This is a genomic window from Streptomyces sp. UG1, from assembly GCF_049974585.1.
In the GTDB taxonomy this organism is placed as follows: domain Bacteria; phylum Actinomycetota; class Actinomycetes; order Streptomycetales; family Streptomycetaceae; genus Streptomyces.
In genome coordinates this window covers 113054-166495 of sequence record NZ_JBNGGG010000023.1, presented here as the reverse complement: position 1 = coordinate 166495, position 53442 = coordinate 113054, and the positions used below count along the sequence as shown (strand labels likewise).

The 53442-nt window shown below is 69.9% G+C and carries 46 protein-coding genes, 1 tRNA gene and 5 pseudogenes; 28 read left to right on the top strand and 24 right to left on the bottom strand.

The annotated features are described in order from the left end of the window. Positions 1-278: 278 nt before the first annotated feature. Complete coding sequence (locus ACP4J3_RS25645) at positions 279-743, bottom strand: GatB/YqeY domain-containing protein (protein ID WP_426538288.1); 465 nt, start codon at positions 741-743, stop codon at positions 279-281. Positions 744-899: 156 nt separating this feature from the next. Here ACP4J3_RS25645 and ACP4J3_RS25640 point away from each other — a divergent pair, with 156 nt between their 5' ends. From ACP4J3_RS25640 to ACP4J3_RS25630, 3 genes are all read left to right on the top strand, one after another. Further along, complete coding sequence (locus ACP4J3_RS25640; RefSeq protein WP_426538286.1) at positions 900-1826, top strand: metallophosphoesterase; 927 nt, start codon at positions 900-902, stop codon at positions 1824-1826. 161 nt (positions 1827-1987) lie between these two features. Beyond that, the gene (locus ACP4J3_RS25635) at positions 1988-2797 is read left to right on the top strand and encodes a Pr6Pr family membrane protein (protein WP_426538284.1); all 810 of its coding nucleotides are present in this window, start codon (positions 1988-1990) and stop codon (positions 2795-2797) included. A gap of 33 nt (positions 2798-2830) precedes the next feature. Then, positions 2831-2904: transfer RNA gene (locus ACP4J3_RS25630), tRNA-Pro, on the top strand. Between the two features lie 77 nt (positions 2905-2981). On the opposite strand, the gene ACP4J3_RS25625 is transcribed toward ACP4J3_RS25630, so the two are convergent. The 5 genes and pseudogenes from ACP4J3_RS25625 to ACP4J3_RS25605 all read right to left on the bottom strand — a co-directional run. Then, complete coding sequence (locus ACP4J3_RS25625; RefSeq protein ID WP_426538282.1) at positions 2982-4148, bottom strand: site-specific integrase; 1167 nt, start codon at positions 4146-4148, stop codon at positions 2982-2984. Then, positions 4037-4366 carry a helix-turn-helix domain-containing protein gene (locus ACP4J3_RS25620; RefSeq protein ID WP_426538280.1) on the bottom strand — a complete coding sequence of 110 codons (330 nt, stop codon included), beginning with the start codon at positions 4364-4366 and terminating at the stop codon, positions 4037-4039. Before ACP4J3_RS25620 ends, ACP4J3_RS25625 begins: the two co-directional genes overlap by 112 nt. Before the next feature lie 402 nt (positions 4367-4768). Further along, positions 4769-4978: a hypothetical protein gene (locus ACP4J3_RS25615; protein WP_426538308.1), complete on the bottom strand. Its 210-nt coding sequence runs from the start codon at positions 4976-4978 to the stop codon at positions 4769-4771. Then, a pseudogene (locus ACP4J3_RS25610) lies at positions 4979-5278 on the bottom strand (hypothetical protein); the annotation flags it as partial. Next, positions 5245-5812 (bottom strand): annotated as a pseudogene (locus tag ACP4J3_RS25605) (DUF3987 domain-containing protein); the annotation flags it as partial. The pseudogenes ACP4J3_RS25610 and ACP4J3_RS25605, both read right to left, overlap by 34 nt. A gap of 408 nt (positions 5813-6220) precedes the next feature. Here ACP4J3_RS25605 and ACP4J3_RS25600 point away from each other — a divergent pair. From ACP4J3_RS25600 to ACP4J3_RS25590, 3 genes are all read left to right on the top strand, one after another. Then, positions 6221-6814 (top strand): hypothetical protein, encoded by a 594-nt coding sequence (locus ACP4J3_RS25600; protein WP_426538278.1) that lies wholly within the window; start codon positions 6221-6223, stop codon positions 6812-6814. Positions 6815-6911: 97 nt separating this feature from the next. Beyond that, complete coding sequence (locus ACP4J3_RS25595; protein WP_426538276.1) at positions 6912-7508, top strand: hypothetical protein; 597 nt, start codon at positions 6912-6914, stop codon at positions 7506-7508. Positions 7509-7532: 24 nt separating this feature from the next. Beyond that, positions 7533-8234, top strand: coding sequence for a hypothetical protein (locus ACP4J3_RS25590; RefSeq protein WP_426538274.1), 702 nt, complete (start codon positions 7533-7535; stop codon positions 8232-8234). Between the two features lie 38 nt (positions 8235-8272). On the opposite strand, the gene ACP4J3_RS25585 is transcribed toward ACP4J3_RS25590, so the two are convergent. Then, positions 8273-8596: a hypothetical protein gene (locus tag ACP4J3_RS25585; RefSeq protein ID WP_426538272.1), complete on the bottom strand. Its 324-nt coding sequence runs from the start codon at positions 8594-8596 to the stop codon at positions 8273-8275. Between the two features lie 582 nt (positions 8597-9178). Beyond that, positions 9179-9529, bottom strand: coding sequence for a hypothetical protein (locus ACP4J3_RS25580; protein ID WP_426538270.1), 351 nt, complete (start codon positions 9527-9529; stop codon positions 9179-9181). Between the two features lie 210 nt (positions 9530-9739). Between ACP4J3_RS25580 and ACP4J3_RS25575 the strand changes: the two genes are divergently transcribed. From ACP4J3_RS25575 to ACP4J3_RS25545, 7 genes are all read left to right on the top strand, one after another. Beyond that, a complete protein-coding gene (locus ACP4J3_RS25575; protein WP_426538268.1) occupies positions 9740-10120 on the top strand; it encodes a hypothetical protein in 381 nt (126 codons plus the stop codon). 433 nt (positions 10121-10553) lie between these two features. Further along, positions 10554-11021 carry a transposase family protein gene (locus tag ACP4J3_RS25570; RefSeq protein WP_426538266.1) on the top strand — a complete coding sequence of 156 codons (468 nt, stop codon included), beginning with the start codon at positions 10554-10556 and terminating at the stop codon, positions 11019-11021. A gap of 337 nt (positions 11022-11358) precedes the next feature. Continuing rightward, positions 11359-12102, top strand: coding sequence for an NUDIX hydrolase (locus ACP4J3_RS25565; protein WP_426538264.1), 744 nt, complete (start codon positions 11359-11361; stop codon positions 12100-12102). After that, entirely contained in the window at positions 12103-13266 is a 1164-nt protein-coding gene (locus ACP4J3_RS25560; RefSeq protein ID WP_426538262.1) for a purine phosphorylase, read from the top strand. Beyond that, entirely contained in the window at positions 13263-15248 is a 1986-nt protein-coding gene (locus ACP4J3_RS25555) for a hypothetical protein (RefSeq protein WP_426538260.1), read from the top strand. The genes ACP4J3_RS25560 and ACP4J3_RS25555 overlap by 4 nt, the downstream gene beginning before the upstream one ends. Before the next feature lie 93 nt (positions 15249-15341). Further along, complete coding sequence (locus tag ACP4J3_RS25550; protein ID WP_426538258.1) at positions 15342-15875, top strand: hypothetical protein; 534 nt, start codon at positions 15342-15344, stop codon at positions 15873-15875. A 425-nt stretch (positions 15876-16300) separates the two neighbouring features. Next, positions 16301-16531, top strand: a complete 231-nt coding sequence (locus ACP4J3_RS25545) for an e9imm peptide (RefSeq protein WP_426538256.1) — start codon at positions 16301-16303, stop codon at positions 16529-16531. Between the two features lie 9 nt (positions 16532-16540). On the opposite strand, the pseudogene ACP4J3_RS25540 reads toward ACP4J3_RS25545, so the two are convergent. Continuing rightward, positions 16541-17429: pseudogene (locus ACP4J3_RS25540) on the bottom strand (IS5 family transposase). Then, positions 17422-18330 (bottom strand): dCTP deaminase domain-containing protein, encoded by a 909-nt coding sequence (locus ACP4J3_RS25535; RefSeq protein ID WP_426538254.1) that lies wholly within the window; start codon positions 18328-18330, stop codon positions 17422-17424. The pseudogene ACP4J3_RS25540 and the gene ACP4J3_RS25535 overlap by 8 nt, the downstream one beginning before the upstream one ends. Positions 18331-19675: 1345 nt before the next feature. Here ACP4J3_RS25535 and ACP4J3_RS25530 point away from each other — a divergent pair. Together ACP4J3_RS25530 and secD are read left to right on the top strand one after the other, a co-directional pair. Then, a complete protein-coding gene (locus ACP4J3_RS25530) occupies positions 19676-20080 on the top strand; it encodes a hypothetical protein (protein WP_426538252.1) in 405 nt (134 codons plus the stop codon). A gap of 62 nt (positions 20081-20142) precedes the next feature. Continuing rightward, positions 20143-22486 (top strand): annotated as a pseudogene (secD, locus tag ACP4J3_RS25525) (protein translocase subunit SecD). A gap of 74 nt (positions 22487-22560) precedes the next feature. Here secD and ACP4J3_RS25520 read toward each other — a convergent pair. Beyond that, complete coding sequence (locus tag ACP4J3_RS25520) at positions 22561-23460, bottom strand: LysR family transcriptional regulator (protein WP_426538250.1); 900 nt, start codon at positions 23458-23460, stop codon at positions 22561-22563. A 95-nt stretch (positions 23461-23555) separates the two neighbouring features. On the opposite strand from ACP4J3_RS25520, the pseudogene ACP4J3_RS25515 reads away from it, so the two are divergent. Continuing rightward, positions 23556-24412: pseudogene (locus ACP4J3_RS25515) on the top strand (nuclear transport factor 2 family protein). Between the two features lie 302 nt (positions 24413-24714). Beyond that, positions 24715-26565: a DUF262 domain-containing protein gene (locus ACP4J3_RS25510; protein ID WP_426538248.1), complete on the top strand. Its 1851-nt coding sequence runs from the start codon at positions 24715-24717 to the stop codon at positions 26563-26565. Between the two features lie 277 nt (positions 26566-26842). Here ACP4J3_RS25510 and ACP4J3_RS25505 read toward each other — a convergent pair whose 3' ends face one another. Beyond that, positions 26843-27643, bottom strand: coding sequence for a class I SAM-dependent methyltransferase (locus tag ACP4J3_RS25505; RefSeq protein WP_426538246.1), 801 nt, complete (start codon positions 27641-27643; stop codon positions 26843-26845). Continuing rightward, positions 27630-29204, bottom strand: a complete 1575-nt coding sequence (locus tag ACP4J3_RS25500; protein WP_426538244.1) for a radical SAM protein — start codon at positions 29202-29204, stop codon at positions 27630-27632. Before ACP4J3_RS25500 ends, ACP4J3_RS25505 begins: the two co-directional genes overlap by 14 nt. 117 nt (positions 29205-29321) lie before the next feature. On the opposite strand from ACP4J3_RS25500, the gene ACP4J3_RS25495 reads away from it, so the two are divergent. The 3 genes from ACP4J3_RS25495 to ACP4J3_RS25485 all read left to right on the top strand — a co-directional run bounded on the left by ACP4J3_RS25495 (position 29322) and on the right by ACP4J3_RS25485 (position 31083). Then, positions 29322-30005: a CDP-alcohol phosphatidyltransferase family protein gene (locus ACP4J3_RS25495; protein ID WP_426538242.1), complete on the top strand. Its 684-nt coding sequence runs from the start codon at positions 29322-29324 to the stop codon at positions 30003-30005. A 290-nt stretch (positions 30006-30295) separates the two neighbouring features. Continuing rightward, complete coding sequence (locus ACP4J3_RS25490; protein ID WP_426538240.1) at positions 30296-30754, top strand: SRPBCC family protein; 459 nt, start codon at positions 30296-30298, stop codon at positions 30752-30754. Next, complete coding sequence (locus tag ACP4J3_RS25485) at positions 30754-31083, top strand: TfoX/Sxy family protein (RefSeq protein WP_426538238.1); 330 nt, start codon at positions 30754-30756, stop codon at positions 31081-31083. The genes ACP4J3_RS25490 and ACP4J3_RS25485 overlap by 1 nt, the downstream gene beginning before the upstream one ends. Positions 31084-31123: 40 nt before the next feature. Here ACP4J3_RS25485 and ACP4J3_RS25480 read toward each other — a convergent pair whose 3' ends face one another. Beyond that, positions 31124-32251, bottom strand: coding sequence for an acyltransferase family protein (locus ACP4J3_RS25480; RefSeq protein ID WP_426538236.1), 1128 nt, complete (start codon positions 32249-32251; stop codon positions 31124-31126). Positions 32252-32403: 152 nt separating this feature from the next. On the opposite strand from ACP4J3_RS25480, the gene ACP4J3_RS25475 reads away from it, so the two are divergent. Then, a complete protein-coding gene (locus tag ACP4J3_RS25475; RefSeq protein ID WP_426538234.1) occupies positions 32404-32859 on the top strand; it encodes a tellurite resistance TerB family protein in 456 nt (151 codons plus the stop codon). Positions 32860-32864: 5 nt separating this feature from the next. On the opposite strand, the gene ACP4J3_RS25470 is transcribed toward ACP4J3_RS25475, so the two are convergent. From ACP4J3_RS25470 to ACP4J3_RS25450, 5 genes are all read right to left on the bottom strand, one after another. Then, positions 32865-33797 carry a M56 family metallopeptidase gene (locus ACP4J3_RS25470; protein WP_426538232.1) on the bottom strand — a complete coding sequence of 311 codons (933 nt, stop codon included), beginning with the start codon at positions 33795-33797 and terminating at the stop codon, positions 32865-32867. Between the two features lie 7 nt (positions 33798-33804). Next, entirely contained in the window at positions 33805-34194 is a 390-nt protein-coding gene (locus ACP4J3_RS25465) for a BlaI/MecI/CopY family transcriptional regulator (RefSeq protein ID WP_426538230.1), read from the bottom strand. A 293-nt stretch (positions 34195-34487) separates the two neighbouring features. Next, positions 34488-34907: a DUF7144 family membrane protein gene (locus tag ACP4J3_RS25460; protein WP_426538228.1), complete on the bottom strand. Its 420-nt coding sequence runs from the start codon at positions 34905-34907 to the stop codon at positions 34488-34490. A 52-nt stretch (positions 34908-34959) separates the two neighbouring features. Then, the gene (locus ACP4J3_RS25455) at positions 34960-35403 is read right to left on the bottom strand and encodes an SHOCT domain-containing protein (RefSeq protein ID WP_426538226.1); all 444 of its coding nucleotides are present in this window, start codon (positions 35401-35403) and stop codon (positions 34960-34962) included. A 79-nt stretch (positions 35404-35482) separates the two neighbouring features. Continuing rightward, entirely contained in the window at positions 35483-36124 is a 642-nt protein-coding gene (locus ACP4J3_RS25450; protein ID WP_426538224.1) for an HdeD family acid-resistance protein, read from the bottom strand. Positions 36125-36346: 222 nt separating this feature from the next. Between ACP4J3_RS25450 and ACP4J3_RS25445 the strand changes: the two genes are divergently transcribed. Continuing rightward, positions 36347-37759, top strand: coding sequence for a DUF2252 domain-containing protein (locus tag ACP4J3_RS25445; protein ID WP_426538222.1), 1413 nt, complete (start codon positions 36347-36349; stop codon positions 37757-37759). 31 nt (positions 37760-37790) lie between these two features. On the opposite strand, the gene ACP4J3_RS25440 is transcribed toward ACP4J3_RS25445, so the two are convergent. Both ACP4J3_RS25440 and ACP4J3_RS25435 read right to left on the bottom strand, forming a co-directional pair. Beyond that, positions 37791-37988: a hypothetical protein gene (locus tag ACP4J3_RS25440; protein ID WP_426538220.1), complete on the bottom strand. Its 198-nt coding sequence runs from the start codon at positions 37986-37988 to the stop codon at positions 37791-37793. A gap of 150 nt (positions 37989-38138) precedes the next feature. After that, positions 38139-41117 (bottom strand): LuxR C-terminal-related transcriptional regulator, encoded by a 2979-nt coding sequence (locus ACP4J3_RS25435; RefSeq protein WP_426538218.1) that lies wholly within the window; start codon positions 41115-41117, stop codon positions 38139-38141. Positions 41118-41340: 223 nt separating this feature from the next. On the opposite strand from ACP4J3_RS25435, the gene ACP4J3_RS25430 reads away from it, so the two are divergent. The 5 genes from ACP4J3_RS25430 to ACP4J3_RS25410 all read left to right on the top strand — a co-directional run bounded on the left by ACP4J3_RS25430 (position 41341) and on the right by ACP4J3_RS25410 (position 48813). Further along, positions 41341-41814, top strand: a complete 474-nt coding sequence (locus ACP4J3_RS25430; RefSeq protein WP_426538216.1) for a carboxymuconolactone decarboxylase family protein — start codon at positions 41341-41343, stop codon at positions 41812-41814. A 37-nt stretch (positions 41815-41851) separates the two neighbouring features. After that, positions 41852-42766 (top strand): RNA polymerase sigma-70 factor, encoded by a 915-nt coding sequence (locus ACP4J3_RS25425; protein ID WP_426538214.1) that lies wholly within the window; start codon positions 41852-41854, stop codon positions 42764-42766. A 408-nt stretch (positions 42767-43174) separates the two neighbouring features. Next, entirely contained in the window at positions 43175-47179 is a 4005-nt protein-coding gene (locus ACP4J3_RS25420) for an AAA family ATPase (protein WP_426538306.1), read from the top strand. A gap of 228 nt (positions 47180-47407) precedes the next feature. Beyond that, the gene (locus ACP4J3_RS25415; RefSeq protein WP_426538212.1) at positions 47408-48043 is read left to right on the top strand and encodes a GntR family transcriptional regulator; all 636 of its coding nucleotides are present in this window, start codon (positions 47408-47410) and stop codon (positions 48041-48043) included. 8 nt (positions 48044-48051) lie between these two features. Continuing rightward, complete coding sequence (locus tag ACP4J3_RS25410) at positions 48052-48813, top strand: glycosyltransferase family 2 protein (protein ID WP_426538304.1); 762 nt, start codon at positions 48052-48054, stop codon at positions 48811-48813. A gap of 9 nt (positions 48814-48822) precedes the next feature. On the opposite strand, the gene ACP4J3_RS25405 is transcribed toward ACP4J3_RS25410, so the two are convergent. Together ACP4J3_RS25405 and ACP4J3_RS25400 are read right to left on the bottom strand one after the other, a co-directional pair. Beyond that, entirely contained in the window at positions 48823-50043 is a 1221-nt protein-coding gene (locus tag ACP4J3_RS25405) for an amidohydrolase family protein (protein ID WP_426538210.1), read from the bottom strand. Between the two features lie 76 nt (positions 50044-50119). Beyond that, positions 50120-50917 carry a TIGR03943 family putative permease subunit gene (locus ACP4J3_RS25400; RefSeq protein WP_426538208.1) on the bottom strand — a complete coding sequence of 266 codons (798 nt, stop codon included), beginning with the start codon at positions 50915-50917 and terminating at the stop codon, positions 50120-50122. Between the two features lie 170 nt (positions 50918-51087). On the opposite strand from ACP4J3_RS25400, the gene ACP4J3_RS25395 reads away from it, so the two are divergent. Further along, complete coding sequence (locus ACP4J3_RS25395) at positions 51088-52245, top strand: RNA-guided endonuclease InsQ/TnpB family protein (RefSeq protein ID WP_426538206.1); 1158 nt, start codon at positions 51088-51090, stop codon at positions 52243-52245. Between the two features lie 64 nt (positions 52246-52309). On the opposite strand, the gene ACP4J3_RS25390 is transcribed toward ACP4J3_RS25395, so the two are convergent. Further along, on the bottom strand, positions 52310-53350 hold the full coding sequence (locus ACP4J3_RS25390) for a permease (protein ID WP_426538204.1): 1041 nt from the start codon (positions 53348-53350) through the stop codon (positions 52310-52312). Positions 53351-53442 lie beyond the last annotated feature (92 nt).

Genomic DNA, 53442 nt, shown 5'->3' with positions numbered 1-53442 from the left:
GCCGTTCGTCAGATCCCCACGTCCCACGGGACGTGATCATCAACGAACAAGATCCACTTTCGCAACAGGCCCTAGGGGTTCTCATCGCGGCGACGGCTCCCGTCCCCTCGTAGTTGAAGGGGCAGGAGCCGTCGCCGTTGTTGCTGTCGTGGTTGTTGCCGCCGGCGTCGTATTGCCGTCGCCGTATCGCTGTCGTCGTATACGACCGCCTGGGTGGGCGTTACGACGGCCCGGGCGGGCGTTACGACGGCCCGGGCGGGCGTGGTGCGTCAGCCCGGTCAGCCCGCCAGCAGCTTCTTGACCGCCGCGGCGACCCGGCCGCCCTCGGCCTGCCCCGCCACCTTCGGGTTCACGATCTTCATGACGGCGCCCATGGCCCGCGGACCCTCGGCGCCGGCCGCCTTGGCCTCCTCGACGGCCTGGGCCACGATCTGGTTCAGCTCGTCGTCGCTGAGCTGCTTCGGCAGGTACGCGGCGAGCACCTCGCCCTCCGCCTTCTCCCGCTCGGCCTGCTCGGCACGACCACCCTGTGCGAAGGCCTCGGCGGCCTCACGCCGCTTCTTCGCCTCGCGGGTGATCACCTTCTGGACCTCGTCGTCGGAGAGCTCGCGCTTCTCCTTGCCCGCGACCTCCTCCTTGGTGATCGCGGCGAGCGTCAGCCGGAGCGTCGAGGAGCGGAGCTCGTCGCGCTCCTTGATCGCGGCGTTGAGGTCTTCCTGCAGCTTCGACTTGAGCGTGGTCATGGACCCGATTGTCGCAGGTGTGGAGGGCGGAACGCCCGTTGATTTCAAGGGGGGTGCGTGAGGGGTGCCGTACGGCGGACAGCGAACGGCGGATGGCGGATGGCGGATGGCGGGCACCCGGAACGGGACACTCCTCCGGTCTGACACGATGGTCGTATGCGCGCGCGATACGGAGTACCCCTGGGAATCACGGCGGTTGGCGCCGCCGGTCTGCTGTACTCGGCGGGTTTCGAGGCCCGTTCCTTCCGTCTGCGACGGGTGACGGTCCCCGCCCTGCCCACCGGCATGCGCCCGCTCCGCGTCCTGCAGGTCTCCGACATCCACATGGTCAGTGGCCAGCGCAAGAAGCAGCGCTGGCTGCGCTCACTGGCGGGCCTGCGCCCCGACTTCGTGATCAACACGGGGGACAACCTGTCGGACCCCGAGGGCGTGCCGGAGGTGCTGGACGCGCTGGGCCCGCTGATGGAGTTCCCCGGCGCGTACGTCTTCGGCTCGAACGACTACTACGGCCCCAAGCCGCGCAATCCCGCCCGCTACCTGCTGGAGAAGGCCCAGGGCCGCCATGGCCTCAACGGCAACCCGCCGGTGGTCGGCGCGATCCACAACCCGTGGGAGGACCTGCGGGACGGTTTCGACTCGGCCGGCTGGCTGAACCTGACGAACACGCGGGGGGCGCTGAAGGTGGAGGGCGTCTCGGTGGAGCTCACCGGCCTGGACGACCCGCACATCAAGAGGGACCGCTATGAGCAGGTGTCCGGCGGCCCGTCGGGCGCCGCGGACTTCTCGATGGGCGTGGTGCACGCGCCGTACCTGCGCGTCCTGGACGCGTACACGGCCGACGACTACCCCCTGATCCTGGCCGGCCACACCCACGGCGGCCAGATCTGCATCCCCTTCTACGGCGCCCTGGTCACCAACTGCGACCTGGACGCGGACCGGGTGAAGGGCCTGTCCACGCACACCGCGGAGGGCCGTACGTCATACCTCCACGTCTCAGCGGGCTGCGGCGCGAACCGCTACACCCCGTTCCGCTTCGCTTGCCCGCCGGAGGCGACGTTGTTGACGTTGGTGGGTCGGGAGTAGCGCACCGCGAGTACGTGCCGGGTATCGCAGGGGCGCTGCTGGCGTCTCTGCGGCCCCCGCCACAACCGGACCGGCAACGACTGACACATAACCCACACGACATATAACCCACATAGCCCACCCATATCGCCCATTTCACCCACGCTGCTTAGCGTGAGGCCATGACCGCCCCGATACCCAGGGACATCCCGGACCTCCCCGCGATACCGGGTATTCCCGCGCTGATGCCCTCCCACGTCCCCGCCACGGCGGTGATACCCCCCACGCCTCGCCGCCCGACGGCCGTGTTCCGCCTGTTGGTAGCCCTGTGCGCGGCCGGAGCGGTAGCAATCGAACTGACCCTCGGCAGCCCCCTGCGCACCCTGAGCCACTTCACGATCCAGAGCAACATCCTGCTGACCCTGGTCTTCATCGCCGCGGCCCGCCGCGCCTGGACGGCCCGCCGCCCCCTCCCGACCTCACTGACCGGCGCGACGCTGCTCTACGCCCTGGTCACAGGCCTCGTCTACCACGTACTCCTGGCCAACGAGACGAGCCCCTTCGCCCTCCCCGGCGTCCTCACGGGCGAGGCCGCCGCCCCGACCGGCTGGCACGCGCTCACCCACCAGATCCTGCACACGGTGACCCCGATCGCCGCCCTGCTGGACTGGCTGCTCCTCACGTCCCCCGGCGGCCTGCACCTGCGCCAGGCGACGACGTGGCTCCTCTACCCCCTCACCTACCTGACCCTCACCCTCACCCGAGGCGAACTCCTCGCCCCCGGCACGCCGGCCCGGTACCTCTACCCCTTCCTCGACGTGGCCCGGCACGGCTACAAGAGCGTCCTGGCCAACGCCCTCCTCATCGGCCTCGCCATCTACGCCCTGGCCATCCTCCTCGTGGCCCTCGACCACACCCGCCCGAACCCGCTCCGCCGCCCCCTGCGCCACCACGCAAAAACCGGATTTCGTCTCCAGCCACCAGTGGGCTAAAGTAAACGTCGTCGCCGCGACAAGCAGCGACATCGGGGTGTAGCGCAGCTTGGCAGCGCGCTTCGTTCGGGACGAAGAGGTCGTGGGTTCAAATCCCGCCACCCCGACAGTGAAACACCAGGTCAGGCCCGGTGCTGAGAGATCAGCGCCGGGCCTGATTTGTTGTGAGTGACTGGCTGCGTGACTACCGCTTCGGAACTGCGCCGAAGATGCCGTCCATGGCGGTCGCTCCGGTCTGGATCACCGGGCGGATCTGCTTCCGGTAGACCTCTTCGGTCACGGCCGTACCGGAGTCGCCGACCAGCCGCGAGATCTCCTCAAGCGGGATCCCTCTGTCCGACAGGATCGATACGAAGCTCTGCCGGAGCTCCCGCGGCGTCCACCGCTCCGGCACTATCCCGTCGACACCCTTGATGGCCTTACAGAACTCACGCCGCACGTTCGCTGAGTCGAGCTGCGTGCCGACGGCCGACGTGAAGACGAGTCCGCTCTCCTGCCACTTGTCGCCGGCCGCGAGCCGCTGCCAGCCCTGACGCTCCCACTGAATCCTGAGCGCGTCGATGGCACGGCCAGGCAGTGCCAGCGTCCTGCGAGGCTTCCTGGTCTTCGTGTCCCCGGTGCTTCGGACCGAGCGCCACACGGCGATGTGCGGTGGGATCTCGGGGTGCGCGTCCGGGTCGCCTTCGAGGTCGACGTGATCCCACCTCAAGGGGCGGATCTCTTCCGTACGGCCGCCTGTGAGCATCGACACCACGATGTACGCATACAGCGGGGAGTCTTCTGCGGCGACCAACACGCCTTCAGCTTGTGCCAACGTCAGGGACTTCGACGGCCGTCCGGGGCGGCCGGCCGGGGCCGAGCACAGTTCCACGACGTTGCGCTGCACCTTGTCCCGCGCCATGGCGCGCTTGACCGCGCGGTTCAGGCACGAGCGGATCGCTTCCAGGGAACGGGTGCTCAGCACCTTCGACTTTTCGGCAAGCCACTTGTCCACGTCGTCGGCGCTGAGGTCGCGGAGTTTCCTCGCCCCCAGAGCCGGGATGACGTGGGTGTTGCAGAGGATCGTGTTCGTCGTGACCGTCATGACGCCCCGACCGTTGAGCCCGTACGCGAGCCAGTCGGTCACCGCGTCCTTGACCGTGCAGCCCGTCGGCGCGATGGCAAGACCGTCCTCGTAGTCCCGGAGCACCTCCTTCAGCTTGTCCTTGGCCACGGTCTTGGTCTTGCCGCTCGCCCGCTTCACGATCCGCTTGCCGCTCGGGTCGAAACCGAGACTGGCCGTGGCGATCCAGCGTTGGCGCTTGTCGTCCCAGTGGAGGCCACCGTCTCCCCTACTGCGGCGCTTGCCCACTTCTTCTGTCCTGCCTCGCGCTCCAGCAGCGCGACGTACTCGTGGATGGCGGATGCAGGGATGAGCCGGGCGCGCCCCTCCTTGACCGTGCGGAGGCGGCCGGTGCGTATCAGGCCGTAGATCACGCTTTTGCTCATGCTCAGGACGCGTTCGGCGTCCGAGACCTTGTAGAAGATGGGTTCGACGGACGGGGTTCGCTCCGGGAGGGCGAGAGTCATGGCGTCTCCTGGCGGGATGCCGCCACAGAAACCACGAAATACACAGAAACCCGTGATTGCGCGTCTGACCTGCGGCGATGCCGCGCGGAGGGTGCTGCCACACAAATCGCCGGAGGTGCCACAGAAATAGGGAGGCCGGTCCGGCGCGGCCGGGTCCGGGCTATTTCTGTGGCTTCTCTGCGGGTTTCTGTGGTGGGGCGCCGTGAGCCCCTGAAGTGGCTGTCTACGCAGGTCAGGGGCTCACGGCGATATTTCTGTGATTCTGTGGTTTCTGTGAGCGGGCTCAGGCGGTCGGGTCGGTCAGCCGGGGGTGAATCAGATAGCGCGGGGAGGGCGGCCGGCCGCGGCCTCCGGTGCGGACGACGGGTTGGGCTCGCACGTAGCCGTGGTCTTCCAGCAGGCTCAACACCGGGTCCAAGTCGGTCGCAGTGGCGAACTCGGAGCGGGAGAGCTTGCCATCAGGTCGCGCTTGCTGACCTCGCTCCACTTGTGGGTGCGCAGCGCTTCCAGCACGGTGCGGGCGCGCTCGGTCGTGCGGTCGGCGCCCATGGCGTCGAACGCGGCGAGGCTGTGGCTGGTGAAGTAGTCGGCCAGCGCGATGGCATCACGCATGGTCGCTTCGGCCACGGGCACCGTGTGCCCTTTGGCGAGGTGCGCCGCGAGGTGGAGCAGGGCGGCGATGCGGGCGGTAGCGCCAGCGAGCTTGCCGGCCCAGTCCGAATGTGGCCCAGGGCACCGCCCCGGGCCTCCAGCATGGGTTCCACCCGTTCCTGAAAGGCGAGCAGGGCCGCATTCGCCTCGGAGGTGAGCTGGACGACGGCGGGGTCGGAGTAGAGGAACCTGCCCAGCAGGCCGCGGCCCTTGAAGCCTTCCTGCCGTCCGATCTCGTCCAGTACCTGAGGCTGGACGCACAACCCCATGGTGAGCGCGGGGTGTTCGATGTACTCCTTCCGCGTCTGCCGATCCACGCGGAGCCGGTCCCCGGCGTGCCCCTTGAGGAAGACGCCCATGTTGGGCTTGCCGGAGTAGCGGCCGGCGATGATGTCGAAGATGTCGCCCTCGGCGGACATGACCGCGATCCGTCCGCCCTGCTCTGACATGCGCGAGGTCCGTCTCCGCGGTCGCGTCGTCAGCGAGCAACTGCGGTTCGGCCGGCACGGTGACGGTCTCCGCAGTCTGCGCGAGCGCGATGGCCGTGGACACGAGTTCATCGCGCTCGTCCGCGTTCGCAGAGGCTGCCTTGGCCGCAGCCTTGTCGGCCGCTTCCTTGGCGAGCCGGGCGGTCATCTGGGCTTCCACGATGGCCGGTTGCTGCACGGTGCGGAGCTGTGCCTCTGCGTCGTACAGCGGGTCAGTCAGCAGGGCGAACACTGCGGACTTCCGGTTGGCCGGCGGGAGCGCGACGACGACGTACAGGTTGGTGGGCTCGCGCCGGTGCCCGCGCACCTGCACGACTCAATACACTCCTCTCATCAGCGCTTATGTTCGGGTGCTGCGGTTCAGGGGGATGCGGTGTCGGCAGTCGTTGAGATACAGAAGGTCTGGAGGCCGCCTGCTACGGATCTCTGGGCAGGGCGACGCCCTCTGTGGTGGACCGTTGGCCCAACAGGAGAACTTGCTGTTCTGCTCGTCCATCGGAAGTACCTACGCCGAAGCCGCTACATCAAGGGCTGGGTGGGATGGGGCCCGAAAGTCCCGTTCGATGGGGTGCTGGTGATTCGCCAGGCTGATGAATCAGTTCAACGCCGACTGATCAAGGACGTACAGGTCCGGCCCAGTCACATCGCTCTTCTCCCGGACTCCCGGCTCCTCGTTGCAGGTGGTCGCGCTCGCAAGGAGGACGCGGGCTCGTGGATGCCGAACGCTGTGGTGTTCTCTCTGAAGAGCGGTGAGCAGGAGGACACCTTCTGCATCGGCGACGACATCCCTGCTTTGGTAACCGACTACGGCGGATCGATCTGGACGGCTTACGGGGACGAAGGAATCTACGGAGGGCATCCGCAGTCGGCAGGCGGGCTTGCTGGTTGGAGTACCGAAGGGGAAGCAACCTGGGCCCCGGAAGGTCGCCTTCCCGACGCGCCCTTGGAGGGCTGCACCGCCGCTACCGAGGGCGATCGGGTGTGGCTGATCTGGTACTCCGGCAGCCGACGCGGCGGCACGTTTCTGACTCGGATCACTTCCTCCACGGGTGAGGTGACCAGCTGGCCCAGCCCCGTACGTGATCCGGACGGATTCGCCGTACACGGCGATCGAGCAGTCCTGACCAAGCGCGTTCACAATCAGCGGGCAACCGAAATAGTCCGAGCTGAGCTGGTCGGCGATACCTGGAGCGTGACCGAGCGGCGCAGGGTACGAGTGCCCGGGCGGGTTGTCATGCGCTGCGGTCAAGGACGTGATGGCTTTCTGTGGCTTCGCGCTGGCGACACCTGGCTTCGCATCGAAGCCTGATACACCGCGCCGAACGTCGCGAGTGTTGCGATCTGCTCGATGGGGGTGATCAGGCAGCCTCTGTCGTCGGCAGGAGACTATGGTCCAGAATCAGGGCATGGAGGACGTCCCCAAGCTGCTGGAAGCCGCTTCCCTGTTGGTTCCCGAGGAGATCGCCACCGAGAACGACATCACGGTGAACGACGTCTGGGAGTACCTCAGTCGGGACGAGTGGGAGGTGGCCCTCGGGCTGCTGGAAGAACTCGGCGACGTCCAACCGCTTCCGCTCAGCTTTTGGGAAACCCTGGCCACCGCAGCCAAACAGATGCGGCTGGATAAAAGCGCGGCCTGGTGCCATTGGCGCTGTTACGAGACTCGCAACGGCATCATCCGAGCTGACCTCACCCTCCGCCCGGCCACCGAGGCGCGACGGCAGACGCCGATCTCAGGTGCCGGTGTCCTGCGACCGATGTGGAACATCGGAAACCGAACCCCGACCGGCGAACCGGTCCTCAACATCGCCCAGCTCTGGGTGGAGTTCACTCCCTTCCTGGAGCCCGGTGGGCAAGCCTCGGTACGACTCGCTCCTCTTGACCCCTCGCAGTGGCAGCAGCTTCAGCCCGGCCAAGTGATCACCCTGCACGAGGACCGATCCGTGGCAGGCACGGCGGTTGTCCTGGAAGTCTCTCGACCTACGACCACGTCCACCGCATAGAAACGGAGGGTGTCGGCTCCGGGCATGTTCTCCCCGCAGCTGCTGGGTAGCGTCCCTCTGGTGAATGTTCACCTCATCAACGACGTGCCCGACGGCCTGACCCGACGAGCTCGATCGTTTGTCGGCACGCATGGCGTCAAGATCGACGTGCGCCCCGTCGAGGATCACAGGCAGTGGTGGCTTGCGCGAGACATCCCCGCAGCAGTGATCGACCGAATGGCGGCCTACCAGAGACGGTGGGGCGGTCTGCTCCTGCCACCCGCATCGCAGTACGACGGAGGCCCCAAGTACCTCGATCCGGACTCGCCCGAATCAGACTCTGCAGGGTGGTGGTTCGAAGCCGGAATGCAGCGGACCGCAGTCCCCTACTCATTCATGATCAGTCCGTCTGGCGAGTTCGGCATCCAGGCAGACAGGTGGGCACCTCTGCATGCAACCGTCGAAGGCTGGGTGGAATCGCTCGCCCTGGCCCACCACGCATCTATGTGGGCAAAGCAGGTCACCAAACTCGTCGGCGATGACGTCGATGACATCGAGCTGGACGGCTACGAGCCGGTGCGCGAGGTGATGGGTCTGGCGGACACCTGGTGGAGAGGACCCGACTCGCTGGTCGCCCTCTATTCAGGGGAGGCCGCATGCATGTCCTTTCCCGCAGGTCGCATCGCGTTGATCTACTCCGGCCTCGATGAGTGGGGGCTGCGAGGAGGCGTGGCCGACGATGGCTGAGTCGTTGGGGAACGGCCACACCTCCTGAGTGCTGTCGGTCAGGTTCGCCGAGCGATCTCTGCTGCATAGGCGGTTCTGACGGCCCCGGCCGACCAGCGCTCGGCAGCCGAAGGGCTGATCCCGAGCAGGCGTTGGAGAACACCTGGAGGGATCTGTGTGCAGAGGTCGAGTAGGGCCGCGCATCGCCCCGCTTCAGTGGGAAGTCCGATGTCACGGAGCCGACGACCGAGATGCCTGCCGGTCATCGGCCTTCCGGGCATCTGCAGCGATGGGAAGAGCCAGGGCGCATTGCGCTCGTTCGACATCACCGTGCGTTCGTGGTCACGGGCGAGGTCGACGAGCTGGAGGACCAGGCCGTCCATGGGCGGCTGGATCCTCAGCGGGATCTTGTTGAGGTGGAGGGCGACACCGTTCTCGTTGTGGACGATGTGGTCGACGGTCAGGCGGCACGTCTTCGCGGGAAACTGACCATAGAGCAGGACCATCAGCCCGGCAACGCGGTCCCTGGTCTCGATGGAATCGTCGTTCAGGAGCCGCCGGGCGGTTGCCCAGCGTTCGTCAGCGTCGAGCGGACGGTGGAAGATCCGTCGTGGCTTGGTGGGAATGCTGATGCCGGTGGCGAACTTGCTGCGGACCGGTCGATGAGGGGCTGTCTGGCAGGTCGCCGGCGTCTCCTCCTGGTCCTTGATCCAGTTCAGGAAGGTGATGGCCTTGGCGATCTGGGTCTGGGCGATGTCGTTGGTGTAGGCGGAGATCGGCTTGCCGCGGGCCCGTCGCCGGATGCGAGCGATCCGGTCCCAGCGAGCGAACGCGGTGATCAGGCAGGGCCACCAGCGGCGCCAGGTAGGCGAGCGGTGTCAGCACCCACAGTCCGCCCGCCGCACAGGCCAGGACAGTGAGAGCGCAACGCAACCACAGCAGGCGTTGTGCCTGTGCGCACGCGCTCAGTATGGGCTCCAGGTCGAGGCCCTGCGACGGGAAACCGGCTGCCCTGCGGCCGCGATCCGGCGGCGCACCCATCGCGCGTACTCGTGGCCGACCAGTACCCGTGGCTGGCTGGGCACGGTCGACTCCTCCTCGTCGTCCAACAGCTTCTTCAGCTTGTCCTGCTCACCAGCGATGGCCCGCTTCGCTGCCTGTTCCAGGCGCCGCTCGCGTACCTTCTTGGGGGTGAGCCTGTCGCCGAGCTGCTTGGCCTTCTTCCGCCGCCACTTTCCGAGCTTCTCGGCGAACTCGTCGGCTCTGTCCGGCCGCAGGTGCGCGACCGCGCACAGTAATCGGGTGGGCTCGGTCATTGAGTGATGTGCATCGTGAAGTCGCAGGTCACGGGTCTGGTGTGAATGGCGGGTGGGGTGCTCATGCCGGTCGGCGGCCGATGACCATGGCGTAGATCATCGGGCAGGTCCGGCTCCGGCGGGATATCTGGTTCGGCTGCGCCCACGACCGGCCCCCGCCTACGAGCCGTCGGCAGGTTGGCACGCTACGAGATCGCGGGAGGGCGTGGGATGCAGCAGCGGCAGTGGATCACCACTCGCCGGAGTGAACTGGACGCCCTCGCCGAGGAGTTGGCCAAGCAGCTTCAGGAGGTCCAGGCCGAGCGGGATGAACTGGCGGTCGCGGAGCGGGTGTTGAACCGCCCGGCCGAGCAGGTCCAGGCCGATGCCGGGGCTGTCGCTCCGGTATCGGCGAAGACGGCCGGGCGGGCGGTGCTGCTCATCCCGCACCGCAGCGACGCGGCCGATGAGGACGCGCTGCCCGGCGACTACCGCAAGATCCTGGCGATCGTGCGGGAGGCCGACGGCCCGGTGCAGGTCAGGGCGTGGGCGAGCGGCTGGGCCTGGACGCCTCGGTGCGCGGCAAGCTGGAACATTTGCAGGCGAAGATGACCGAGCTCGCCGACCGCGGCTGGCTGCACAAGCGGGGCGACGGGCGGTTCCCCCGCGTCCGTAGTCGCGCGGGGCGCGCCCGTAACTGACGGGCCCCCAGCGGCAGTTGAGTTTGTGACGAAAAACAACAGTTCCGTCGAGGGCCCTGACGGCCTTGTCTACGCCGCCCGCCTGCCTCTGTCGAGTGCCACCCTGACCTGGCTCGCCGACCTGATACGCGGCCACCTCAAGAAGATCGGCTCGCGGTGGCGCGTCCTGCCCGCAGGGAAGATCGCCGGCATCGTGCTGACGGTGCTGCGCTGTGACCAGCGGCCCGGCGATCTGGCCGGCGACAACGGAGTGCACCGCACCACCGTGACCCGATGGGTGAGGGAGATCGTCCGCCTGCTCGCCACCGCGCCCCAGGCCTGGACCGGGCCTGAAGATCGCCCGAATGGGCAGCGGCATCGTACTGCTGGACGGATCGGTGATCCGTACCCGGCGCAGAACCGGGAAGGAAAACCGGAAGAGCTACTCCGGCAAGAACAAATGCCACGGCCTGCTCGTGATCGCCCTCACCGACGACCGGGGCCGACTGCTGTGGATCTCGGCGGCCCGCCCCGGGCGCACCTCCGAGATCACCGCCTGCCGGCACGACCAGCCCACCGCCAAGCTGCGGGCGGCCAGGCTCGGCGCCATCGCCGACCTGGGTTTCGTCGGCCTCGACGACGGCGGCACCGGCGCCGACCAGGCGGTGATCACCGGCTACAAGGCCGCCCGGAACCGGCCCCTGACACGAGGCCAGATGCTGTCCAACACGGCATTGGCGGTGGGCTTTGCCACCTGCCAACAGGCCATCTGGACACGCGCCCGTGAGCGAGACACTCCTCGGCCTCTGGCCAAGACCGTGCGGATCCGTTGACCGTGCGGACCCGTTCCAAGGCGACACTCACCTGCGCCACCGCCACCCTGGCGGCCCTGACAAGGGACGCCGCCCGCTCTCCGCCGACAAACTGCGCGGCCTCGACCAACCCATCCCGTACACCGACTACGCCCGGTCTCACAGCGCGAAGTCCGCGACGCAGCCCGTTCCCGAGCCGCTTGTAGGCAGCACCGAACCAGCAGGCCACGATCGGCCCGGGCCCGGCTGCGGAGCGGACGGCGAGTTGACCGCTCGGAGCGCCTCCGCCATACAGCACTGGTGGCCTCCACAGCACCCTTCTTGTCAAATTGACAGGAACCGAAGTACCGTAGCTGGCATGCAAGTTGATGAGTGGTCACCCCCTCCCGTGCTACTGACGGTTGATCTCGTGATCCTGACGCTGCGTGAGGGGCGACTGTGTGTCCTGCTCGTGGAGCGGGGCGAAGATCCTTTTCAGGGCATGCTGGCTCTGCCCGGCGGATTCCTCAATCACGCTGGTGAAGAGATTCTGGACGCCGCCCACCGTGAGCTGAGTGAGGAAACCGCTCTGACTGCCGGGTGGGTGCATCTTGAACAGTTGGCCACCTACGGGGACGCAGGCCGTGATCCACGGGGACGAGTCGTTTCCGTGGCCCACTTGGCGATCGCGCCGGGACTCCCCGAACCGGTCGCGGGAACGGATGCCATGGATGCTGCGTGGGTTCCCGCGAAATCCGTCCTGTCCGGTGAGTTGGAACTGGCCTTCGATCACCGCCGGATCGTGACGGACGGAATCGAGCGCGCGCGTACCAAGCTCGAATTCTCGGCGCTGGCCACGGCATTCTGCGGAGAACTCTTCACCATAGCTGAATTGCAGCAGGTGTACGAGGCGGTTTGGGGCACCGAACTCGACACCCGTAATTTCTACCGGAAGGTCCAGGCCGTAAAGGGATTCATCATCCCCGCCGGCTCGGGACGCAGGACCACGGGAGGACGGCCCGCGCAGCTGTATCGGGCCGGGCCGAAGACGGTGTTGTTCCCACCGCTGATCCGACCTGTGCCATCCACGAGGGAAGAGGACACGAGAGAGGAAGGGGAATAGATGTCGAAAGACCTGGTGGTGATTCTCACCGCCCTCAATCTCGAGTACGAGGCGGTGCGCCGGAAACTGGCCGGTCCACAGGTACACCGTCATGAGCGTGGGACACGGTTCGAGGTGGGAACCGTGCAGGGCACTGCATGTCGTGTAGCGCTCGGTCTGACGAACAAAGGGAATCACTCCGCTGCGGTGATCGCAGAGCGCGCGATACAGGAGTTTTCGCCGGTGGCCGTGTTGTTCGTCGGCGTCGCCGGCGCCCTGTGGGACACCGCCAGGCTGGGCGACGTGGTGATGGCGACACACGTGTACGCCTATCACGGCGGGACCAGCGAGGACGACGGGCTCAAGGCCCGTCCCCGGGTATGGGAGATGGCGCACGGTATCAGCCAGCTCGGCTCGCATCTGGCGCGCGTGAACGACTGGGCCGACGACACACCCGGTCATGGGCGCACGCCGCAGGTGCGCTTCGGTGCGATCGCCGCCGGCGAGGTCGTACAGAACTCAACGATCTCGAACGAGGCGCGGTGGATCCGGCAGCACTACAACGACGCGCTCGCGATCGAGATGGAGGCCGCCGGTGTGGCGCAGGCCGGTCATCTCAACGGGGCACCGGTGGCTGTCATCCGGGGAATCAGCGACCGGGCGGACGGCACGAAGAGCAGCGCGAAGGACCGTAACTGGCAACCACGGGCCGCGGCGAACGCGGCGGCATTCGCCACACGGCTGGCCGTGGAACTGGTGGGAGAACAGGAGCAGATCGCAATGTCCCAGACAGACCGGGCCCATACGGCCGGCAGACTCGAAGAGCACGTCAGCAACACCGCCTATAACAGCACCGTTGGCATCATGGCCGGCTCAGTCAAGGAGAGCCGCGTCTACCTGAACGCGGGCCCGAAAGTGACCGGTCCGGCGGACCTGGTCGCGGAGCTGGACGGTTTCCGTGAGCACCTGAAGCGTCACCACGCCGAAGGTGCCCTCGACGACGACACCTACCGAGAGGCACTGGCCGAGCTGGGCTTTGCCCGCCGGGCGGCAAGGGATAACACTCCCGAAGCGTCCAAGAGGGCGACGATGGCATTAAAGAGGTTACGCGGTCTGATCGCAGAGTTTCCCGAGCTGGTGGCCAGGCTGGCACCGCTGGTTGTTGCGGCGGGTGACCTGTCATGAACGACGGCAGCAGCGTCACGCACAATTCGGCCGCATACGACTCCACCGTCGGAATCCAGGCCGAGACCGTACACAATTCCACCGTTAACTTCGTCCATCCGGATGCGTCGCCTCAGGAAAAGTACAGGGTCGGTGTGCGGTTCCTGGAGGAAGGCGTCCCCAGCCGTGCTCGCGACCTGATCAGTGACGCGATCGCCCATGGACACGACAACGCGGAGGTCCGCTTCCACTGGGTGCTCGCCATGCTCAGTGCACGCGCCTACCACGACCTCAGCGCCGAGGAACTCCAGCGGCTGCACCATGCCTCCGGGCTCATGGGGACCTACGCCGAGGGAGAGTGGAAAGACTCTCTGCGCGTCGCTTTCGAACTACTGGCGATGCTCAGCACCGCGGACGGCGAAAAGGGACGCGCGCTGGAGCGTTTGCGAGCGCTGTCACCTCGCCAGCGTGACGCGATCCTCCACCACCTCGACCTCGTACTCACTGGAGGGCTGAAGGAAAGCCTGTGGGCCGAGTACCGCGAGCGGGCCGAGACAGATCGCTTCGGCAACGACCGGATCCAACGCGTCTGGGCCTATTTCGAACCCGACCCCATCGGGCCGCGGGCCCTGCCGCCCCGTCCGAGCACCGCTGCTGCCGCCCAGGCAGCCCTCCCCGTCCGAGCCGGCCTGTTCGTCGTCGTCACCGCATTCCTCTGGATCCTGGCGCTGGTCGCGGATCCGGCTGCGGCAGTCATCGAGTTACTGGTGGGGCTCGGTGCGGGCCTGGCCGCGGCTCACTTCGGCCGCCGGTGGTGGTACCAGGAACATCAGATGAAGGCCAAGAAGCGTGAGTTCCACATACCGCACACCGGCGCCCCCGCCTCTACTGGGGACGGGTTCACCAACCGCGTCCGTCATTCCTTCGACCACTACTTCAGTACCCGCGTGCCCCACGGATTCGCCCCGCACGAATGGCTCGGTTATACCGTCCAAATCCGCAACAGTCTCGTCGCCGAGATCGCACTTCTCTACCGCGAGAGCCGAATCAGCGTGGACCGGGTCAACTGGCTGATCCGCCATCTCGCTGAGGATGCTCGAGAGCGCCACAACAAAGGTACTCTGTTCGATCAACGCCACCAGAATCAGACGCCGGCGGTGGCGCAGGCGCTGTGCGTGGTTGCCCTCATCGTTCTCGGCATCACGACTCTGACCCTGCTTGGAACAGTGGCCTCAGGTGGCGGCGCGTCGCAGATGCTGCTGGCCATCCTGGCCGTAGGCGGTGCGGTCTGGTCCGGACGCGCGGCTGCGTCCTCGTGGCTGGAGGCCCGAGGCGAAGAGCGCCGAATGGCCGAGGAAACCCAGGAATATCAAGAGCAGTTGACCGCGCGGCAAGTCGCATACCAGAACTGGAAGTCGTTCCTGGACACCACGCGACCCAGTGAGCGGGAAATGGAGACCTGGCTCACCTGCGACAAGACACTGTTCGTTGACGAAGCACTCCGCAACTATCAACTCACCTGGCGCGACCTGATCACCCACACCATCCTGATGACACCCGCACGCCCCTACAAGCGAGGGCGGGTGAAGGGCGGTCCTTGGCGATACTCGCGCTACAGCTTCCGCCTTTTCCTGGTCACACAGGATGGCGTTCGTGAAGTCAGCACGGAATTCGATTTCACCGACGCAAAACGTGGGGACGAGCAGCGAAGCAACTACCGGTTCGACGCGTTGTCCTCCGTACAGGTCACAGAACGCGCCCAGGTCGGCTACGACCTGGAGCTCGTCCTCACCAACGGGCCGGCCAGGAATATCCGCGTCAAAGACGCCGACACCCATCAACTGGCGCCCGACGAAAACGCCGCGGAAATCTCCGAAATCAACCTCAGTGCGGCTGGTTTCATCCACACCTTCCGTCTCCTGGAAGGAATCGCGGCGGACGGAAAGGGTTGGATCGAACGAAACAACCCCAACAACCTGCCGTCCTTCCGTGCTGCCGACTGATCTTCCGGGCCTTCAGGGCGGGCAGGGGCCGGAGCGCCGGAGCCCTGCCCGCCCACCCATCAGCCCAGCCTGGACCCGAGCTGAGGAAGGGCCGTGGCCGCCACCGAAGACGTCACCGAGAGCAGACTGCTGCTGGCCGAGTACGACCGCATCAAGGAGGAGCAGAAAACCCGGATAGGATTCCGCGACAACCTTCTCTACTTCACGCTCGCCGCGTCCACCGCGGTCCTGGCGATCACCGTCCAGAGCAGGCAGGCTCAACTGCTGCTCGCCGTCCCCATGATCTGCCTGGTCCTGGGCTGGACCTACCTGGTCAACGACGAGAAGATCTCGGCGATCGGCTGCTACATCCGCGACCAGATGGGACCGCGACTGGCCGAGCTCAGCGGCGCCCACGGCGCAGTGTTCGGCTGGGAGATCTACCACCGCGACGATGCGAGCCGCACCACGCGCAAGCGACTACAGACCGCTGTGGATCTGTTCACGTACTTGGCCTTGCCGATGATCTGCGTGACCGGATTCTGGTGCTCTCCCGCCGTCCAGCCTTTGCTCGTGATCGTCTCCCTCGCACAGACTCTTGCCCTGGCCGTACTGGGCTGGCAGTTCCTGCGCTATGCGGAGCGGTAGGGCTGCTCTGCCACCCCGCTTCACGATGGTGCCCCGCGACTGGACAGCCCCCGACACAAGATCTTCAGGAATCTCCTACTGGAAGTAGGCGTCGGCGAGAGCGCGGGCCTCGTCGGTCCAGGCTGCCAGACTCGCGCAGCCCGGTCACGTATCCATCGAACGCGGCGGCGTCCAGGGCGAGAAAGTCGGCCGCCGGGCGGCGCAGGTCCAGAGCGAGGTTGCCCATGTCGCTGCCGTGGGGGGGCGTACCCGGCCATGGACCAGTCGATCGCGATGACTTCTGCTGAGGTGTCGGGGCTCTCCGGGTCGCCGAAGAGGTTGTCGGACCACGCGTCGTTGTGACAGACAGTGTGGGGCAGCGCCTCCCACTAGGACCTGTCCGGGCAATCACGCGTTCCGTTAGGGTGACTCGGCGGAGGGGCGTGATGAGTGCTGTGGAGATGACTCGCGCGGAGGCGGTCGCGCTCGTGCAGCGGATCATGGAAGCGGACTACGCCTCGGATGACGAGGTGGACGGCTGGCTGGACAGGCTCGACAGAGCCCTGGCATGCCCGTTCGGTCATGTCAGCGACTTGATCTTCTGGCCGCCGGAGCGGGAGCTTTCGGCTGATGAGGTGGTCGATCAGGCCCTGGCGTACCGGCCGATCGCTTTGTGAGGACGGGATTCAGCTCCGGAGCCAGATGAGCAGAGCTGCGGTGGTTGCGGTGCCGAGGAAGACGTAGCCGCGCTTGTCATAGCGGGTGGCCACGGCCCGGGACTGCTTCAGCCTGTTGATCGCTCGTTCGACGGTGTTGCGCTTCTTGTACTGCTCTTCGTCGAAGCCGGGTGGTCGTCCGCCGCGTGAGCGCCGGATGCCTCGGCGCCGCAGGTACTCGCGGCACGGGCCGTTGCTGTATCCCTTGTCGGCTGCGAGGCTGTCGGGCTTGGTGCGGGGCCGTCCCGGACCGCCCCGCGGAACGCGGATCTTCGCCGAGACCGTTTGGAACTGGGTGCGGTCCGCCCGCTGCCCTGGCGTGACGGCCAAGGACAGCGGGCGGCAGCGGCCGTCGGCGCTCAGGTGGAGTTTGCTGGTGAACCCGCCCCGCGAGCGGCCCAGGCCCTCACCTCCTGCACCACCTCCACCAGCCTGGCGAGCAGGCTTTGCCACGGTGTTTCGCCCTGATGTTCTGCCGCTTCGGCCCCCTTTGGCGCCGGCGGCGGGTCGGTCCGGGCGCCAGCCGCGTGCTGATGGGCTCTCACGATGGTGGAGTCCACCGAGATGTCCCAGTCGATCTCGCCCGCGATGTCGGCGGCGGCCTGGACCTGCTGCGGCAGACGCTCCCACGCGCCGTCGGCCGACCACAGCCGGTGGCGTTCATAGATGGTCTTCCAGGGACCAAACCGCTCGGGAAGATCCCGCCACTGCACCCGGTCCGCACCCGGTGCAGAATCCCGTCGATCACCTGCCGGTGACCCCGCCACCGGCTGGCGCCGGTGTTCTCGTTGTTCGGCACCTTGGCGCTGACGGCGCGGTTGAGTCGCGAGCCAGCGGGATCAGCACCAGGATCAGGCACTGCTTCGGCGTCGACTCATCAGGTGGGCCAAGGAGTGCCGTACATCTCTGAAGCACAGGGTGATGAGACCCGGGACCGTCAGGCCGATGGCCAGCTTGGCGATGTCCGGCACGCCATCCCCGTTGATGATGCGAAGCATTGTGTTCCCGCTCGTCGGCGCGATGGCCCAGAGGAGGCCGAGCCAGGCCCCGGCCATGGCGTAGAGGGCCAGTTTGAGCAGTGTCAGTCGGTGGTCGAGGGCCTCCTGGCGCTTAGCCAACTGAGTCGCAGCCGCCGCGTCGATCAGCGGCACCGCGGGAGCTCCATCGTCATGTGGCTCGGTGCTGGCCGGGCTCGGGGTTGCGTCCTCGCCGTTCACGCGCAGTTGTATGGAGCGGCGATACACGGGGCCTGGGTGCGCCGTACGCACGGCGCGACCGAGGAGATGGAACTGGGCCCGACCGATGGGTTCACCAACCGGGATCCTGACGGTCCGTCGCCCCAGGTTTGTCACGGCCAGATAGATCGGTCCCCGAGAACCAGGGTCTACATAGGTGTTGGCCACAGTCACTCCGCAGGCGTACAGCTGGCCGAGGCCGATGATGTTCGCCATGACGTTGTCGGGGAGTCTGATCGACTCGGCTGTGTCGATCCTGACGGTGGCGCCAGGTTCGATGATCAGCTCACCATTGACCGGGGGCAGCGGGGCATGGGCTGTGACTTCACCGTGATAGATGAGGATCTGGGCATTCGCCGAGGCGTGCAGCTCGTAAGATGCGTACTTCGCGTTCTCAGGGTCAAAAGGGACGATGAGGTCGTACTGATTCGCGTACGAGATGATGTCCTCGTCTGTGAGGATTCCGGCGGGCAGTACACCTTGCTGTGGCCCGCTGTCCGATCGCGTTCGCCTGTTCACGCCCATCGTCCCCCGTTCCGTGACCGGCTACTGCTCCGGCTCACTCACCCCGAATCAGTTGAAGTCGCGATCGTATGTGCCCAGTTCATCCACCGATCACACTTTGCTCGCCGGGCTTGGCGACGTGCAACTAGCTTGGCTGTTCGGGAAGTTGATCCTTTTCCCATGGCCAACAGGATGTCTAGGCTTCAGGCTCGCACTCCGACGCCGCTTGAAGACCGCTCTGGGCCCGATACTGCTCGGACTCATCGGCCCTCGGCACATGAGTCTGCCACTGAGCAAACGAACTCGGTGCGCACGAGCATGTTGTCGGCGCGCCCGCGACACCAACCAAGACCAACCGCCATCAATCCTCTGACCTGCACATATCCCCTTCGCGGCAGGTAGACCAGGTCAGGGACCTGATCCGCTTAGCGGGTCGGGCCCCGGAGTGGTTCGGGGGGCCATTCTGAGGGCCATTTGGGAGCCGGCTTCGGAATCCGGCTCCCCGAGCTCCCGACGGATCAAGCATCCAGCTCGGTGGACGTCTGCCGCTCGTTCGGGGAAAGGGTGGCCCGCAGCGTGCTCAGCGTCGCGGCGAACTGCACCAGGGGACGATTCGGGCGCCGCCGAGCCGATCTGTCTTCGCAGCTCCGTTTCGAAGACCTCGACGGCCCTGCTCATCAAGTCCTGTCCGTCGGGGGTCAGTTCGACCCACGCGATGCCCTGGATCCGGCGTCCAGGGTGGTGGGTGAGGAACCGCATGACCAGGAACCAGGTGACGGGGAACCAGGTGACGGGGAGGCCGTACTCCGCGCGAAGCCGGGTGTCGAGGGCGTTCCACAGCTCGGTCTCGAGCCACACCAGGTCCTGGTGCAGCCGCTCGAGGTCAACCAGCGGCACCTTTCGCGGGAGGGGAGGAGCCATTCGCTGGTGAGGGCAGCGTCGTAACAGCCGGTTTCTCGATCTGAAGCCATGAAGGCCACACCCATTGGTGCGGCACGTCCGCGCCTACTCTTCTGGCGGAACGGCGTGAGACATACCCCCGACGGCGCTTTCCACCTACTCCCTCGCCTCGCGGCGGCGACGACCTCGCGGCAGCGGACGCCCTCCTCGAAGCGGGATGCGCGATGGTCTCGGGCGGCGCCTTCGGAGCGCCGGGGCACCAGCCGCTCTCCTTCGCGCCGCTACCCAGGTCTCCCGGAGCCGCCGCACCAGCCCACCCCGCCCACGGCAGACATTCCTACGGTGAGTCGGGAACCTCCGGACGCCCGACGGCGTTCGTGTCACTGATGGCTGGGTGAGCCGAGCTGGCGGCTCAGAGTGCTCAACTGCTGGTTCAGTACGACGACTTGACCGGGGGGCAAGAGGCGTGCAGCAGCACCGCGCACACTCCACGCGCCCGGCCGCCGTCGTACTCTCCGCGCTACTCGCGGTCCTGACCTTCCTCCTGCCGGTGTCGGCCAAGTCGGCGCCGGCGTCCCGCCCTTCCTCGGCGGGCACCGCCGCGACGGCGACCGCGCAGGCGTCCGTGACGGCCGACACGCAGCGAACCGTCACCGCGGCGCATCCCGTGCTCGGTCACGCCGACGCCGTGCCGTACCCGTTCCACGGATTCCTGGTGCCCGGCGCCGGGGAGGCGGCCTCGCACCGCGCTGTCGGCGGACCCGCCGTGGCCGTGGCGGCCGCGGGAGCGGGAGCGAGCTGGGGCGGGCAGGCGTATCGCCCGCGCGGTCCGCCCTCCCGAGGGAGCACCGAAGTCCGTATCGACGCCTGACCGTTCGCCTCCGCGCCCGGCGCAGACGTCGACTCCGTCTGCCTGCCCATCGTGGAGAACCCATGTCTCGCGCGCCCATGTGGCGGGCGATCGTCGCCCTAGGTGTGATCGCCGCCTCGCTCTTCTTCGCTCTCACCCAGTCCGCCCGCCTCGGCCTCGATTCTACGCGGCGGCACTCAGATCGTCCTGGAGACCAAGGACGCACCCGGCGTCAAGGCCGATGCCGAATCGACCCAGCGGGCCCTGGAGGTGCTCCGCCAGCGGGTCGACGCGCTCGGCGTGTCCGAGCCGAGCCTGTACCGGTCCGGACAGCAGCGGATCTTCGTCGAGCTGCCCGGACTGCAGGACCCGCGCGAGGCCGCCGAAGTCATCGGCCGCACCGCGCAGTTGACCGTCCACCCGGTGCAGGGCGTGACGGACAAGCAGGGTGAGAGCGAGGGGGAACCGGCCGAGGGCGGCTCGCGTACCCTGGCCGACCCCGACCGGAAGGGGGCGTTCCTCAAGCTCGGGCCCGCCGCCCTCACCGGCGAGGGCGTCAAGGACGCCGAGGCGGTGCTCGACCAGCAGACGATGTCGGGCTGGATGGTCGACCTCACCTTCCGCGGGCAGGCGGGGAAAGACTGGGCACGCGTCACGGGGGCGGCGGCCTGTGCCCCGCAGGGCGCCCCCGAGCGGCGCGTCGCCATCGTCCTGGACGGCAAGATCCTCTCGGCGCCCGGCGTCAACGCGGATGTGGCGTGCAAGGTCGGTATCTCCGGCGGCGCCACGCAGATCACCGGCGGCTTCGGCCGGGAAGAGGCCCGCGAGCTGGCCGCGCTCGTCAAGGGCGGTGCGCTGCCGGTGCCCGTGGAGGTCGTGGAGCAGCGCACCGTCGGCCCCACGCTCGGTGCCGACGCCATCGCCGCCAGCACCCAGGCCGCGATCATCGGGCTCGCCCTGACGGGGTTGTTCATCCTCGTCGTCTACCGGCTGCTCGGCGCCCTGGCCACCGTCGCCCTCGCGCTGTACGGGCTGATCTCCTACGCCGCACTGGTCGCTGTGGGCGCGACCCTGACGCTGCCCGGACTCGCCGGTTTCGTCCTGGCGATCGGCATGGCGGTGGACGCGAACGTGCTGGTCTTCGAGCGTGCCCGCGAGGAGTATCTGCAAGTCCGCGCCCTGAAGTCGGCATCCGGGCGCCTGGACAAGCCGCTGCGCACCGGCTTCTCCAAGACCTGGAGCGCGGTCGTCGACTCGAATGTGACCACGCTGCTCGCGGCCGGGCTGCTCTTCTTCTTCGCCACCGGACCCGTCAAGGGCTTCGGCGTCACGCTCTCCATCGGTGTCCTCGTCTCGATGATCTCGGCCCTGGTGATCACCCGGGTCCTCGCCGACTTCGCGATCCGGCGCCGCTTCGTGCGCGACCGGCCCGGCCTGACCGGGATCACCTCCACCGGCCGGGTGCGTGCCTGGCTCGCGCGTCGCAAGCCCCGCCTGGTGCACCACCGGCGCCGCCGGCTCGGCCTCAGCGCGCTGCTGATCGTGGTCGCCGTCGCCGGAATCGGCCTGCGTGGCCTGGAGTTTGGGATCGAGTTCACCGGTGGGCGCCTGGTGGAGTACAGCACCAGCAGGCCCGTGGACGTGGACGCGGCGCGCACGGCGGTCGCGGACGCCGGGTTTCCGCACGCGGTGGTGCAGGAGTCGGGGGACGGGGACATCTCGGTACGCACCGGTGAGCTGAGCAACGACCAGCAGCACACGATCAAAGCGGCGCTGGCGAAGGAGGGCGACGAGGTCACCGTCGAGCGGGACGAGCTGATCGGCCCGAGCCTCGGCGACGAACTGCGCCGGCACGCGCTCATCGCGCTCGGCATCGCCGTCGCGGCTCAGCTGATCTACCTCAGTGTGCGGTTCCGGTGGACGTTCGCCGCCGCGGCGGTGGCGGCCATGGTGCACGACGTGCTGCTCGTGGTGGGCCTGTTCGCCTGGCTCGGCAAGCCCGTCGACAGCGTCTTCCTGGCGGCCCTGCTCACGGTCATCGGGTACTCCGTCAATGACACCGTCGTCGTCTTCGACCGGGTGCGCGAGGGGCGCCGCCGCGATCCGGCGGCGGACCTGGAAACCAGTGCGAACGAGGCAGTCATCCAGACGCTGCCGCGCACGGTGAACACCGGTATGGGCGCGCTGTTCATCCTGGCAGCCCTGGCCGTGCTCGGCGGTGACTCGCTCGCGGACTTCTCCCTAGCGCTGATCGCCGGTGTGGTGATCGGTATGGCGTCGACGGTGTTCACTGCCGTGCCGATCGCCGTGCAGCTCGAGGGCAGCCGCCCGGCGCCACCGGTGCGCCCCGGGCGCGGCGAGGACAGCGGGGCGCGCAGTCCGCTGGAGCGCCGCGGGCGGGCGCGGGATTCAGGAGCTGTGGTGTGAGGTCGCGCGGCGGCTCGCGGGTCAGCCCAGTCACCGTACGCCGGGCTGCGAGGGTCATGTGAGCACGGGGCTCGTCACCGATCCCCGCGTGCAACCGAGGCGAAGGCTGTCGCGAGCTGGTCGAGCAGGGGCGCGGCGCAGGGGTGGGGGTCACGGCGTGGTGTGAGCGTGTAGATGCCGCGGGTCGGGGGGTCGACCAGGGCCACCGTGGTGACGTCGGCCCGCAGCGCGCAGGTCAGCACCCCGGGTATCAGCGCGATGGCGTGACCGGTCGCGACCAGGGCCAGCTTGCCGAGCAGATCGGCCGCGGTCAGGTCGATGCGGGCGCTGACTCCGGCGCGGGCGGCGTGCTGGCGCAGCAGGGCCGCCGAGCCGTCGTTGTCCTCGACCCAGATCTGGTCGGCCAGCGCCCGCATGTGCACCGGGCCCCGGCCGGCCTGCGGGTGGCCGACGGGCAGGACGACGACCATGTCGTCCAGCCCGAGGAACCGGCGTTCGACCCGCGGGTCCTGGGGCAGCCCTGGTGGCGCATCGGTGACGACGGCGACGTCGAGATCGCCGGCGATCACGCGGTGGTGCAGTGGTGTGCTCAGTCCGGGGAGCAGGCTCCACCGGACGGCCCCGGCCTCCAGCAGGCCCCGGATGGCCTCGGGGACGATGCCCGCGGCAAGGGAGGGTGTCGCACCGACGGCCAGCGGCCGGTCGAACACCCCGTCACGCATGTCTCGTGCGGCGCGAACGGCACGGTCGGCCTCGTTGAGCACGGCCAGGGCGTGGCGATGGAACACCTCGCCGGCCGGTGTGGGGCGAACTCCGCGCGCATGGCGCTCCACCAGAGCCACACCGAGCTGCTGCTCCAGCCCGGCGATCTGCCGGGAGACGGCCGACTGTGTGTGATGGAGCTCGGCGGCCGCCGCCGACAGCGACCCGAGTCGGCACACGGTCACGAAGGTCCGCCACACGGTCAGTTCCACGGCGTCAGTATGCCTACGAGATATGCGAGATGCGCAGAGCTACCGTGCGAAACTTTCGCTTGTCGCAGCCGTTGCGACGCACGACTCTGGCAGGCATGACCACACCGCACACCATTGCCGTCCTCGGCCTGGGTCGCATGGGCAACGCGATCGCCGCACGACTGGCCGACCGGGGCTGGGACGTCGTCGGCTGGACCCGCTCCGGACGCACCTCAGGCGCGGTCAGGACGACCGGCGATCCGAACGACGCCGTGGCGCAGGCCGACCTCGTGCTCCTGTCGCTGTTCGACGGCCCGGCCTGCCAACAGGTCCTCGATGACGTCCGCGACTCACTGCGGCAGGCCGACGCGCTGGCCCTGCCCCGCGCCCAGGTGCCGGACGTCCTCGAACTCGGCCGGCTCGGCGGGCTCTGGCCCGCAAACGCCCCTTCCTCACCGGCCAATCGGCCGCTGGTACAGCCGAATTCACCATCGGCGTGCTGATGAAGGACATGGCTCTGCCGGCCGCCGCGTCCAACACCCCCCTGCGCAGCGCAGCCCACCTGACCGACAGCCCTGCCGACCCTGATGCCGACATCGCCGTTGCCGCCACGGTCCCCGCCGTGGAAGACGCCGTGCTCGAACCCCTTCGCGCCTACATCCGCGGACACGCCACCGGCGACCCCACCCACTTCCGCGGCGCGTTCCTACCCACCGCCCACATCGAGGGAATCCGGGACGGCGTATTCGTCTCGTGGCGCCTGGACGATTACTGCGCTCTCTTCCACGGCCGGCCGGCCCCGGACGAACCGACCCGCTCCCGCCGCATCGACGCCGTCGACGTCCACGGCACCGTCGCGACCGCGACCATGACGCTCTCGCACGGCCCGGACACATTCACCGACATTTTCCTGCTGATCCGCACCGACGACGTCTGGCGCATCGCCAACAAGGCGTATCACCGACACACCTGATCCCCGCGCCGGCCCGGGACGCCTCCCGGGGGCACCCGGAAGTGGACGAACAGGCGCTACCACCGGAACGGGTCTGCATTCACGCCGGGCTGCTGCACGACGGACACCCTTACCGGCGCGTGAATGACTTGGCCGGCGTGCCCGCGGATCTCGCCACTCACGGCCTCAACGACCTCGCCCGGACAGCGGTGGCTGCCGCACCCCGGCCCTGACTTCCTGCCGAAGTTCACCGATCAAGCGGATCGGCTATAGCGAAGATCGCTACGGTAAGAGTCTGGACGCGAGGGAGGGGACCCCAATCCATGAGAGCGGACACGGTCGACCTGCGGCGGATCTTCGGCAGGGACGTGCGTTACACGGTGCCGCTGTTCCAGAGGCCGTATGTCTGGAACCGGGACGACAACTGGTCGGCTCTGTGGGAGGACATCCGCCGCACTGTCGAGCGGGCCGAGCGGGCGGCGCTGACCGGGGAGACCGTGGCGCCGCACTTTCTCGGCGCGGTTGTCTTCGATGAGACGCCGTACCTTTCGTCAAGCCTGGAGACGCGGCAGGTCATCGACGGCCAACAGCGTCTGACGACACTGCAGTTGTTCCTGTTCGCGGCTCGTCTGTCGGCGGCGGCTCTCAACCACGAGCGCTCCGTACGACTGCTGAGCAAGTTCCTGGAGAACGACGAGGACCTGTTCGACCGTGCTCAGCACCCCGACCACCTCTACAAGGTCTGGCCGACCAACGCGGACCGTGACGAGTTCCGCACGGTCATGCTCGGCCAGGGAGGGACAGGGCGACTCGCCGAAGCCGTCGTCTACTTTCAGCAGCAGATCGACACATGGCTGGCCGAAGCCGCTGAGCCGCACGAGCGGCTGGGGATGCTGGTGCAGGCGCTGCGGGAACAACTGCGCTTGGTCATCATCGACTTGGAAGAGCACGACGACGCGCAGGTCGTCTTCGAAACGCTGAACAGTCGCGGTACGCCGCTGGAGCACGCGGACCTGATCAAGAACCTGCTGTTCCGCAACGCCGAACGCGCCGGCGCGGACGTCGACCGGCTCTACAAGACGTACTGGGCACCCTTCGACCAGGACGAATGGCGCATGGAGCAGACGACCGGCCGCATTACGCGAAGCCGCCTCGACGTGTTCCTGACGTACTGGCTCACGATGCGTACGCAGCTCGAGTTCACCGCATCCGCGCTGTTCAAGGAGTTCGAGCGCTGGCTGCTCTCGTCCGCCGTCCCCACGGAAGACGTCTTTGCCGAGCTGACGCGATACGCCGAGATCTATGACCTCATCGACGACCATCCGCTGCACGGCGCCGAGGGACGGTTCCTGTATCGGATGAAGGTCCTTCAGACCTCCACTCCGATGCCCCTGCTCCTCTTCCTCTACGGCCTGGACGAGTCCGTGCTGCCACTGGAGCGCCGGCGGCGGGCGATCCGCGCCATCGACAGCTATCTCGTTCGCCGGGCGGTGCTCAATCTCAGCACCCGCGACTACAACAACGTCTTCCGTGAACTGGTCGCGGCCGTAGCCCGGCAACCCGACCGCGCGGACGAAGCCGTCATCAATGCCCTCTCGGCGATGCAAGGCCACCACCGTCATTGGCCGAGCGACTCCGAGTTCCGTGCCTCGTTGGAGCAGGACCCCATCTACTCCCGCCTGGTCCGCCGCAGCGTACGCATCCTCCTGGAAGCGCTGGAGGACGAACTGCGCACCGACCACACCGAACAGCTCACCGTCCCGGTCGGCGAGCAGGTCGGCGCGAAGTTGACCATCGAGCACGTCATGCCGCAGAGCTGGCGCGACAACTGGCCGCCCCTTGAGGACGATCTGTCCGAAGGAGCCGACCGCGACGAACTCGTCCACACACTCGGCAACCTGACCCTGGTCACCGCCCGTCTGAATCCCACCCTGGGCAACATGGCCTGGGAGGACAAACGACAGTGGCTCGGCCAGCACAGCCTGCTACGCCTCACCCACGGCACCCTCCTCAGTGCTCCACCGAACACCGACATCAGCGACTGGGCCACCACCTGGGACGAGCATCGAATCCGCACGCGGGGCACGTACCTCGCCTCACTGTCCTTGGGCATCTGGCCGCATGCCGACGATCTGCGCACCGGCCTGCCGTCTTCCGAGCACGACGACGGGTGACGATCGCGGGGCTGATCTGCTTCCGGTGGACCCCGATCCGCCCATGGGTACCCCGGGCGGTTCGACCGTCGGGCAGGGACCTTCGGCTCACGGATCGGCCCCTACCTCGCCGCCCCGCCCCGCCTCGCAGGCCGCAAGGACTCGCTCCTGGTGCCCGCCGAGATCGCCGTACGCTTAGGACCACGGGATGACGGGCCAGTACACCGTCACCCCGTCACCGCCGACCGGCGCGCGGTGACGCGGTGACGTGATGACGCGGTGAGGCCACGCCCCGCACCTAGGCCGCCCGGGCCTTCTCCGCGACGAGCAGGCCGTAGCCGAGGACGCCGGCGGAGACGGCGGTGCGGGCCGCGTTCAGGGCCGCCGGGGCCGCGTCCAGGTCGAGGCCGGCCGCGGTGAGTCTGTCCGGGGCGGTCAGCCGGAGCAGGTTCAGCCGGGCCTCGATCTGGTCGATCATGCGCAGCATCGCCCGGTCGTGGCGCTCGGTGCGGGTCGTGCGCAGTCCGGCGGCGGACAGGAGGGCGGCGTACTCGTCGAGCGGGCGGGCGTCGGCGATGCATGCGATACGGGCGGTCAGGCCAGTCAGTTCGGCCGGTAGACGGTCGGGGGTGGCGGTGACGTCGGTGATGCCGAGTCGGCCGCCGGGCCTGAGGACCCGGGCGAATTCGGCGGCGGCCGTCGCCTTGCCGGGGAAGGTGCACAGCGCGCACTCGCAGACCACGGCGTCGAACGCCCCGGCCGGGTAGGGCAGTTGCTCGGCGTCGCCGGTGGTGAAGGAGACCCGTTCGGTGAGACCGGCCGCCGACGCGGCGCCCTGGGCGAGGGCGGTGTTGGCCGGGGAGTAGTCCACGCCGTCCACGCGCACGTCGTAGGCATCGGCGAGGAGCAGGGCCGTGGTGCCGCGGCCGGAGGCGACGTCCAGGACCCGGTCGCCGGCGGCCGGCCCGAGAGTGCCGGCCAGACGGCGGGTGAGGGCGGTGCCGCCGGGGTGGTAGGAGTCGCCGAGGAGCAGGGCGACCACGTCGGAGGAGTACGCCGCCGCGCAGCACGCCTTGAGGGCGTCGTCACCGGTCATCATGAACTCCCCTCGGTGCGCGCCGCGCCGTCTTGGAGCCGTACGGGGTGTCGGTGAGGCGGTCGACGAGGGGCAGGGCGTTGGGGGCGACCTGCGCGACGGGGACGCCGGACATCGCCGTACGGACCTGCTCGCGGTAGCCGGCGGAGTTGTACGCGCAGAACGGGATCAGCCGGCCGTCCGGGGTGATCTCCTCCACACAGCACTTCATCAACTGCTTGACGTTGAGGGTGTAGGGGTCCTGGAAGTCCTGTACGACGATCATGAACGCCTTGTCGCTCAGGTTCCGTACCGCTTCCGGCAGGTCGATGCCGCAGGCGTCCGCGCAGTCCAGGGCCTCGGCGGTGGCCCGCAGCTGCTCCTCGGTCGTCTGCGTGCCCATGAACGCCGAGGCCGACCAGAGCTTCTCCAGGGCCTCGCGGACGCCGGCGTCGGGCAGCACGCGGTTGGTGACGTAGTCGAGGTGGTCCTCGACCTGGAGCAGGCGCGGGATGGGGACGACGGTGCGGTTGCCGGGGTCGCCGTCGACGAGGAGGTAGGTGACGGAGCGGCAGGTGGGGAAGCAGCACGGCACGGGGAAGAAGTCGCCCTTGGTGAACCACCGCGGGCGCTGGGCGTTGATGAGCCGGATCACGTCGGGGTTGGTGAGCCGCTGCAGCGGGTCGAACTCGACATGCCGGCCCGAGTGGGTGACCGGCTGGAACGCCACCGAGCGGACGGCCGGGTGGTCGATGCCGTACTCGATGATGTCGCCCAGCTCGTGCTCGTTCAGGCCGCGTTCGACGGCGGCGACCAGGGTGACCGTCAGTCCGGCCGCGGCGCAGTTGTCCAGTGCCCGCTGCTTGACCGCCCGCAGGTCCCGGCCTCGGATCTCGCGATGGGTGCGCTCGTCGAAGCCGTCGAACTGGAGGTAGATGTTCACCGAGCGGCCGGGCGTGCGGTTGCGCCTGCCGAGTTCGGTGACGAAGTTCCGGTCGCTGGCCAGGCGGATGCCGTTGGTGTTGAGGGTGACGTTCTTGATCGGGCGGGCCTGGGCCAGGTCGATGAAGTCGAGGATGTGCCGGTGGATGGTGGGCTCCCCGCCGGAGAACATCACCACCTCGGCCTCGCCCTCCGAGGCCACGAAGACATCGAGCATCGTCTCGCACTGCTCGTGGGTGAGGGCGTAGCCGTCGGGCTGGTGGCCCGAGTCGGCGAAGCAGATCGGGCAGTCCAGGTTGCAGCCCGTGTTGACCTCGATGATGCCCAGACAGGCGTGCTGCTTGTGCTCCGGGCACAGCCCGCAGTCGCTCGGGCAGCCGTCCCGCACCTCGGTCTGGAAGGCCAGCGGAATGGTGCCCGGCTTGTTGAAGCGGGCCGAGGCCATGTACTCCTCGGCGTCCCCATAGACGTGCGCCTCGAACTCGCCGTGCTCGCGACAGCGTTTGCGCAGGTAGACCTTGTTCTCGCGGATGTTGACCTGGGCGTCGACGGGCGTCTTGCACAGCGGGCAGATCGACTTGGTGAACTCGATGAACACCTCCTCCCGGTCCCGCTTCGGTCGCGCCGGCTGGTTCACCGTCATCGTCTGCTCGCCTCCGCTTCACCGTCGTCGTACGGCACCACGCGCACGACGCTACGGCCGTACGGCGGCCGGGAACTGTAAGCGCGCCCACCAAGGGGGAGGTCTACGGTGAGTGCCGTGTCCGTACCCGTGTCCGTACCCGTGGACCAGCTCACCGACAGCCGTGCGGCGACCGACGCCCTGCTGGACGTGCTCCGCGCCGGCCGGTGGCGGCCCGGTGCCGTCGGGCGGTTCCTGCGGCTGGCCGCTCGCCGGTCGATGCGCCAGGCGGCCCGGCGGCCCACCGCGTTCGCGCAGGCCGGCGCCCTGCACGGGCTGCTGTTCACGGCCGCCCGAGCACCGGGGGCCCGGGTGTGGGTGGCCGGCAGCCTGACTCTCACGGTCCTGCATCTGGGCCTGCTGGAGCACCGCGACCGGCTCTCGCCGGCCGATGTGATCACCCTGCTGCGCGGCAACCTCCCCGCCACGGCCCTCGGACACAGCCGCTGGTCGGGCCTGCTGGCCATCGGGCTCGACCTCGGCGACGGCCGCCTGGCCCGCCGCCAGGGCACCGTGTCCCCGTTCGGCGACTACGCCGACTCCCTGGCCGACGCCGCCTTCTGGACCTGGCTCGTGCTGCGGCACGAACCCAGCCGCACGGTACGGGCCGCGGCGCTCGCCGCATGGCTGGGGCCCGTCGTCGCGGTCACCGCCGTCGGTGTGCGCCGCGGCAGCATGCCCGACAGGCCCAGGCCCGCACTGATGCGTCCGGCCGCCGCGCTGCAGGCGGTCGTCGCGGTGCGGCACAGTCTGCGCCGCTGAGGGGGACGCGTCCCGGGAGAGGTTGCGGCGCCATGGCGGGAATGCCAGGGGCGCTCGCGGACTGGGCGCCCCGCGGGCGGGCTCCGGCAGCACCGAGAGCGAGCTCCAGGCCTGCCGACCACGCCCGCCACCGAAGGCGCGCGATGCCGCGCGGTCGCCCCTCGGAAAGGAGGCGTCCGCTGACAGGGCGCGTCGGTCGACGATCACGGTCATGCTGGAGGGAGGAGGACGCGGTACCGGCCGGAAGCGCGACCCGAGGCACGAGCACAGGGCGGCAGGGTGGCAGGGCGATGACCATCGACGTGACCGTGCGGCGCGAGATTCCGCTGCCACCTGAACAGGTGGCCCTGTACGCCATGGACTGGCGCCACGACGCCGAGTGGACGCAGGGCATCCGTACGGCGGAGCTGACGCGCCCGGCGGAGGGTGGCGGGTTCGGGGCGGGCGCCGAGGTCACCCGCACCGCTCGTTTCCTCGGGCGGCGCATCGACTACGTCCTGCGCGTGGCCGCGTACGAGCCACCGCGGCTGCTGGACATGGTCTCGGTGGCCGCTCCCATGCCGATGCATGTGACGTACTCCTTCGAACCGCACCCACGCGGTACCCTCGCCGCCATCCGCGTCCGGGGTGGACCCGGCGGCCCCCTCCGCCTGGCCGCGCCCCTGTTCGCCCGCCAGGTCCGCTCCTCTCTGACCAAGGACCTGCGGGACCTCGAACGCAGGCTCACCGAGGAGCAAGGAGGCGTCTGATGGCGTACGACGAGGCACTGGCCGAGCGGATCCGCGAGCGGCTCGGCGCGGATCCCGGCATCGACGAGAAGCGTATGTTCGGCGGGATCGCCTTCCTGTACCAGGGCAACATGGCCGTCGGCGTGACCGGCGACGACCTCATGGTCCGCGTCGGCCCGGACGCCACCGACGCGGCGTTGGCCCGGCCGGGGACGCGGATCTTCGACATGACCGGCCGCCCGATGCGTGGCTGGGTCGTGGTCGCGGGCGAAGCCGTCGCGGAGGACGACGTCCTGGCCGCGTGGGTCGACGAGGGACACGCGTTCGCGGCGAGTCTGGCGCCCAAGTAGCGGCGCCGGCGTGCACGCGCGACGTCAGTCCGTCAGTCGGTCAGGGGCCTGATCCAGGCCGGAAGGCCCACCGCATCCGCGGTTCCAGCACACACCGCAGCGCGCGCTGTACGGGCGGCGTGCACAGCGCCGTCATGATCGCGGCGGCGGCGAGGGTGACCACGACTTCGCCGGCCGGCCGGTGCAGCCACGCGGCGTCGTACCAGTCGGCGTACTTGGCGCCCTGGGCGATGAAGCCGTGCAGCAGATAGCCGTACAGCGTGCCCGCGCCGAGGATGGTGAAGGGCATGCGGCGGCGGGGCACCCAGGCCAGGAAGCAGGCGGTCAGGGTGATCGAGCAGCCGAAGGTGGCCAGGGTCATGACGGGGCCGTACCAGGCGGGTGCCGCGAGGGCTGTGGCGCTGTCGTTGTGGAAGAACCAGGCGTAGTTCATCCTCGGCACCGCCCAGTAGGCCAGGAGCAGCGCGCAGGCGAAGACCGGCACGGCCAGGAGGCGGGTCGCACGGCGGTGCACCAGGCGGACCTGCCCGGGCTTCAGGCACAGGCCCAGCACGAAGTACGGCAGGAACTGCAGGACCCGCTGGAGGTTGAGGTCGTCTCCGATGGACGGGGAGAGGGTCGCCGCGGCGGCGAGGGCGAAGGCCACGGGGAGCGGCCGTCGCAGCGCCTTCCAGATCGGTGTCGTCAGGCGCCAGATGAACAGGGCCATCAGGAACCAGGTCAGATACAGCGGGTCGAGGAGGCTGATCGGGCGGTCGGGGTCCTCGCTGGTCCAGCGAGTGAACAGGGTGTACGCCGTCTCGAACACCACGTAGGGGAGCGCGAGCCGGGTCAGCAGTCGGCCGAGGTTTCCCGGGGTCGGCTCGAAACCGCGCGAGAGACAGCCCGAGATGACGGCGAACACCGGCATGTGGAAGGCGTAGACGAGCATGTAGAGCGCGGTGACGGTCCTGCTGCCCTCGCGCAGGGGCTCCCAGGCGTGGCCCACGGCGACCAGCACGATCGCCAGGTACTTGGCGTTGTCCAGAAATGGGTCCCGCGCACTGGCCGGCAACGGCTCTCGCCGGGTCGCCGGTCTTGTCGCCGCCCCGACGGACGGCAGTGGCTCCTGCCGTGGTCCCGGTACGGCAGGGGCGTGTGGTGCCGGTGTGGCGTCAGCGCGGAGCATTGCCAGCACCCTAATCACACGGCCGGGCCCTCACTCAAGCGCGAGATCAGGCCAACACGGACCGAGCGGACACCTGATAACTTCTACATGACTGTAGAATCAAACGCCCGCATGGACCGTATGCACGGACCGTATGTATGGATGGAGTTCTCATGGCCCTTTGGGACCGCATCAGGGAATCCGCATCGACGATGCAGACCCAGCTCGTGGCGCGGAAGAACGACCTCAGGAGCGGCGCCTTCCGGGACGCGAGCATGGCGATGTGCGCGCTCGTCGCCGCCGCGGACGGCACCGTCGACCCCTCCGAGCGGCAGCGCGTGGCGCAGCTCATCGCCTCCAACGAGGTGTTGCAGAACTTCCCCGCCGACGACCTGCGCCGCCGCTTCGAGGAGAACCTCGACCGGCTCACCGCCGACTTCGACTTCGGCAAGGTGAGCGTGGTGCAGGAGATCGCCAAGGCGAAGAAGAAGCCCGCCGAGGCGCGGGCCGTCGTCCAGATCGGCATCGTCATCGGCGGCGCCGACGGCGACTTCGACAAGGACGAGCGGGCCGTGGTCCGGGAGGCGTGCTACGCGCTCGGCCTGCCGCCGCACGAGTTCGACCTCTGAGAAGCTCACAGGGGCGTGGCCGCGCGCAGGATGAGGACCATCGTCACCGCCGAGTTCGCGGACGACATCGCCGATACGGCCGTCCCCGCGGCCGCGCCCCACGCCGCCAGCCCCACCGAGGTGAACAGCGACGGCCAGCGCCGCACCGCCGGCGCCGGCCTCAGCAGCGCGGCCACCCGGCGCGGCACCGGCCCCGCCGCCGCGAGGCCGGCCAGGGTCGCGACCGGGGCGCCCCGGGACACCAGCGCCGCCCTGCCGATGGCGCGGGCCACCGTGCGGCGGCTGCCGACCGCCTGGGCCGCCTCCTCGTCGGCCCAGCGCTCCGCCGTGTACGACACCGCCGTACGCAGCGGGCGCAGGAACGGGTTGGTGCGCGCGGCCAGTTGGACGGTGAGCAGGAAACGGTGGTGCCGGGCGGCCAGATGGGCCCGCTCATGGGCGAACAGCGCCCTGCGCTCGGCGGGTTCGAGGTGGTCCAGCAGGCCCGTGGTCACCACCACGCGGTCGCGGCGTCCGCCGGGCAGGGCATAGGCGTACGGCAGTGCGTCGGGGAGTACGGCCACACCGGTCGCCGGCAGCCCGGCCAGTGCCCGGTGGGCGTGACGGCGTACCCGGGCGTGCCGCCACAGGGTGCGGGCGCAGGCGACGACCACCGCGCACAGCGCCGGGATCGCCGCCTTGCCGACGACCTCGTCGTACGGCACCGCCGCCCGCACCTCGGGGTCCGACCAGCCGTCGGGCAGGGGGTTGCCGGGCAGTTGGGCGGTGCCCACGACCATGACCAGGCCGAGGCAGACCGTGCTGCACGCCGCCATCACGGCTGCGACGCCGGTGAGCAGCCGGGTCGCGGTGCGGGGGTGCAGATGCTGTTCGGCCAGGCGGGCGATCGGCCAGGCCGTGAGCGGCAGGACGAGCGGCAGAAAGACGAAGACCCCCATACGGCGTTCAGTCTTCCCCTTCGCTCCGGGAGTGACCCAGCAGTTCGCGCAGCAGCCGCTCGTCGTCCGGCCCGAGCCCGGTGACGAAGCTGGCCAGCACCGCCTCGCGGTCGTTCTCGGCGTCCAGCACCCGGCGCATGCGGTGCGCCGCGAGGCCGGCCTGGTCGGAGGCGGGCGTCCAGGCGAAGGACCGGCCCGCGCGCTCCCGGGTCACCGCGCCCTTGGCCAGCAGCCGGGTCAGGATGGTGATCACCGTCGTGTAGGCGAGGTCCCCGCCGAGCCGCTCCTTCACCCAGCCGGCCGTCGCCGGGCCGTCGGCCTCCCGCAGCGCCGACAGGACCAGGGCCTCCAGCTCGCCCTGTCCCCGGCGCCGGGATCCCTGCCGGTGATCCGCCATGCCCCGTCTCCCTTCCGCTGGTGTGCCCCGTCCTGTGGGATACATCGAGCGGTACATCGTAGGGAAGAAAGGGGAAGGCCGACCGACGGGCAGCGGATACACGTGCGAGGCCGAGGCGCAGTACCCGGCCCGCATCCTCAACGCCGAGGCCAGGGCGGCGCGGGACGAACACGACCGGACGACGCCCCCTGTGTCGGGCGGGTCCGGGGCCGGGCGGCGCCGGACCCGGTGCGCACTGCCGGCGGTTCCCCGGAGGGCACCGGTCTGTCGCCGCAAGGGCGTCGTCGGGCGGGCTACGCCCTGAAGTCTTCCCTTCGTGCGACGCACAGGGCCCAGATGATGAACCCGGACATCGCGATCATGACGACCGACCACACCGGGTAGTACGGCAGGGAGAGGAAGTTGGCGATGATGATCAGGCCGGCGATGCCCACGCCGGCGACCCGGGCCCACATCGTCGGCTGGAACAGTCCGATGCCGATGATCACGGCGATCGCGCCCAGCACGAGATGGACCCAGCCCCAGCCGGTGAGGTCGAACTCGAAGACGTAGTTGCGGGTGGTGATGAAGACGTCGTCCTCGGCGATGCCCATGATGCCGCGGAAGACGGCGATGAGTCCGGCGATGGTGAGCATGACGGCGGCGAAGACCGTCAGGCCCGTGGCCCAGGCGTACTTCGTCGTCCGCGCCTGCCTCGTCTGTGGTGCGGTCATGGTGGTGCCTCGTTTCCTTGTGCGTGCTCGGGGTTGTCGGGCTTGCGGAAGCTCAAGGGCGGGAGGAGCCGGAGCCGCTCAGGACCAGCTCCTTGGCGCGGCGGAACTCGTCGTCCGTGATGTCGCCGTGGCTGCGCATCTCGGAGAGCTTGGCGAGTTCGTCGGCGCTGCTGGGCCGCCCGGCCCCGCCCGCGGCGGCGGTGTCACGGATGTAGTCGTCGAACGCCCGCTGCTGTGCCCGGGCGTGGGAGATCTCGCGGTGGCCCATCTCCTTGCCGCGGGCGATGAGGTAGACGAACACGCCGAGGAAGGGCAGCACGATGCAGAAGACCAGCCAGCCGGTCTTGCCCCAGCCGCTCAGGCTGTCGTCGCGGAAGATGTCGCCGATGATCCGGAAGAGCAGGACGAACCACATGATCCACAGGAAGAACCACAGCAGCGTCCAGAACATGCTCAGCAGCGGATAGTCGTAGGCGAGATACGTGTGCGTGCTCATCGTCTGCCTCCGTCCCGGGCGGGCGACCCGTCTGCCGTTCCCGCCGATCTCAGCGTGCGCATGCTCACCGGGAAGGGCCTCACCCAGGGCGGGTGAAGCCTGCCCGGCGCAGCGCGGACCGCCAGGCGAAGGCGACCCCCAGCTCGGCGAGCCCGAGCAGCAGCAGCCACAGGCCGACCAGCCGGGTCAGGACGACGGCGGACTCACTGGGCAGGGCCAGCACCACGATGCCCGCGACGACGCCGAGCATCCCGGCACCGAGGAGGAAGGCCCGGTGCGGCAGGCCCTTGGCCGCGAGAGCCGTCCAGGCGGTGAGCATGCCCGTCACGACCCAGACGGCGCCGACGATCAGGGAGAGCGCGGCTATCGTCTGGAGCGGGTGGCGCAGGCTGAGCACTCCGGCGAGGACGTACAGGGCCGCCGCGAGCAGCCCCAGATGGCGGTCGCCCTGTTCCCGGGCGAACGAGGAGACGAACCGGAAGCCGCCCGTCACCAGCAGATAGAGCCCGACGATCACCGCCAGGGCGTGCAGCGTCACATCCGGCCAGACCAGGGCCAGGATGCCCGGCACCAGCGCCGCGACCGCCGACCCCAGCAGCCAGAGCCATGAGCTGCCGAGCTGCGCCAGCAGCGTTTCGGCGTCCTGGCCCGGGGTGGGTTCCGTCCCGCCGGTCAGAGGATCGGCTCCGGGGTCCGGTGCCGGGTCACGCGACACGGTCATGGCTCCTCCTCGCGTGATCCGGCCGCCCGCCTCCGGGCCACCGGCGGGACGGTGTGTTCCACCCTCACCGGGCCAGCCTCGCGCGGACCGCCGCCCGCCGGGTCACCCCTGGCGGGTGATCCGCACCGGTGCCGGTGGCGATGAGGTGGGCTGGGGAAGGGCCGGCCGGCTCTGCCGGGGGGAGGAGCAGGGCGACGGACGCCCGGAAGTGGAGGGTGAGCCATGTCGGTACCGAGTGCGTTCACGGCCGCACTGGCGCCGGACGAGAGGGCGGCGTACGGCAGAGACGCCCGCAAACGCGCCTCGCGCTCCGGCCAGGGCCGCTACGAGGCGGGGGCGGACCGGTCCGACCCGATCGAGGTGATCGAGCGCCAGTCGGCCACCCGGGTCCAGGATCTGGTGCCGATCCGCTACGGCCGGATGCTGCAGTCCCCGTTCCGCTTCTACCGGGGCGCCGCGGCGATCATGGCGATGGACCTGGGCCGACTGCCCGACACCGGCCTGCGCACCCAGCTCTGCGGAGACGCCCATCTGCTGAACTTCCGGCTGCTGGCCTCCCCCGAGCGCCATCTGGTCTTCGACATCAACGACTTCGACGAGACCCACCCCGGACCGTTCGAGTGGGACGTCAAGCGGCTGGCGGCCGGCCTCGTGATCGCGGCCCGCGCGAACGGGTTCTCCGGCGCCGAGCAGGACGCCGCCGTGGCGGAGTGCGTACGGGCGTACCGGAGGCGGATGCGGGAGTTCGCCGGCATGCGCACCCTGGACATCTGGTACGCCCAGGACGACGCCGACCAGATGCGTGAGCTGATGGCGTCCTCGATGAGCAAGGAGGTCAGGCGCCGCACCGCCGAGGCGACGGCGAAGGCGCGGACCCGCACCCATCTGCAGGCCTTCGCCAAACTCACCCGGGTCACCGCCGAGGGCCGGCTGATCGCGCCGGACCCGCCGCTGATCACCCCGCTCAGGGACCTGCTGGCCGACTCGACGGCGGGCGCGGAGGAGAAGGAGCTGCAGACCGTCTTCGAGGAGTACGCCAAGACCCTGTCGTCCGAGCGCCGGCACCTGCTGCGCCGCTTCCACCTGGTGGACATCGCCCGCAAGGTGGTCGGGGTCGGCAGCGTCGGCACCCGCTGCTGGATCGTCCTGTTGCTCGGCCGGGACGACGACGATCCCCTGCTGCTCCAGGCCAAGGAGGCCCAGGAGTCGGTGCTGGCCGCGCACACCGGCGGTGAGCGCTACGACAACCAGGGGCGCCGCGTGGTGGCGGGGCAGCGGCTGATCCAGACGACCAGCGACATCTTCCTGGGCTGGACCCATGTCGTCAGCGGCCTCGACGGCCATGGCCGGGACTTCTACGTACGGCAGCTTCGGGACTGGAAGGGCATCGCGCGCCCGGAGACCTGGGACCCCGGCATGCTGCGCCTGTTCGGAAGGCTGTGCGGGGGCTCTCTGGCGCGGGCCCACGCCCGGTCCGGCGACCCCGTCGCCATCGCCGCCTACCTGGGCGGCAGCGACCGTTTCGACCGTGCGCTGACCGAGTTCGCGCAGGCCTACGCCGACCAGAACGAGCGGGACTTCGAGGCGCTCGGCGCGGCCGTCCGCTCGGGGCGGGTGCGGGCGAGGGACCTCTGAGGGGCCGATTCCGAGGGTCGATGCCGAGGGGTCAGTCGGGCAACTGCCGCATCTCCAGCACCCGCAGGCCCAGCGACTGGAAGCGCGCCAGCAGCCCGTACAGGTGGGCGTCGTCGATGACGGGGCCGTACAGCACCGTCTGACTGGACATCAGCACGTGATCCAGTTCCGGGAAGACCTTGGCCAGGGTCTCCGACACATGTCCCTCGACGCGGATCTCGTAGCGCATGTGCTGCCCTCCCGCCGGTCGGGGCCGGCAGACCCGCATGGGTTGACCTGGGGTTCATCTGCTCGTCCTGGGGTTCATCGTGCCGCCCGGGAAAGGCCCCCGCCTCACCCTGCGCAGGTGACCCGCCGTTCGCCCCGTCCGGGACGGTCGTCACAGCAGGTGCAGTTCGCGGGCGCGTCGTACGGCGTCGCCGCGGCGGTTGACCGCCAGCTTCCGGTAGACGCTCTTCAGGTGGGTCTTCACCGTGTTCACGGAGACATACAGGTCGGCGGCGATGTCCTCGGTCGACATCATCTGGGCGAGCCGTTCCAGCACGTCGTGCTCGCGTTCGCTCAGGTGCTCCACGAGCAGCGGCGCGGGCTCGCCGGACGCGGACCCCGGCAGGAGCCAGCCGACGGCCAGCCCACGCAGCGGTTCGCCGGCCAGGAGGGGTCCCAGCCAGGTGCCGGCCTCCAGGAAGGGCAGCCGCAGCCGCTCGCGGCGGGCGTCCGCGAGGGAGCGGGCGAGCAGCTTGCGGGTGGTGGCGAGGTCTCCCGCCTCGTGCGCGGCCCGCGCGCGCAGCAGGGCGGCCCGGACGAGCACCGCCGGGCCGGTGTCCGCCTCGGTTCCGAGGGCGTCGAGGAGCTTCAGGGCCGTGTCCGGGTCGCCCGCGGCGAGATGGGCCCGCGCCGCGCCCACCGCGCAGGCGGGCTGCTCGCCGGCCACCGGCTCCAGTACCCGCGCGGCCTCGTCGGGCCGGCCTTCGGCCAGGTGGGCGGCCGAGGCGACCAGTGCGGCATGGCCGCGCTCCCAGGGGGAGGCGACGTCGGCGGTCACGGCCGGTTCGGTGGCCGCCAGGGCGGCGCGTGCCCTGCCGCGGGCAAGGAGGAGACGGGCGGTGGTGAGGGAGCGGGCCGCGGCCGTCACCGGGTCGCGCGGCGCGGACCCGTTCGTCCGGTCGAGGAGTGCTTCGGCCTCGGCCAGTTCGCCGCGGTCGACGGCCACGGCGGCCAGGACCAGCCGCCCCAGTGCGGAGACGGACGCGCCGTGCAGGCTGAACCGCTCCGTCTCCGTCATCGCCGCGGCCGCCTTGCGTTCCGCCCGGGTCGGCCAGCCGTCGAGGTGGTCGATGAGCGCCAGATGCTCCAGGGCCTCCTCGCGCGGCAGCGCGGTGGCGGCACCGGCGGTGCCGTCGGCGACGGCGGTGAGCGCGTCCCGCGCCTCGTCGAAGCGCCCGGCCCACAGCCGGGTGGAGCCCAGGTGGGTCAGCAGCAGCGCGGACAGCTCCGGGTGCTTGTCCAGCAGCGGTGCGGGAACCTCCCGCTCCACCTCACGAGCGGCAACCACGGCCTGCTCCGCCCGGCCCGGGGCCCCGGCGAGCCGAGCCGCCAGCGCCTCCAGCAGAACACAGCTCATCCGTGCCGCCGCGGAGCCGGAGTCACCGGAGGCCAGCGCGTCCGCGGCGCGGTGCAGGTGGACCGACGCGGAGGCGGAGGCATGCGAGGCCGACTCGCCCTCGACAGGGCGGAAGTGGGCCGCCGCAGAGCCGGAAGCATCGGAGGCCGACTCGCTCTCGGCACGGCGCAGGCGGGCCGCCACGGAGCCCGAGCCATCGGAAGCCGGCTCACCCCCGGCACGGCGCAGGTAGGACGGCACGGAACCCGAGACGTCCGAGCCCGGCTCACCCCCGGCACCGCGCAGATGGGCCGGCACGGAGCCCGACACATCGGAAGCCGGCTCACCCCCGGCACCGCGCAGATGGGCCGGCACGGAGCCCGAGGCGGCGGAGGTCGGCTCGTCCCCGGCGCGGCGTAGGTGGGGCGGCGCATGGTCCAGGTCGTGGTGGGACAATTCGCGGGCGGCGCGGATCAGGTCCGCCGCGGGGCTCGTCGCCTCGGGGCCCATGGCGGAGAACAGCTCGGCCAGGTCGTCGGAGCGCAGGCCGGTGAAGAGCTGGCCGATCGCCAGGTCGTCGACGAGGGCGCGGGCGGTGAAGTCCCACTCCCCCGCGGCGGCGCCGTGCGCCAGCATCTCCGGCAGCAGCCCGGACCGCCCCAGCCACCGCGCGGCGCGCAGATGCAGCTCCGGTTCCAGGTCCGCGCAGCGCTCCCGCAGATGAGCCCGGAGGATCTCCCGGAACAGCGGGTGGAGGCGGTACCAGGAGTGCCCGAGGTCCTCGACGAACGCGTTCTCGCGGTGCAGCCCGGCCAGGATGGACTCCGCGTCGGTCCGCCCGGTCAGCTCGCCCGCGAGACCCACGCAGAACCGCTCCAGGACGCTGACCCGCAGCAACAGGCACTGGGTGGGCGGCGGCTGCCGGTCCAGGACCTCCGCCAGCAGGAAGTCGGCGACCGTGCTGTGCCCGGCCTCGAACTCCTTCAGATAGGCCTCCGGATCCGGGCGCTGCCGCGCGGCCAGGGCACACAGCCGCAGCCCGGCCGCCCAGCCCCCGGTGCGCTCCACGAGCGCGTTCGCGGCGTGGCCGGGCAGCCGCAGCCCGTGCCGCTCCAGCAGCGCGAGAGTCTCCTCGGGGGTGAACGCCAGCTCGGCGCCCCGGATCTCGGTCATCGCGCTGGCCGCACGGTAGCGGTGCAGCGGCAGCAGCGGATCGTTGCGGGTGACGATGACCAGCCGCAGCCCCGGTCCGGCGTGGCGCAGCACGAACTCCAGTTGCCGCGAGATCTCCGGGGCGCTGACACGGTCGTACTCGTCGAGCACCACGACCACGCTCCGCTCACCGCTGCCGAGCTGCGCGGCGAGCCGGGTCAGGGTGTGGCGCACCCGGCTCCCGTCGGCGGGCCCGTCGATGTCGCCGGCGACCGGCACGCCCTGGGTGCGCAGGGCCTGGAGCAGATGCGCCCAGAACATCCCGGGGCCCTGGATCGCGGGGTCGAGCGTGAGCCAGGCGACCGGCTGCCGCAGGCCCGCCGCCCAGTCGGCGACCAGCAGGGTCTTGCCCGCTCCAGCGGCGCCGTTGACCATCGTCAGCGGGGTCAGCAGGGCCTGGTCGAGGTGCTCGACGAGGCGCTCGCGCCGCAGGAACGTGGCGGGGCGGGCGGGCAGGGCGAACCGGGTGCGCAGGAAGGGGTCGCCCAGCGGATCGAGGTGGGGGGCGGCCGCGTCGTACGGGATCTCGTCGCTCGCTGCCACCACGTTCACCGCCCTGCGGGATCGGGGATGCCGCTCCCCCCTTCACCACCATCACAGCTTCGCCGCGTTCCCGCTCGCCAGGGGCGAACGGCAGGCCGGCGCACCCGGCACCACCCGACAGAGAGACGCAGGTCACATCGACCCATGTCACAGGGGCTCGGGCTGCCTCGTCTCGGGGGTGTGGCCACTACGACGGCCTACGACGACCAAGGGAGCACACACGATGGACGCGCGACTGGACTTCTTCACCAACCCGACCACCGCCAAGGCCCTCAAGCAGCTCATGTCGGCGGGCCGGACGATCAAGGAATCGGCGCTGCCGGCCGCGACGCAGGAGCTGGTGGCGCTGCGGGTGAGCCAGATCAACGGCTGCGCGGCCTGCATCGACATGCACACCAAGGAGGCCGCCGCGGCCGGGGAGAGCCCGGTACGGCTCCACCTGGTGGCGGCGTGGCGGGAGGCCACGGTGTTCACCGAGGCCGAGCGGGCCGCGCTGGAGCTGGCGGAGGCGGGGACCCGGGTGGCGGAGTCGGCCGACGGGGTCAGCGACGAGGTGTGGGCGCGCGCCGCCCGGCACTTCGACGAGGAGCAGCTCGGCGCGTTGCTGATGCAGATCGCCTTTATGAACATGGCGAACCGGATGAACATCATCACCCGGCAGCCGGCCGGCGCATACAAGGCAGGCCAGTTCCACTGAGACGGCGGCAGCCGCCGAAACGGGAGAGGAGCCACCCGTGAGCGAGGTCGAGGAGTTCGAGGAGCTGCGGCCGCTGCTGTTCTCGATCGCCTACCGGATTCTGGGCAGCGTGGCCGAGGCCGAGGACGCGGTGCAGGAGACCTGGCTGCGCTTCGCCGCCTCCTCGACCCGGCCCGCCTCGACGAAGGCCTATTTGTCGGCGGCGGTGACCCGGATCTCGATCGACGTGCTGCGTTCCGCACGGGTGCGGCGGGAGGAGTACGTCGGCCCCTGGTTCCCCGAGCCGCTGCTGAACGATCCGTACCAGGACCCGGCGCGCGCCGTGGAGCTGGCCGACTCGGTGTCCATGGCCGCGCTGCTGCTGCTCGAGCGGCTCAGCCCGCTGGAGCGGGCGGTGTTCGTGCTGCGGGAGGTGTTCGGCTTCGGGTTCGACGAGGTCGCCTCGGCGGTCGGGCGCTCGCAGGCTGCGTGCCGTCAGCTCCTGGTACGGGCCCGGCGGCACATGGAGGACGGGCGGCCCCGGTTCGAGGCGGACCGGCAGGAGCGGCAGGAGCTGGCGGCGCGGTTCTTCGACGCGCTGCAGGACGGCGACATGGGCGGGCTCCAGGAGCTGCTGGCCGCCGATGTGCAGCTCGTCGGGGACGGCGGCGGGAAGGCGCCGCAGTTCGCCAGGGCCGTCGTGGGCGCGCAGAACGTGGCCCGGCTGCTCACCGCCGTCATTCCGCGGCTGGCCCGGCTCGACGTGTCGGTCGAGCCGCACGAGATCAACGGCCAGCCCGGCGCCGTCTACCGCGACCGGGACGGCAAGGTGCTCCAGACCGTGGTGCTGGACATCCTCGACGGCCGGATCCAGACGATCCGCTCCGTCCTCAACCCCGACAAGCTCGGGCACATGGGTCCGGTGGCGGACGCCTGGGCACTCGACCGAGAGCTGAGGCGGACCCCGCGCTAGAGCGGACCTGGGGGAAGCGCCCTAAAGGGGCGCGGGGCTGTATCGATATGCGGCTGCCGCCGCGTGGGCGCGACCAGCCACGACGCACCCGCAGACAACAGACGGCCCTTCCAACGGAGCGTCACCGCAACGTCCGGCACCGGTCCCTCCCCTCGTGGGGACCGGTGCCGGACGGCGGGGCGGAGTGGGTCGAGGAGGACGTGGGCGGCGCGATGTGCTCGTAGCTTCTGCGGAAGCGGGAATCGGCCTCGCCGGGCCGGCGCGCAAGACGTGCGCATCTGCCTCGTGATCCTGCCAGCCGAGGCCGCCGCGGAGGAGGTTCCGGTCTCCGGACATCTCCTTAGCCGCAGGTCAGCCGTATAAAGTGAGTTTTCCGGTCCGGAAGTGCAGGTAGGGCAGAGCGAAGGAGTGGAGGCCTTGGGTTCCGACTCGTCGGCGCGCACCGCCTTCGCCGAACGGCTCGCGCTGCTGTACAAGGAGGCCGGCAACCCTCCCCTGAAGAGCGTGTCCGAGGCGGTCGTCCGGCTCCAGCGGGTCGACGAGCGCGGGCGGCCGGTACGGGTCTCCGCCCAGCGGATCAGCGACTGGCGCCGGGCCAAGAACGTGCCCGCCCAGTTCGCCGCCCTGTCCGCCGTACTGCACGTCCTGATCCCCCAGGCGCGGCGCGAGCGGCCCACGCCGGTGTCCGCCGGGCTGTACGACCTGGGCCAGTGGCAGCGGCTGTGGGAGCGGGCGACCGCCGGGGAAGCGGAGGAGCAGACCCCGGTCGAGGTGCCCGCGGTGTCCGGCGGGGTGTGTCCGTACCGGGGACTGGCGTCCTACCGGCAGGAGGACGCCCGCTGGTTCTTCGGCCGGGAGCGCAGCACCGAGTCCCTGGTCACCCAACTGCGGGCGGTGGAGAAGACCGGCGGCCTGGTCATGCTGGTCGGCGCCTCGGGCGCCGGGAAGTCCTCCCTGCTCAACGCCGGTCTGGTGCCCGCCCTGCGCGGCGGCGCCCTGGGCGGCGACGGCGGTGGGGCCGGCACGGTCGTACAGCTCGTGCCGGGCGGCGATCCGCTGGCCGAGCTGACCGACCGCATCCCGGAACTCGCGGACGTCGTCACGTCCTGGGCGGGGCCGGAACAGCAGGCGGACCCGGAGGGCACCGCGGCGGACGAGCCGCCCGGCGACTTCGCACACGCCACCCGCGAGGCCGTCACCGCATGGGCCCGGCGTGCGGCCTCCGGCGGCGCCCGGCCCGTGCTCATCGTCGACCAGTTCGAGGAGACCTTCACCCTCTGCGCCGACGAGGCGGACCGCCGCACCTTCGTCCGGCTCCTGAACGCCGCCTGCACCCCCGCCGGCCCCGGCGACCCGCCGCCCGTCCTCGTCGTCCTCGGCATCCGCGCCGACTTCTACGAGCAGTGCCTCGGCCACCCGGAGCTGGCCGACGCCCTGCAGCACCGGCACATGGTGCTCGGGCCGCTGACCACCACGGAGCTGCGGGAGGCGGTGACCGGGCCGGCCAAGGCCGTGGGCCTGGAGCTGGAGCCCGGGCTCGCGGAGCTGATCGTGCGCGAGGTGAGCGCCGACGGGCCGCGCGGGACGCATGACGCGGGCGCGCTGCCGCTGCTGTCGCACGCGCTGCTCTCGACCTGGCAGCGGCGCAAGGCGGGCCGGCTGACGGTGGCCGGGTACCGTGCGGCGGGCGGCATCCAGGGCGCGGTCGCGGCCACCGCCGAGCGCGCCTGGTCCGGCCTGGACCCGGCGGCGCGCTCGGCCGCCCGGCTGCTGCTGCTCCGCCTGGTCCGCCTCGGCGAGGACACCCAGGCCACCCGGCGGCGCGGGACGCGACGGCAGCTCGCGGCGGAGTCGACGGACCCCGGCAAGACGGAGGAGTCCCTCGAGGCGCTGGTGCGGGCCCGCCTTGTGACGCTGGACGCGGAGACCGTGGAGATCACCCACGAGGCCCTGCTGCACGCCTGGCCCCGGCTGCGGGACTGGATCGACGAGGACCGGCAGGGCAATCTGCTGCGCCAGCGCCTGGAGGAGGACGGCCAGGCCTGGGAGGCCTCGGACCGGGACTCGTCGCTGCTGTACCGGGGCTCCCGGCTGGAGCAGGCGCACAGTTGGGCGCGGTCGGCCGGGAACACCTTCCTCACCCGGGGCGCGGTGGAGTTCCTGGCCGCCTCGGTACGGCTGCGCAGGCGCACCGTGTGGATCATGCGGGGCGCGGTCGCGGCGCTGGTCGCGCTGGCGGTGCTGGCCGTCGGCGCGGCGGTGGTGGCCTGGCAGCAGCGCAACGACGCCGTGTTCGCGCAGGTGCTGGCCGAGGCCGACCGCTTCCAGTACACCGACCCCTCGCTGTCCGCCCAGCTCGACCTGGTGGCGCACCGGCTGCGCCCGGACGACGAGGACGCCACCAGCCGGCTGATCTCCATCGTGAACGCGCCGCTGGCCACACCCCTGCACGGCCACACCGGCGCCGTCTACCTGACCACCTTCAGCCCGGACGGACGGCTCCTGGCCACCGCCAGCTACGACCGGACGGTACGGCTGTGGGACGTCGCCGACCGGGAGCGGCCCAAACCGCTGGGCAAGCCCCTGACCGGGCACAAGAGCTGGGTGAGCAGCGCCGTCTTCAGCCCCGACGGCCGCACCCTCGCCAGCGCCTCCGACGACGGCACCATCCGGCTGTGGGACGTGACCGACCCGAGCCGGCCGCGGCCGCTCGCCGCGCCCCTGACCGGGCACGAGGGCACGATCTACCTGGTCGCCTTCAGCCCCGACGGCCGCACGCTGGCCTCGGTCAGCGAGGACCGCACGGTACGGCTGTGGGACGTGGCCGATCCGACGCGGCCGAAAGCGCTCGCCACACTGACCGGCGCCGAGGCCGCCGTACGGTCCGTGGCGTTCAGCCCGGACGGTGACACGCTCGCGGCCGGGGGCGATGACGAAACGATTCGGCTGTGGAGCGTGGCCGAGCCGGACCGGCCGAAGCGGCTCGGCACGCTGACCGGGCACACCGCCCTGGTGCACTCCGTCGCCTTCAGCCCGGACGGGCGCACCCTGGCCAGCGGCAGCTCCGACGACACGATCCGGCTGTGGGACGTGACCGACCCCCGGCACGGCACCCAGCTCGGCTCACCGCTCACCGGGCACACCGGCCCCATCTGGTCGGTGGCCTTCAACCCGGCCGGCACCATGCTGGCCGCCGCCAGCGCGGACAGCACCGCAAGCCTGTGGAACGTCAGCGACCGGGCATACCCCTCGCAGGTCGGCGAGCCGCTCGCGGGCGCCAGCGGGGAGATGTACGCGCTCGGGTTCAGCCCCGACGGCCGTACGCTCGCCACCGGCAGCGGCGACAGCAAGGTGCGCCTGTGGTCGATCCCCACGTCGGACATGATCGGCGGCAAGGGGGCGTTCCGCCCGGACGGCAAGGTGCTCGCCACGGCCGCGCGCGACGGGTCGATCCGGCTGTGGGACGTACGGGATCCGGCCCGGCCGGTGGCGCTGAGCGAGCCGTTCCAGCCCGGGGACACCGGCCAGCGCTCCCATGTGTTCTCGCCGGACGGCCGCACCCTCGCGGTGGCGACGGGCGAGCAGAGCGTGGTCCTGTGGAACGTCGGCGACCCGGCCCACCCGGCCCCCTACGGCTCCCCCCTCCGCCTGCGCACCCGGTTCATGGGCCCCGACGCGCTGGCCATCAGCCCCGACGGGCGCACGCTGGCCACCGCCTACGACACCCGCAACATCCAGCTGTGGAACATCAGCGACCCCGCGCATGTGGTGCCGCTCGGCCCGCCCATCACCGGGCACACCGGCTACATCAACTCCCTCGACTTCAGCCGGGACGGCCACACCCTGGCCAGCGGCAGCGCGGACACCACGATCCGGCTCTGGAACGTGACCGCACCGGACCGCCCGAAGCCGCTGGCCAGGCTCACCGGCCACACCGGGCCCGTGAACGTCCTGGAGTACAGCCGCGACGGCCACACGCTCGCCAGCGGCAGCGACGACGACACGGTCCGGCTGTGGAACGTCACCGACCCGCGCGAGGCGACCGAGCTGGGCTCGCCCCTGACCGGCCACACGGAGTCGGTCGTGTCGCTGACGTTCAGCAAGGGCGGGCGCTATATGGCCAGCGGCGGCAATGACAACACGGTCCGGCTGTGGAACGTCACCGACCCCTCCGACCCCACCGCGGTCGGCCAGGCGATGAGCCCCAACGCCAGGACCGGCAACTTCCTGTTGTTCAGCCCCACCAGCCACATGCTCGGCGTCTCCAGCGGCACCGACACCGTCCGGCTGTGGAACCTGGACGCGGACCAGGCGATCCGCCGCGTCTGCTCGACCACACAGGGCGTGCTGACCCGGGAGAAGTGGCACGAGTACCTGCCCCGGCTGTCGTACGAGCCACCGTGTGCGAAGTAGCGCATTCCCGTCAACTCCCCTGCGTGACGGACCGTAGACGCAAGTGACATCACGGGGGCTCGGCGGACAGCGGTTTCCGTGATCCCGATCACAACGCCTCCTCACAGCCGATGAGGCGACTCCCGTGAGGCAGGCAGCCTTGTTACTGTGGGGCTCAGCCCGATCGCTGGTGCATCCCCCGTCGCCAGCGATCGGGCGTCTTGCTGTGCGCAGTCGTACGCTGAGGCTGTGTCAAAGGCGTACGACGTGCTCGCGGACGATCAGCGGGGCGATCAGCGGCACCCCCGCACCCCGATGCTCCGCGACAACCACCGGCACCAGTGGGAGAAGGACCGCGCGCGCCGGCCGCTCACCACGCGCGCCGCGACCGGCACCACGGAGCACGACACCGGTCTGGAGCTGCGGGACCTCGTCTTCCACGCGCACTACCGCGAGATCGCCGCGCCCCCGCGGCTCGCGCGGCCCTTCGGCGTCGCGGAGGGGACGCCGTTGCTGGAGCGCGGCTACCGGACCCGGCACGCGGCCGAGAGCGCGCCGTTCAGCCTGGTGACGTCCTATCTGGTGCGCGATCTGATCGCCGCGAACCCCGCGCTGCTGGACGCCGCCAACGAGCCCTGGCCGGGCGGCACCCACAACCAGCTCTACACGGTCGGCATCGAGATCGGCCGCGTCGAGGAACGCGTCTCGGCCCGGCCGCCGACGCCCGAGGAGGCACGGGAGCTGGGCCTGCCGCCGGGGACGCCGGTGCTGCTGGTGTGCAAGACGTCGTACGACATCACCGACCGCGTCGTGGAGATCGCCGAGGTCACCCTGCCCGGCGACCGCGCGGACCTGCTCTTCACCACACCCCTGGAAAGGTGGTGAACGCCGCCGTGTCCCGGCGCGTCATCGTCGTCACCGCTGTCCACGGCCCAACGGCTGCGTTTCTGCCCGAGGCCCACAAGTCGCTGCGCGCACAGGAGTTGCCGCCGGGCTGGGAGTGGCACTGGGTGATCCAGGAGGACGGGCGCACGGACGAGGTCCGCCCCCATGTCCCCGACAACACCCGCGTGACCTTCCACCAGAGCCGCCCCGGCGGCCCCGGCGTGGCCCGCACCTTCGCGCTCGCGCACGCCGAGGGCGCGTACGTGAAGATCCTGGACGCCGACGACCAGCTCACCCCGGGCGCGCTGGCCCGTGACCTCGCCGTCCTTGAGGCCGACCCCGCCCTGGGCTGGACGACCTCCCGGGTCCTGGACCTCCTGCCGGACGGCACCACGGCCGGCTTCCCCGGCGACCCCGACGAGGGGCCGATCGAGCGGGGCGCGGTGCTCGACCACTGGCAGGCCAACGACTTCCGCGCCCAGGTCCACCCGGCGACCCTGTGCGTACGCCGGGACCTCCTGCTCGCGCTCGGCGGCTGGATGGCGCTGCCGGCCTCGGAGGACACCGGCCTGCTGCTCGCGCTCAACTCCGTGAGCCGGGGCTGGTTCTCGGCCGAGGCCGGTCTGCTCTACCGCAAGTGGGAGGGGCAGATGACCGGGCAGCCGGCGCATGCCGACCCGGTGGAGCGGCGGGCCCGGATGGCCGTGGTGGCGGCCAGGGCGCGGGCGCTGGGCTCCCTCGGGTGGCGGTATCCGCCTGCGGCCCGGTGAGTCAGACGGTTAATCCTCCTGGTCAAAGGGGAGTTCGAGCATCCGGATCGCGTTGCCGCGCAGCAGCTTGTAGGCGACCTCGTACGGGAGCCCGCCGACATGCTCCTCGGCCACCCGCTTGGTCTCCGGCCAGGTCGAGTCGACGTGCGGATAGTCCGTCTCGAAGGTCGCGTTGTCGACGCCGACCGTCTCGATCGCCTCGATGCCGTGCTTGTCGCGGAAGAAGCAGCAGAAGATCTGCCGGTAGTAGTACGTCGACGGCGGCTCCGGGATCAGGTCCTTGACCCCGCCCCAGGCCCGGTGCTCCTCCCACACGTCGTCCGCGCGCTCCAGGGCGTACGGGATCCAGCCCATCTGGCCCTCGCTGTAGGCGAGCTTGAGCCGGGGGAACTTCACGAGCACGCCCGAGAAGAGGAAGTCCATCATCGACGCCATGGCGTTGTTGAAGGACAGGGACGCCTGCACGGCGGGCGGGGCGTCGGGCGAGGCGGCCGGCATCTGTGAGCTGCTGCCGATGTGCATGTTGACGACGGTGCCGGTCTCCTCGCAGGCGGCGAAGAACGGGTCCCAGTAGCCGGAGTGGATGGACGGCAGCCCGAGGTAGGTGGGGATCTCGCTGAAGGTGACGGCCCGCACGCCCCGAGCCGCGTTGCGGTGGATCTCCGCCACGGCCAGCTCGACGTCCCACAGCGGGATCAGGCACAGCGGGATCAGCCGGCCGCCGCTGTCGCCGCACCACTCCTCGACCATCCAGTCGTTGTAGGCCCGCACACAGGCGAGCCCGACCTCCTTGTCCTTGGCCTCGGCGAAGGTCTGGCCGCAAAAGCGCGGGAAGGTCGGGAAGCAGAGCGAGGCCTCGACATGGTTGATGTCCATGTCCGCAAGCCGGGCCTTCGGATCCCAGCAGCCGCGCCGCATCTGCTCGCGCGTGATGCCGTCGAGGGTCATCTCGTCCCGGGAGAAGCCGACGGCCGCGATGATGCGCTTGTACGGGAAGAGGTCGCCCTCGTACTCCCACCAGTCGGTGAGCTGCCCGTCCGGGTCCGTGGTGAACCGGTACTTGCCGCCGATGTACTCGAGTTCACCGATCCCGGCGGTGAGGGGCTTCGGGCCCCGGTCCCGGTACTTGGCCGGGAGCCAGGTCTCGAAGAGGTGCGCGGGCTCGATCACATGGTCGTCCACGCTGATGACCTTGGGCAGGTCCTTCGTGCCGCTCTCGGTACTGGCCACGCGTTGCCTCCCGAATCTGACGGTCCGTCAGATTCAGCGTAGGACGCGTCCCCGGGCGCGGCAAGAGACCGCGGCGTCAGCCGCTCGGACTCTCCTCGTACGGATCCTTCGGCGCCGCCACCGGCTTGGCCTCCGTGACCTCGATGAACGGGATCGGGCCGCCGTTGACCGGGTCCTTCATGCGGCGCGGGGTGTACGTGCCGGTGATCCGCAGCCAGGTGTCCGGCTGCAGGACCGGCGGGACCTGGCCGGTCAGGGCGACCTTCACCGACTGGGCGTCGGCGGCACAGCAGTTGAGGGACATGCGCACCAGGTAGGGGGTGCCGTCGCGGTCCAGGGCCAGGAAGCCGGAGAGCTGGACGCGGCGGCCCTGCAGCGTGCGGCCGTGGTCGTAGACGGCGCGGCCCGCGTAGTCGACCACGCTGAGGGACAGCGGGTCGGCGGCCGGGAGGTCCGGGTAGGCGAGGGGTTCCTGGAGGGCGGTGCCGGAGCGGGTCGCGCTGTAGGAGCCGAGGGCGGGCGGGGCGACCAGGATCAGGGCGAGGAGGGGGAGGATCAGGAGCCAGGAGACCCGGGGTTCGGAGTGGCAGTGAGCCTGTTCGTCTTTCTGCTCGCCGTTGTGCTCGCCGATCTGCTCGCCGATCTGCTCGTCGTTCTGCCCGCTGTTCCTCTCGCTGTTCTGCTTGTGACGCCGCGCCCGCTTGCGCTCGTACCAGACCGTCGCCGCCGCCGCCACGATCAGCACCGCGCCGGACGCCAGCACGAGCGGGCGAAGTCCCGCCTTGACGTACCGCAGGTAGAGGTCGGTGGTGCCCGCGTGCAGCAGGGACGCGCCGAGCAGGAACAGAACGGCCGACTGGGCCTGGCGGTTCACCTGTCTCCTTCGAGGATGTCCCGTCCTTCAGGGCGGGGAGGAATCGAAGCTCCTGCGGAGCAGGGCAGGGAAAGCCGACTCGCCCCCAGGGCGGATCGGCGTCCACCCCGGACTTCCCGCAGGCAGCCCCGAGTTGACCGGGTTCTCAGAGGTCTACTAGCGTCACTTGCGTGAAGATTACCGCGCAGGTGAAGCTGTTGCCTGCGTCCGCTCATGACGCGGACGCGCTGGCGGCGACCCTGCGTGCCTGCAACCGGGCCGCGAACGCGGCCTCCGAGGTGGCGTTCGCCAAGGACCTCAAGCGGCGCAATGTGTTGCAGGAAGCCGTGTACCACCGGATCAAGGCCGACTTCGATCTCGGCGCGCAGGCGGCTGTGCGCACGGTCAAGAAGGTGTGCGACGCCTACGCCACGGTCAAGGCCAATCTGAAGGCCGGGAGCTACGGACCGGAGGGCTCGAAGCGCCGGGCCAGGACGGAATCCAAGCCGATCCGGTTCCGGGAGACATCGGCGCAGCCGTACGACGACCGGATGCTGACCTGGAACCTCGACGCCAGGACGGTGTCCATCTGGACGGTGGCCGGGCGGCTCAAGGGCATTCCGTTCGTCTGCTCCGATGAGGCCATGCGGCTCCTCGCACAGCGCAAGGGGGAGTCCGATCTGGTGATGCGGGACGGCATGTTCTTCCTGATCGCCACCATCGACATCCCCGAGCCCGGGGCGATCGAGCCGAAGGGCTTCCTCGGTGTGGACCTCGGCATCGTCAACATCGCCACCACCTCGGACGGCAAGACCATGTCCGGGCGTCAGGTGAACCGATACCGGCAGCGCAAGCGAGACCTGCGCACCAAGCTCCAGAAGAAGCGCACCAAGTCCGCCGCGCGGGTCATGAAACGCAACCGGCGCCGTGAGGCCCGGTACGCCACCCAGCGCAACCACATCATCGCCAAGAAGCTCGTGCACACCGCTGAACGCACCTCGCGGGGTATCGGTCTGGAAGACCTGACCGGTATCCGGCAGAGGGTCACGGCCAGGAAAGACCAGCGGGCACGACTGCACTCCTGGGCCTTCGCCCAGCTCGGCGCCTTTGTCGAGTACAAAGCCAAGCGGGCTGGTGTGCCCGTGGTCCATGTGGACCCGCGCAACACCTCCCGCCAGTGCTCCGAGTGCTGGCACACCCACCGATCCAACCGGGTGACACAGGCACGGTTCGTATGCAAGTCCTGTGGGACGATCCTGCACGCGGACCACAACGGCTCCCGCAACATCGCCCACCGGGCCGATGCTGTGTGGCAGCGGGGCGCAGTCAACCGCCCCAGAACGCCCTAGGCGTTCCGGACGCAGGAACCCACAGCGGAGCATCACGTTCCTCTCTGCCTGCAAGCCTCGGGCTTCAGCCCGAGGTAGTTGACAGCATCACCCATCCGGTCAGCACCGACACGATCACGGCCAGCGCGAAGGTGGCCGGGGCGAAGCGCAGGGCGAAGGACCGGCCGAAGGTGCCCGCCTGCATGGCGAACAGCTTGATGTCGATCATCGGGCCCACGACGAGGAAGGCGAGCCGGGCCGTGAGCGAGAACTGCGACAGCGACGCCGCCACGAACGCGTCCGCCTCCGAGCAGATCGACAGCAGCACGGCCAGGACCGCGAGCGCGAGGACCGACAGCACCGGATTGTCGGCCGCCGCCCGCAGCCAGCTCTCCGGAACCACCGACTTCAGCGTCGCCGCCGCCATCGCGCCGACCACCAGGAATCCGCCGGCGTGCATCACGTCGTGCCGGACCGAGCCCCAGAAGGCCTCGCCCTTGCTCTGACCGTCGTGGGACGGACGGGACGGCGGCTTCAGCCACTCCGTACGGCCCAGACGCAGCCACAGCCAGCCCATCGCGCAGGCCACCAGCAGGCTGGCGACCAGGCGGGCGAGGACCATCTCCGGGTTGCCGGGGAAGGCCACGGCCGTCGCCGTCAGCACGATCGGGTTGATCGCCGGGGCGGACAGCAGGAACGCCAGCGCCGCGGCCGGCGTCACACCACGCCGGACCAGCGCCCCGGCCACCGGCACCGACGCGCACTCACAGCCGGGCAGCACCGCACCGGCCGCTCCGGCGACCGGGACGGCCAGGGCGGGGCGGCCGGGCAGCGCGCGGGCGAAGAAGGACGGCGGCACGAACACCGCCAGCGCCGCCGAGAGCAGCACGCCCAGCACCAGGAACGGCAGCGCCTGCACCATCACCGCGACGAACACCGTCGTCCAGCTCTGCATGACCGGGGCGGCCAGCGCGCTGCGGATCGGGCCCTGGAGCAGCAGCAGCGCGAGCATGACGATGGTGAGCAGGAGAGGGGAGTTGAGATGCCGGCCCTCCTGCTCCGGCCCCGGCCCCGCCGGTTCGCCGCGGTCATCGGTCCGCTGCGGGACGGTCTTGGTGATCGCCACGGGCGAGGTACCTCCGGTGGTGCGGGGCGCTGGCTTCCCTCCCCTCCGGTACGGCCTGGAGGGGACGGGCGTTCAGACGCTCAAAGACTCGT

Bases quoted from the DNA above. Each gene is read 5' to 3' on its own strand.
- ACP4J3_RS25490 (WP_426538240.1), top strand. From the start codon at position 30,296: ATGACCATCGACGTGACCGTGCGGCGCGAGATTCCGCTGCCACCTGAA.
- ACP4J3_RS25445 (WP_426538222.1), top strand. From the start codon at position 36,347: ATGTCGGTACCGAGTGCGTTCACGGCCGCACTGGCGCCGGACGAGAGG.
- ACP4J3_RS25470 (WP_426538232.1), bottom strand. From the start codon at position 33,797: ATGGGGGTCTTCGTCTTTCTGCCGCTCGTCCTGCCGCTCACGGCCTGG.
- ACP4J3_RS25465 (WP_426538230.1), bottom strand. From the start codon at position 34,194: ATGGCGGATCACCGGCAGGGATCCCGGCGCCGGGGACAGGGCGAGCTG.
- ACP4J3_RS25460 (WP_426538228.1), bottom strand. From the start codon at position 34,907: ATGACCGCACCACAGACGAGGCAGGCGCGGACGACGAAGTACGCCTGG.
- ACP4J3_RS25600 (WP_426538278.1), top strand. From the start codon at position 6,221: ATGCCGAACGCTGTGGTGTTCTCTCTGAAGAGCGGTGAGCAGGAGGAC.
- ACP4J3_RS25570 (WP_426538266.1), top strand. From the start codon at position 10,554: ATGGGCAGCGGCATCGTACTGCTGGACGGATCGGTGATCCGTACCCGG.
- ACP4J3_RS25535 (WP_426538254.1), bottom strand. From the start codon at position 18,330: ATGGGCGTGAACAGGCGAACGCGATCGGACAGCGGGCCACAGCAAGGT.
- ACP4J3_RS25595 (WP_426538276.1), top strand. From the start codon at position 6,912: ATGGAGGACGTCCCCAAGCTGCTGGAAGCCGCTTCCCTGTTGGTTCCC.
- ACP4J3_RS25645 (WP_426538288.1), bottom strand. From the start codon at position 743: ATGACCACGCTCAAGTCGAAGCTGCAGGAAGACCTCAACGCCGCGATC.
- ACP4J3_RS25580 (WP_426538270.1), bottom strand. From the start codon at position 9,529: ATGACCGAGCCCACCCGATTACTGTGCGCGGTCGCGCACCTGCGGCCG.
- ACP4J3_RS25640 (WP_426538286.1), top strand. From the start codon at position 900: ATGCGCGCGCGATACGGAGTACCCCTGGGAATCACGGCGGTTGGCGCC.
- ACP4J3_RS25500 (WP_426538244.1), bottom strand. From the start codon at position 29,204: ATGACGGTGAACCAGCCGGCGCGACCGAAGCGGGACCGGGAGGAGGTG.
- ACP4J3_RS25575 (WP_426538268.1), top strand. From the start codon at position 9,740: ATGCAGCAGCGGCAGTGGATCACCACTCGCCGGAGTGAACTGGACGCC.
- ACP4J3_RS25480 (WP_426538236.1), bottom strand. From the start codon at position 32,251: ATGCTCCGCGCTGACGCCACACCGGCACCACACGCCCCTGCCGTACCG.
- ACP4J3_RS25635 (WP_426538284.1), top strand. From the start codon at position 1,988: ATGACCGCCCCGATACCCAGGGACATCCCGGACCTCCCCGCGATACCG.
- ACP4J3_RS25620 (WP_426538280.1), bottom strand. From the start codon at position 4,366: ATGACTCTCGCCCTCCCGGAGCGAACCCCGTCCGTCGAACCCATCTTC.
- ACP4J3_RS25585 (WP_426538272.1), bottom strand. From the start codon at position 8,596: ATGGACGGCCTGGTCCTCCAGCTCGTCGACCTCGCCCGTGACCACGAA.
- ACP4J3_RS25440 (WP_426538220.1), bottom strand. From the start codon at position 37,988: ATGCGCTACGAGATCCGCGTCGAGGGACATGTGTCGGAGACCCTGGCC.
- ACP4J3_RS25475 (WP_426538234.1), top strand. From the start codon at position 32,404: ATGGCCCTTTGGGACCGCATCAGGGAATCCGCATCGACGATGCAGACC.
- ACP4J3_RS25615 (WP_426538308.1), bottom strand. From the start codon at position 4,978: ATGCGTGATGCCATCGCGCTGGCCGACTACTTCACCAGCCACAGCCTC.
- ACP4J3_RS25505 (WP_426538246.1), bottom strand. From the start codon at position 27,643: ATGATGACCGGTGACGACGCCCTCAAGGCGTGCTGCGCGGCGGCGTAC.
- ACP4J3_RS25555 (WP_426538260.1), top strand. From the start codon at position 13,263: ATGAACGACGGCAGCAGCGTCACGCACAATTCGGCCGCATACGACTCC.
- ACP4J3_RS25565 (WP_426538264.1), top strand. From the start codon at position 11,359: ATGCAAGTTGATGAGTGGTCACCCCCTCCCGTGCTACTGACGGTTGAT.
- ACP4J3_RS25545 (WP_426538256.1), top strand. From the start codon at position 16,301: ATGAGTGCTGTGGAGATGACTCGCGCGGAGGCGGTCGCGCTCGTGCAG.
- ACP4J3_RS25510 (WP_426538248.1), top strand. From the start codon at position 24,715: ATGAGAGCGGACACGGTCGACCTGCGGCGGATCTTCGGCAGGGACGTG.
- ACP4J3_RS25450 (WP_426538224.1), bottom strand. From the start codon at position 36,124: ATGACCGTGTCGCGTGACCCGGCACCGGACCCCGGAGCCGATCCTCTG.
- ACP4J3_RS25455 (WP_426538226.1), bottom strand. From the start codon at position 35,403: ATGAGCACGCACACGTATCTCGCCTACGACTATCCGCTGCTGAGCATG.
- ACP4J3_RS25560 (WP_426538262.1), top strand. From the start codon at position 12,103: ATGTCGAAAGACCTGGTGGTGATTCTCACCGCCCTCAATCTCGAGTAC.
- ACP4J3_RS25590 (WP_426538274.1), top strand. From the start codon at position 7,533: ATGTTCTCCCCGCAGCTGCTGGGTAGCGTCCCTCTGGTGAATGTTCAC.
- ACP4J3_RS25485 (WP_426538238.1), top strand. From the start codon at position 30,754: ATGGCGTACGACGAGGCACTGGCCGAGCGGATCCGCGAGCGGCTCGGC.
- ACP4J3_RS25430 (WP_426538216.1), top strand. From the start codon at position 41,341: ATGGACGCGCGACTGGACTTCTTCACCAACCCGACCACCGCCAAGGCC.